Source organism: Streptomyces sp. NPDC001093, assembly GCF_040298985.1.
Classification (GTDB): domain Bacteria; phylum Actinomycetota; class Actinomycetes; order Streptomycetales; family Streptomycetaceae; genus Streptomyces.
The window spans coordinates 1-57,671 of sequence record NZ_JBEPBF010000044.1; the positions used below are offsets into that span (position 1 = coordinate 1).

Sequence of the window (57,671 nt, forward strand, 5' to 3'; positions counted from 1 at the left end):
CGAGGAGACGACCAGCTGCTTGATGTTGAGGATCAGGTCGGTGACGTCCTCCTTGACGCCCGGCACGGTGGTGAACTCGTGCAGGACACCGTCGACCCGGATCGACGTGACGGCGGCACCCGGGATCGAGGAAAGGAGCGTACGGCGCAGGGAGTTGCCGAGGGTGTAGCCGAAGCCCGGCTCCAGCGGCTCGATCACGAACCTGGAACGGAACTCGTCGACGACCTCTTCGGTCAACGAAGGACGCTGAGCAATCAGCACGAGGTATTGCCTCCAGTGTTTGGCGCCCGCTATCTGACGCCGTGGTCCCCGAAGAGTACGGGCGGTGCCGCCTCCTATGAAGCTGAACCGCCCAACGCCGCCCCTCGGTCCTCGGACGTGTCTGGGGCGCAGCCCGAGGCTGCGGCCCGCGGCCATCGCACGATCTTCAGGAGTCCACACAACCCCTGATGATCACGCGTTGGCCGTTCTCATACTCACCCGGGCCCAGCGCAAGATCGCGAGGGCCGACCGGATGGGGATGGCGCGCTCTCGCCCGAGGCGGCTGATCCACCTGTCAATCCCTTTGCGCGACCGAGCAGGTCGCCCCTGGCGTGCAAGCGCATAGGAACCGTGCGCCAGGGCAGCGCGCCACACGAATGAGGAGCAACCGCCGTGGGAACCATGGTCTCGGTCAGGGGCTGGCTGCAGTGTGACGACGGACAGCTGGCCCAGATCAAGGAGATCGTGGAAGCAGACGATCCGGAGCGCACCTACAGCGGGGGCTGGGCCTTCCCCGCTCGGCAGTACAACGACGTCAGGTGGGCCTTCTACGGGGGCGATATCCGCGCGGTGTCCCTCGACTGGTTCGAGGAGAGGTTGCGTCAGATCGCCCTCATCCCGGCTTCCTACCAGGATGACGAGTACGACGAGAGGCCCCGGGGGCTGTTTCTGGTCAGCCACGACGTCGACGGCATGAGCGAGTGGAGGGTCCACAACGGCGGCCTAGTGATAGGCCTCCCGGATGGGGATTACCACTACCTCGACGCCTAGCTAGATCACGAAGTCGCACTGGAGTACTAAGCCGGCAACGTGCCGCGGTAATGTCACGCAAGCAGAGGTCAACGCCGGAGCCACTCAAGTAGTTCGTCGTGGCGTACCTGGTAGACGGTGCCGGCCGACCTCAGCAGTCCTCGTTCATGGCACCAGCGGAGGAATGCGGCCAGGCGCAACGGCAGCTTCCCGCGGGTGGCCGAGATCAGGCCGAGGTACTGGCGACTGGTGACCGCGACAAAGCCAGGCCCGGCAGCCACACCGCAGGCCAGAGCCGTGATGACGGCGAGCGGCCAGGAAACTCGCAACCACTCGACGCTCAGCGTCCCGTAGAGCGTGAGGGCCACGACGACGGCACCGGACACCACCCCTGCCATCGCGTCATTGCGCAGTGGGGACAGCGGCGTGGGTACTCCGGGCGGATCCGGGTCCGGGTCTCCGCCGTTGTTGCGCCGAGCGGCTCGCAGCCCTGCGGGTACCCCCACCGCCAGCCCGATTGCTCCGGCTCCGCATCCCGCGGTGAGACCGATAAAATCGCCGAGTCGGCCGGCGAGGAACCCGGCCGCCACTGTCACCGCCAGGGCAGATGGGGTGCTGACCGCCACCAGATGGCGGCGGTCGATGTCCGCCCGCACCGACAGCGCAAGGCCGAAGCCGAAGACGGCTGCGAACCCGGCGCCGACTGCCAGCGCGAAGCCCGGACCGAACAGGTGCGTCAGCGGCAGCATGAGGACGCCGCCCAGTGTGGCACCCAGGGCGATCCGGCTCCAGCCGAGTCTGCTGCGTAGCCGCTGGAACAGGATTCGGCGGGGCTGGACGTATCGTGCACGTGCGTTCCAGACCGACAGCAGCGGCGCAGGGGACAGCAGTGCGAGCAGTACTGCGCCAGGCAGTGGCAGGGCGTGGTTGTGGTGGAGGCAGGCCGCTAAAGAGAGCAGGGCGGGCAGCCAGCAGGCGACGGTGATCGCTGCGGCGGCATAGCGGGCGCTGCGCGGCCCGGCGACCGGCCACAGCGTATGGATGGCCAGGTCTCGGGATGGTACGACGGCACCGCTGCCGTCGGTCGGTGCCGCGTGGCCGCCGCGCAGGCTTGCGGTGAGCAGCCGCAGCCACTGAGTCACGGCTTGCGCCTGGTACGGCCGACGCCGGTCGGCCGGATCCGGCTCGCACAAGGACGGGATGAGTTCCTCCAGCAAGGCCGCATGCAGTTCTTCCTGCTCTCGGCCGCCCGAGGCTGGTACCCCGATGAAGGAGCGGAGTTTCGCGGCTCCGGCTTCCGTCTGCGATGCCAGTGACGCCAGCGTGAGCATCCACGGTGAGGACAGCACCGCGCTCGTGGCCGTCCCCGTTGCGAAGAGATCGTCCTTCAACTCGGCGAGCCGGGCCCTGTTCCTGGACCGCTCGTCCAGGAACCGCCGACCGTCGACGGGCTGGACCTCCTCGATCCGCACCGTCGCACAGTCCAGCAGACGCTGATCGGTGCGGCAGATCTCGGTGTACTCATCCGAACGGCAGGTCAGCGCCAATGACCCAGCGAACCGGTTGAGCTGGGCCAGCGCGGCGACGGCCCTGGGCCGTCCGCCGTCCGTAGGGTCCATCTCGTCGAGGCCGTCCAGGACCGGCATGATGCGCCCGGACGCCAACAAGTCCCGCGCCCTGGTCTCGGAACCGCCCAGGTACTCCTGACCCAAGCGAGCGCTGAACCAGTCGGCGAACGTCGCGCTGGTGTCCCACTCCGACAGGCCGACCGGCACCGGCACCGGACCGTCGTAGTGCTTGCGGGCGAGCACCCGATGGACGAGTTCATAGGCCAGGAGCGTCTTGCCCGAGCCGGGACCGCCCGTGATGACCAGGCGCTTCGGCCGGAGCCCGTCCAGGTAACGGGCGATGCCGTTGAAGTCCCCGCGAGGCCAGGCCCTGTCCGCGTCCCTGCCGCCCTGCGGCACGGTGACGAACGTGACGTTGATGGCCTTGCTGTCGTTGCCCAGCAGTTGCCAACGGCGTCGCTCCACCTCCCCCCGGACGGCCTCGCGCAGCCTTCGGACTGCAGCTTCCCGGTCGGCCCCTGCCGACCGTGGGCCACGGAGCCAATCGATGCCCCACCCGGCCAGAACGCCGGAGAGTGTCGATCCGATCGGCCAAGTGACGCCCGACGCGGGCGGGGACAGCGCCAAGAGCGCCAGGATCGTCATCGTCCCTCCTGCGGCGGGCACCAGCAGCTTCTTCAGGCAGCGTCGTGAGGAGGGCGGCGGTATGGCAATCGGCGCGTAGTCCGGCTCGTCGTCGGGATCCGGAGACGCCTCGCCGATGTCCTCGGTGACGAAGTGGACACCGTGGTCACGCAAGGTCTGCTCGAATCCCGACAGTTCGGCGAGGCCGCTGACGGGTACGGCCTCCAGCACACCTGGCGCGAAGCTCTTCTCCGTCGTCACGACCGCGATCAGGTGCGGTCCGCACAGCAGCCCGGTCCCCGAGCTGCCGTGCCATCCCGAGCGGCTCGGCACGATGCCCACGTCGACATGCACCGTGGTCATCCGCGACTTCATGCCGTGCAACGGGTCCACATGGCCACGTATCGGCATGGTGTCCCGTGCGTGGTCGGGACGTGTGACCGCGTCGGGAAAGCCCAGTCCGAGGCAGGGCACGCGGTTCTTGCCCACGATCCGCCCGAATCGCACCGGCGGAGTCACCGGCGGTTGCCAGTCCGGCCCGGTGATCCGCAGCAGCGCACCGTCCGCGTCCGGCAACACCTCCGAAGCTGCTGCTTCCGGAAGCCACACCAGTTCGGCATCCGTCCAGTCCGTGCGGCCTTCCGGATCCAGCTGCCGGACCTCCACGCTGCCGCGCATCCGGACCCCGTCCACGACGTGGTGCGCAGTGAGCACCACGTCGTCACCGATCAGGTACCCGCTGCCCGACTTCCCGAGGACCGGATTCCAGATCTCCATGACCCGTGCCTGGTCCATCCCCCGTCCTGTTCCTCACCCGACCTGCTGTTCTCCACGCGGATCGTTCGCGGCTATTTCGGACGCTGCGGAGAGTCGGCGGAGATCCTCAGATCGTTGTCGTCGCCGTCGACCGGCTGCAGGGTGAGCTTGACGCGGTGGGTCCGGCCCACGCTTGCCGCACCATGGGCCTCAACCGTCCAGGGAAGAACGAAGACCTTGGCCTTGGCCCCGCCATCCTTCTTGACCTCCACGGTGAACTCGAGCTCCACCGGCCCGGTCCTGAATTTCAGGGGCTCCTCCCTGCCCGCTTCCATGGCGCTCTGCAACTCGGCACGAATCGCGCTGATGGTCTCCCCCAGCTCCGCCCATGGTTCCTGCGGCACGTCGGTACCCCCTGATGACTGACCCTGACGCCCGGACGACGCAAAGCGAGCGTGGCCGAACGTGCGCCGGCCCGATTCGGTTCGAACCTATCCGGTCCCGATCTCCCCGGGGGCCGGGACCAGCAAACACCTGCCGGATCGGTACGCGGTCGCCGTCGTAACGGCCGCGAAAACAGCGGATATCGCTGACCTGGGACGATGCCGCCCGGAGAGCCTGTTGTCTGGGGAGCACGCCGTGAGTGCTACGGCTCAGCCCCGTCGGCGGGCGGCCGGGTCGCTCTCGGCGACGTGCGCGGCGACCGCGTCGACGCCGGGGGGAGCACGGTCACCGGCGTCGGATACATGAGCAAATGCACGCCCAGGCCTCCCGACAAACGCCCGCGTGAAACACCTCGGTTAAGACAAGGGACACCGCGTGTTGTTGCTGGAGAAGATGAAGGGCGGCGGGCGGAAGAAGAAGCCGATCCCGCCGGTGGCGAGGGACGCGCTGCAGGATCGGCTTTCTGCGGCGGGCTTTTCGATTGCGGCCGGGCCGGATCCTATTGGCCGGGCCGGGGCCAGGCCAGTAGGACCCTTTGCGGCAATCATTTCCCTGTGTGGCAGGAATGCCTCTCGACGGCAAAAGATCCCTCTTGCAGGGGTAATCGAGGTCGAATAGGTTTCTGAGTGCTGTTCGGACTCCATGAATTTGGGTGCCCGAGGGAGCGGAAACGACTGGGAGGGATTATGGCGACACTGTGCAAGCCGGCGGTGGCGGTTCCGGAGAATGTGGTCACCATGGAGCAGACGCTCGACATGGCGAAGCGGGTGCACGCGAAAAGCCCGAGCCTGAATCTGGCGTTGCGGCTCATCAAGAATACGGGTGTGGCGAAGCGTCATATCATTCAGCCGCTCGAGGAGACGCTCGCACATCCCGGATTTGAGATACGCAACAAAATATACGAGCGTGAGGCGAAGCGGCGGGTTCCGCCCGTGGTGGAGGAGGCCCTGGCCAACGCCGGTCTGGCGGCGCAGGACGTCGATGCCATCATCTATGTGTCCTGCACGGGCTTCATGATGCCGTCGTTGACTGCATGGCTGATCAACACCCTGGGCTTCCGGCCCTCGACGCGGCAGATTCCCATCGCGCAGCTCGGGTGCGCGGCCGGCGGGGCGGCCATCAACCGGGCTCATGACTTCTGTGCGGCGCATCCCGAGAGCAATGTGCTCATCGTGTCCTGCGAATTCTGCTCGCTGTGCTACCAGCCGACCGACGCGGATGTCGGCTCGCTGCTTTCGGACGGGCTGTTCGGGGATGCGGTGGCGGCCGCGGTGGTGCGGGGCAGCGGCGGCAGCGGGGTGCGGCTGGAGCGCAATGCGTCGTATCTCATTCCTCACACGGAGGACTGGATTTCCTATGACGTCAAGGACAGCGGATTCCATTTCCGGCTGGACAAGCGTGTGCCCGGCACGATGAAGCCGCTGGCTCCGGTGGTGCGGGAGATCGCCGAAAGCCACTCGTGGGACGTGGGGGCGCTGGACTTCTACATCATTCACGCCGGTGGTCCGCGGATTCTCGACGATCTGTCGAAGTATCTGGGAGTTGCGCCGGGCGAGTTCCGGTACAGCCGGGCGACGCTGACGGAGTACGGGAACATCGCCAGCGCGGTGGTGCTGGACGGTCTGCGGCGGCTGTTCGAAGACGGGCCGCTGCGGCAGGGCGCGCAGGGGGTGATCGCCGGGTTCGGGCCGGGAATCACGGCGGAGCTGGCGGTGGGGTCGTGGGTGCACGACCGTGCCGGCGCCGGGTTCCCGGTGAGGATTCCGGCCGGTATCGAGAACCCGCTGGCCGGCTGAGCCGGCTGGTTTCGCCGGGGGTGGCGCCCTTGTCGTGCGGGGTGGGGATGGCCGTCGTCCCTCGGTTTTGTTCCGTGTTCTTCACGTGCGTTTCCGCACACGTGCGTATGTATCGACAGGAGGACCGCTCGTGTCCCTGAGCGGATTGATCGTGCCGCCCGGCCAGGGCAAGAGGCTGGTGGCGAAGGCGCAGGACGTCACCTTCAAAGTGACGGGGGAACACTCCGCCTACGCGTCCACGTTCGAGGTCGTCGTGCCGCCGGGCTTCAACACCGGTGCCCACTACCACACGGACGGCGAGGAGCTGTTCTACGTGTTGGAGGGAGAGCTGGACATGCTGGCCTTCGAACCGCGGGAGCGGACGGAGAACTGGCTGGACTGGGAGTCGCCCACGGGTGAGCGGGCGGTGTCCGCCGGGCCGGGGAGTCTGATGTTCGTGCCGCCCGGGTGTCCGCATGCCTTCGCCAACCGCACCGACCGGCCGGCCCGGATGCTCTTCCAGTCGTCACCGCCCGATGATCACGAGGAGTACTTCGACGGACTGCTGGAGATCTTCGCCTCTGAGGACCGGGTTGACCCGCAGGCCGTGGCGCGTCTGCGGGCACGGCATGACGTGCATCAGCTCACGCCGTTGTCGTACGGCTGAGGGGCCGAGGGGAAAGCCATGCACCGGATCCTCGCGCTCTCCGGATCGCTGCGCCGGCATTCGTTCAACACCCGTCTGCTGCGGGCGGCCGCGGCGCTGGCGCCTTCGGACATGACCTTCGAGTTCTTCGAAGGTCTCGCGGATGTGCCCTTGTACAGCGAGGACATCGACACCGATCCGGCGTTGCCGGCCGTGGCTCGGCTGCGTGCTGCGGTGGCGGGTGCGGACGGGCTTGTCATCGCCACACCGGAGTACAACCACACGGTTCCCGGCGTGCTGAAGAACGCCGTCGACTGGCTCTCGCGGCCCCACGGCCGCGGAGCCCTCGCCGGCAAGGGCATCGTCGTATGGGTCGTCACGCTGGGGCGGATGAACGGCCTGCGCTGTCTCGGTGATGCCCGTGCTCTGCTGAACGGGCTGGGCAACCTCGTGGTGCCCGAGCCGGAAGTGGTCGTCGCCTCCGCACCCAGTGCCCTGACAACGGGCCCGGACGGCACGGTGTCGCTGGCCGACGAGGTGACCGCCGATCTGGTCCGGGCGCAACTGCGGGTGCTCGCGGAGGTGCTGGACGCCGGCGCGCCGCAGGCCCTGTGGTCGGCGGTGCAGCGTCAGCGGGGGCACATCGAGCGGGCGCGGTTCCTGCCGTATGTGCGGCAGGGGCTGCGGGACGGGGCGGCACCGGAGGTGCTGGCCGAACGGCTGCACAGCGCGGGGCATGCGCCGGAGACGGTGCGGGTGTGGATGGCCGAGGCCCAGGCGGAGGCGGCCGCCGGGCGGGCTGGGTGAGGGCAGGTCGCCGGGCCGGGCGGCGACGGGTGGCCGGGCGCCCCGGGTGAGGGCAGGTCGGCCCCGACGCCAGGTGGGTGGCGGGTGACAGCCGAGGCCACGTGATCGCAGGCCGCCGCCCGCGCTGGGCGGTGCGCGGTGTGCCGAGTGCGGTGAGAAGGGCCTCGGGCCGGCGCTCACCGCACTCGGTACGTGCTCGTTCCCACGCCAGGCCGGCTCACACCATGCAGGTCTGCGGGTGGTCGATGCCGAGGTGGTCCTCGGCGGTGGCGCGCTGGTGCGCAGTGGGCCGGCCGGGGTGGGCGTCGGTGTCCTGGTGCCACCAGTCGGCGAACTGGGCGACGACGTCGAGCAGTTCGCGGCCGGCGGTGGTCAGGCCGTACCAGACGCGGATGGGTGGGCGCCGGGTCTCCACCCGGCGGGAGACGAGGCGCGCGTCCTCCAGGCGGCGCAGCACCCGGGTGAGCTGCTTGCGGTCCATTCCGGTCAGCCGTGCTGTTTCCGAATATCCCCGGGGACCGCTCTGCAGGGATGCCAGCACATAGAGGTCCCATTTCTTGGAGACCAGTCCGATGGCTGAATGCGCCGCTTGCAGATCAGTGACGTTCATGAGTTGCTGCCTCCTGTTGACTGTGAAGCAACGGGATCCCCGTGGGCGGCTTTTCGGTCATTGACGTCGCGCGTGTCTCGGCCCCCGCTGACGATCTTTCACTACTCGCACGTAACATGCAACGCTTTTAGTGGTGCAATAAAATTCTCCAATCCCTTGACCGGCGTACGTGTTGTCCCGGGAATTTCCACAAAGGAACTGTGTCACTGCGGTGCGCCGAGCATGAGCCAGGCGACGACGAAGGCGGGCAGGAGGGAGTCGAGGCGGTCCAGCAGTCCGCCGTGTCCCGGTAGCAGGGCGCTCATGTCCTTGATGCCCAGGTCGCGTTTGACGGCGGACTCCACGAGGTCTCCGCCGATCGCCGCCAGGGCGATGAGCAGGCCGGACAGCGCGCCCACCGGCCATGGTGCGTGGGCCGGCAGGCCGAAGGTGAGGGCTCCGGCGGTGGTCGCGGCCAGCAGTGAGCCGGCGCAGCCCTCCCAGCTCTTGCCGGGGCTGATGGCGGGGGCCATGCGGTGCCGTCCGAGCAGCGCTCCGGTCGCGTAGCCCGCGGTGTCGGAGGCTGTGACACAGGCCAGCACACCCACCACCAGGAGGACGCCGTGCCGCTGCTGTTCGAGCAGTACGGCGCAGCAGGCGGGCAGGCAGATGTAGCCGAGGAGCAGGAGGACGGCGGCGGTGTCGCGCACATAGCCGGCGGGGCCGCGGGTCACGCGCCAGGCCATGCAGAGCAGGACCGCGGCCGCCAGTCCGCGCAGCAGCCCTGCCTCACCGTCGTGCCAGGTCAGCCAGAGGGTGGTCTGGCTGCCGAGGTGGACGGGGGTGAGGGCGGGGTGCAGGCCGGAGCGGCGCAGGGCGCGGCCGAGTTCGACGATCGCCAGCATCAGGGCGATGCCGGTCAGGAGGGCGAAGGCCAGCGGGGTGGTGGCCAGGGCGGTGCCGACCGCTGCCGCCATGAGCAGGCCGACCGTCACGGCCTGGACCAGGTTGCGCCCGCCGCGTCCGGGTGCGGAGCGGCGCTCGCCCGGGTGCGGGGTCACCGCTGGTGCGGGCTGCCGGGTGGTGATCACGATGCGGCCTGCCGGGTGCCGGTCGCGGTGCGCTGTGCGCGGCCCTGCCAGAGCAGGACCGCCAGGGCGGTGACGGCGACGAGGGCGGCGATGACGCGGTAGCCCTGGGCCATCGCGTCGGTGAACGCGTGTACGGCGGCCGTGTGCTGGGCGGTGCCCAGGTGGTCGGCGGCGGTCATCGCGTCCGAGGCCGAGTGCGCGCTGCCGGCGACGGCCGGCGGCAGGTGGGCGAGGAAGTGGCTGGTGACGACGGTGGCGACGACGGCGATGCCGACGGCGCTGCCGATCTCGCGGGCGGTGCTGTTGAGCGCGGATCCGAGGCCGCTCTGGCTCTTGGGCAGGGCGGCGACGATGCCGCTGGACAGGGGCGGGGTGGCCAGGCCCATACCGGTGGCCATCACGAGCAGGTCGATCGCGTAGCTCCAGTACGGTGTCGCGGAGGTCGCCAGGGACAGCAGGACGAGCCCGGCGACGATCAGTGTCATGCCGGCGGCCACGACCCGGCGTGTGCCCCAGCGGGCGGCAAGCCGGGCGGCCCTGGGCGAGACGAGTTTCATGCACAGGCCCTGCGGCAGGATGGCCAGGCCCGTCTCGACGGCGCTGAATCCCTTGGCGTAGTGCAGGTACTGGGCGTTGAGGAAGAACAGGCTGAACATGCCGAGGAAGGCGCCCGCCACTCCGAGGGTGCCCGAGCCGACCGCGGGTGTCCTCAGCAGCCTCAGGTCGACCAGGGGGTGGTCGCTGCGCAGGGAGTGCGCGGCGAAGAGCGTGCCGATGACGGCGGCGGCGGCGAACGCCGCCAGGACCGGGCCGGAGGTCCATCCCAGCTCGCGGCCCTCGATCAGCCCGAACAGCAGGGCGGTCAGGGTCGCCACCAGCAGGAGGGTGCCGGGGACGTCGGCGCGGACGCGGTGGGGTTCGCTGTCGGGGGCCCATCGGGCGGCCAGCACGGCGAGCAGCGCGGCGGCCGGGACGAAGAGGGCGAAGAAGGCGGGCCAGGAGAAGAACTGCAGGGCGGTGCCGGCGAGGAGGTTGCCGAGCATGCCGCCCAGCCCGGTCGCGCCGGACCAGGCGCCGACCGCCTTGCCGCGCTCGGGGGGCGGTGTCACCGCGAGGGAGAGGGCGAGGGTGGCCGGCATCACCAGCGCCGCGCCCAGGCCCGCTACGGCCCGGCTGATGAGCAGGGCCGTGACGTTCGGGGAGAGGGCGCAGCCCAGGCAGCCCAGGCCGAAGACGGCGAGTCCGCCGAGCAGCACCGGCTTGCGGCCCAGCCGGTCGCCGAGCGCCCCGGCCGGGATGAGGAGCCCGGCGAAGACGAGCAGGTAGACGTCCACGATCCATACCAGCTGGGTTGCCGAGGGGTGCAGTCCGCTCCCGGACAGCTGGGGGATGGCCAGGTTGACGCCGGAGACCATGGCTTGGACGGCGATGACGGTGGCGTTCATCAGGCGCGGGACCGTGCGCCGTGCCACCCGGCCGGGAGCGGTGCCCGTTCCCCGGCCCGCTTGCCGCCTCGCCTCACGGCCCTGGTCGGCCTGTGGCCTCGCTGCGCTCTCTGCAGTCATGTCCTTCCCTTCTCCTACGGTGCGTCAACGACCGTAGGAACGCGGGAAGATAACTTCAAATGCATGATCGTGATGCATAAGATGCGTGCCGTGCATACGAAGTTGGACCTGAATCTGCTCGTCGCGCTCGACGCTCTGCTGGAGGAGTGCTCGGTCACCGCGGCCGCCGACCGCCTGGCCGTCTCCGAGCCGGCGATGAGCCGCACGCTGGGACGGATACGCAAGGTCGTGGAAGACCCCGTCCTGGTCCGCGCCGGACACACCATGCAGCCGACTCCCAGAGCCGTGGCGATGCGCGCCGAGGTGCGGGCGCTGGTGCGGCGCGCCCACGCCGTGCTCGCCCCGGCCGGTGAGACGGACCTGGCCGCCCTCACCCGCACCTTCACGATCTGCGCCAACGACGCGATGGTCACCTCCGTCGGCGACCACCTGCTCACCTGCGTCGAACAGCAGGCCCCGGGCGTGACGCTGCGCTTCCTCGCGGAGCCGCCCGGCGACCACACCGGGCTGCGGGACGGCAGCATCGACCTGCAGATGGGGGTTCTGGGCCCGCTCGCGCCCGAGGTCCGTACCGAGCTGCTCACCACGGACCACACCGTGATGGTCATGCGCCCCGACCATCCGCTGGCCGAGGGGGAACTCACCGCCGAGCGGGTGGCCGGCGCCCGGCACATCGTCACCTCACGCCGCGGCCGGCTGAACGGGCCGCTGGACGACGCCCTGGCCGCGCTGGGCCTTGGCCGCCGGGCCGCCGTGGTCGCCCCGACGTTCGCCGCCACGCTGCTGATGCTGGCCAACCGGCACGACATGATCGGCCTCTTCCCCTGGCGCCAGTACCGCATCAACGTGCGCACCCTCGGCCTGGTCACCCGGGAACTGCCCGTCCCCCTGCCTCCGCTGCACCTGTCCCTCGCCTGGCATCCGCGCGACGACTGCGACCCGGCCCACCAGTGGCTGCGCTCCCGCATCCGCAGCTCCGTCAGGGCGGTGCTGGAACCGGACGCCCTGCCCGCCGCACCACCGCCCCAGGCGGCCGTGCAGTGACCGGAGCCGGGGCGAGGTGCCCGGTGCACGGCCTGCCCGCATGCCACGGGGGGAGGCGGGTCCGCCTCCCCCCTGTGGACCGCACGACGGGCCGTCAGGCCGTGCCGCCGAACCAGCGGCGCAGGGCCTGCGACAGGGACGGCCGCCCCTGTGCGGCATCGCCGGCGACACCGACCCAGGCGATGCACCCGTCCGGCCGGAGCAGCACCATCTCCAGCGCCTCGAGATCGGCGTACGACGCGGCCTCCGATCCCCCCGCGTCCACACCTCTGGTGTCCGGGACCACGCTGACCGGGTCGACCTGCGCGGACCAGCCGAGGGGCGGGCGCCCGTTCAGGCTGAGCAGCAGACCGCGGCCGCCGCGCATCAGCTCGGCCACGTCCGTCTCCAGCCCCTCCCCGTCCGGCCCGGCCTCCCGCATCCTCAGCTTCCAGTTCGGGCTCAGCGTGCCCACCAGCGGGTGCGGGTCGCCCAGGTCGTAGCGCTCGTCCAGGCCCGTGAGCATGTTCCAGAGGTGCTCGTTGACGTCGTCGTGGCGCATGAGGGCGGCGAACAACGCCCGCAGCTCGCTGGTGTGCTCGTCGGGTCGCATCAGCGCGGTCTGCGCCCGGGTGCTGTGCATCAGCCGCTGCCCGGCCGGCCGTCGCTCCGCGGCGTAGGAGTCCAGCAGGCCTTGCGGGGCCCGGCCCGCCACGGCCGCGGCCAGCTTCCAGCCCAGGTTGACCGCGTCCAGCAGACCGACGTTGAGCCCCTGCGCGCCGAACGGCGGATGCACGTGCGCGGCGTCGCCGGCCAGGAAGATGCGGCCCCGGCGGTACTCCCTGGCCTGGCGGGCGTTGTCGGTGAAGCGGGCCGGGGCCTTCACGGACAGCACCTCGACGTCCACGCCGCTGGTGCGGCGCATGCTGTCCTGTATCTCCGCCAGCGTCACCGGTGCGTCCTTGTCGGCGGGGGGGCCGTCGAACTCGACCGTGAAAACCCGCTTCACACCGAGCCCGTAGGCCAGCATTCCTCCGGGACTGCGGTGCCATCCCAGCCGCAGGGCGCCCGGCTCGGCCAGTTCCACCACCGCCTGGCGGCCCGTCAGAGTGGGTCCGGTGCCGTCGAACTCGATTCCCAGCAGTTTGCGTACGGTGCTGTGTCCGCCGTCGCAGCCCGCCAGGTAGGAGGCGCGCACCACCTTCTCCCCGGTGGGGGTCGACAGCCGCGCGGTCACGCCCTCCGCGTCCTGGTCCAGGCCGATCAGCTCGTGCTCGCGGCGGACTTCCACGCCCAGCCGGTGGGCGTGGTCGGCCAGCATCAGCTCCAGCGCGTACTGGTTGACCGCCATCCGCCGACGCTGGGATCCCTTGACCCGGTCCGGCTCCAGGTATTCCAGGCCGGCGAAGTGGTTGGTGGGCCCCAGCCGGACGGCCGAGGGGGGAAGCTGCGCGGGGTCGTCGACACCGGCCGCGGCTGCCGCCATCGCGGCCGCCTGCCGGAATCGCTCCTGCTCCACCGCGGTCAGCCGCTCGCCCAGGCCCCGCCGCTGAAGTGCCTCGACCGCGAGGGGCCCCAGCACCCCGGCCTTGATCGTGGTGTCCGCCTCGGCCCTGCGCTCTATCAGGAGCACGGACGCGCCTGCCGTACACAGTTCGGAGGCCAGCAGCAGCCCTACCGGACCGCCGCCCACCACCACAACGTCGTAATTGGAACTGATCACCGCGCCACCCTCCCGACGCTCGCCCGGATCGCTCACCCGGGGTGCGTTAATGCGGACCCGTACCGGTCGTCATGCCGTCACCGAAAAAATGCGGGCTCCCCACGGGGGTAAGGGGAGCCCGGGTGCTGTCAGTCACCGAGAAATACGGTAGGACGAAATGAGCGGGACAACCAATAACGGGAGAGCATGCGGTGGATGCGCCGAACGCATTCAACGGGAATTCCCCGGCCGGTAATTCGGACCGGTGAGCACACGCCGGTACCGCACCGGGGAAAGCACATCATTGCGTTCCCGGAAGAGGCGTGCCACCGGCGGACCGTGCGAACCCGGTGAGTTCCTCGCGGCAGGGCTTGCACAGTCCGTCGGCGAGCGCCGGCCCGAGCCGCAGGATCCGGCAGCCGCACGCCCCGCAGTTCCCGCGGGGCGCGTCTGTCGCGGCCGGCTCGTGCCGCGTGCGGGCGCCGGTCGCCGGCCGCGGGGAGGTGCGCCGGTCCACGGCGATCTCCGTGCACACCTCGCACCGTCGCCCGGTCGTCCACAACAGCCCGGACTCGCAGTCGGCCAGACCGCAGCCCCAGCGGGGCAGCGCCACGCCCAGCAGCCAGCGGCCGGGATCCCTGATCTCGGTCGGCGAGGTGCGGGCGAAGCGCAGCCGCAGGCGGGCACGCAGGCGGTCGGGGTCCGTGCCGGCGCGCAACTGACGGCCCACCTCACGGGCGATCCGCCGTACCACGAACACACTGCCGATCTGTGCCAGCAGCCGGTGCACCGGCTCCAGCGCCGCGTAGATCTGCGGACTCAGGGTGAGCTGCGGCCCTTTGTACGGCGGTGCGCTGCAGGGCGGCCGGTCGTACGGCGGCGAGCCCTTCGCCCTTTGGTCGCTGCGCGTGACATCTGCCCTCGGTGCGGTGGCCGGGCCGCGTCGAGCGGTGGCCGGCTCGCCTACGGATGTCTCGCCTACGGATGTCTCGCCTACGGGTGTCTCGCCTACGGGTGTCTCGCCTATGGGTGTCTCGCCTATGGGTGTCTCGCCTACGGCGGGTGAGGGCCTGCGGCCCGTGTTCTCCGGTCGGTCAGTCCTAGGTGATTCCTCATCCGCGAGCGATCCGTCACCGCCTGCCGTACCCGATCCCTCACCGGACCGGGCGGACGTCGTCGCCGACGCGTCGGCCGCGAGAGCCGCCGCGGGGCCTCGATCCGTACGGTCCTGATCCGCATGGCCTTGCTCGGTACGTATGTGAGCGTCGGCAGGCTGCTCCGTGGGCACGGCGGCGGGTGCGAGGTGCTCGACGAGGAAGCGGTGTCGGCCCTGCGCCCCGGCGCGCCGCTGCACGCAGACCCACTGGGCCGCCTCCAGGGCGTCGACCACGGTCGCGGCGGCCGCGGCCGTGAGGGGCTGCCCGGCACGCCGGCCCCGGTGGTGGCGCAGGAACCCGGCGAGGTCGCTCAGGCCGAGCGGGATGCGCTGTGCCTGGGCGAAGGCGAGGATGGCGTAGGCGCGCAGTTGACGGGGGGTGAGGTTCTCGCACGCCACCACCGGCAGCCACACGAAGCGCTCCTCGGCCCGCAGCGGACGCACCCGCCGTCGTGCCGTCGTACCGCGGCCGCCCGGAAGGGAGCGCCGGGTGTTCTCCGGAAGCTCCACCACGCCGTCGGGCGCGGGCCTGCGCAGATGGGCGATGCCCCGTTCCACCGAGGCCTTGGACAGACCGAGATAGCGGGCGAGGGTCGCCGCTGCCGCGGTGCAGCCCTCCGGCCGCAGCGCCAGCGCCTTGATCTTCACGTAGACGCTGAGCGAGACATCGGGGTAGTGAGCCGAGGCCACCAGGCGCCACGGCACTTTGACGCGCTGACGGACACGTGAGGTGCGGGTGGCGGGGCCCGTCGTCACGGCCACCGCGACGACGCGCGCACGACGGGGGCGTGACCGGATGTCACCGAGCCCTTGCCGCGCCGGGCCCGTAACCGTCGGGCATGCGGGGGCGGCACGCGGAGTTCACCCGGTGGATTCGAATCGCGTTCGGGGTGACACGAGGCAGCGTGGTGCTGCATGATGACCAACGTCCTTCGTGTGGCTGCACTGGGACAGGCGAAGCCTTCAGGCTTCGGGGTTCTGGCAGGAACCCGACTACACCGCTGGCCGGCTCCGGTGGCACCCGGAGGGGACAGCGCTGCCGCGGGGCCCTGGCAGGCCTCGCGGTGAAGGGACCCCGGCCGTGGATGACTGGCATCATCAAGCGTCCGGGCGTCCTGTGCTTCGGCCCTCTCGCGGGCCCTCCCAGGGTCAACGCATCGTGGCCTCCGGGGAGTTGGGCGCGTCCGGGCGCCGCGTGGTGAGGAGCGCCGGAACGCGGGGTTCGCGGTGGCACCCGTACCCCGCGGAGCGTTCCGCGTCTTCCGTGTCTTCCGCGGCCTCCGTGTCTTCCGCGGTTTCCGCGGTTTCCGCGGCTCCATCGGTGACGGGCTCGGTGCCGGACTCCGTGCCGGACTCCGTGCCGGACTCCGTGCCGGACGAGGCGCCGCTCGCCTCGCGCGAGTGACACAGCGGAAGGTGGCGGCGGCCGGCGGCCGGAGTCCTCCGGCCCGCGTCACACCGAGGTGAGAGAACGTGAAGGCTGGTCAGGGGCCTGCTACACACACTGTTCTGGTGCCTCGTCAGCATGTGTTCATCACCCTCTCGTGAGCCCCCGCTCCACACACGAGGACCATAGGCCCCCTCCAGGCCTGGTTGCAACATGTTGCGCCTTTAGAGCAGCATGGTGCACCAAGGAGGTGGCGATGGAGCAGCAGCAGGCAACCGGAACGTCCGCGCCGTGGACTCTGGACGACCACGTCCACGCGGCGAAGACCGACATCGCCGCGCGGCTTCGCCACATCCGCCGGCATCACCCCGAAGGACCGTTCAGCCTGGCCAGACTCGCCGAACTCGCCGGGGTGTCCAAACGCACCCTGGCGTCGGTGGAGTCCGCCGAGGGCGCCAACCTCACCATCGAGACCCTGGTGAAGGTCGCGCACAGCCTCGGCATCCAGCGCTGCGCGTACTTCCTCGACGAACAGGTCTTCCAGCAGGTCAACAAAGAGCTGGAACTGCTCGGGCAGTTGCGGGAAAGCAGGGCACACGGCCTTGCCCTGAGATCGTCGCATGCGGCGCCGGTCGCCACGACCACCGACCAGGTCTCGCAGCTCCTCGCCGGCATCATCGAGGCCGCGGCTCAGGCTCGCGACTCGCTGCGCGGCGTGCCGCCGACCAGCGACTAGGCCCAGGCCTTCGGTCTCCAACCCCCCACCAGCACAAGACACCGACAACGCACCCCGTGCCGGGCTCCGTCCGGGCGCGTGACGGCCGGCTCACGTCCGGCGGCCACGGCCGGGAACCACGGCACAGGGCCCCGGAGGTGTGGCGACCCGCCACCTACAGGACCTCAGCTGCCTCGGTGTCCGACCGAAAAGCAAGGCGACACCATGACCACACGGAAGGTTCGCAAACGGTGCCAGGCGCTCGTCGGCGCGCTCGACCTGCCCAGCCCCTTCTCCATCGACGCTCTCGTCGAGGAACTGTCGGCGCGGCGGGCCCGGCCGATCCGGATCCTCACCATGCCCATCAGCTCGGCCGTCAACGCCTGCGGGCTGTGGATCGCCACCGACACCAGCGACATCATTTTCGTCGAGGAGAAGACCACCAAGTTCCATCAGGAACACATCGTCCTGCACGAGATCGGGCACATCCTGTGCGATCACCGCATCAGTGACCAGGAGACCCTGGGCGCACTCAGTACGCTGCTGCCGAGCATCAGCCCGGTCATGATCGGCCGGCTCCTGGCCCGCACCAACTACACCACTGAACAGGAACAGGAAGCCGAGCTGGTCGCCAGCCTGATCCGTTCCACCTCTTGCATACGGGCCCCCTCGCCGTCGGCGGGTGTGCGCGGCGCACTCGAGGCCGCCCTCGGGATCCGCAGGTAGTGGCCATGGACATACGATGCGTGCACCAACTCGGCTGCACCGCAGAGCTGTTGGGGGCGATGGCGCTGTGGCTGGTGATCCTGCTGCGGCTGCCCTCGGCCCGCCACTCCCACCAGCAGAAGATGCTGCTGATCGCCGTGACCGGCCTCGCGGGGTCGATCACCGTCTATCTCGACCCCGTCTCCGCCGCACTGAACCACACCTTCGCCTTCGCCCAGAGCTGCGGCCTGTTCATGAACGCGTGGGGCGTGCTCAGTTCGGCCCTCATCCTCGACTTCGTCCTCGCGGCCATGTCGCGGCGCCGCCCCTGGCTGGTCTACGGCCCGATGATCGCGACGAACGCGGCCCTGGTCGCGCTCAACTACACGGCCGCCCCGCATGCCGGTTGTGTCACCGCCGAGGCCGTCCCCTGGTACAGCCCCTTCTGGTGGCTGCTCATCACCGCCCACCTCGTCGGCACGATCCCCTGCGCCGTGCTGTGCGTACGCTACGGCCGCAGCGCCCGCGACGACCGGCCGTTGCGCACCGGACTGCTCCTGCTCGCCGCCGGCTTCGCCTCGTCGTGCGTGTTCTGGTGCGTCGTCCTGGCCTTCCTCCTCGCCCGCCCCACCTGGCTGGGCGCGCTGTTCCCCGACAACATCGGCCTCACGGCCTGGCTGATGACCGCCGGGGTCGGTCTGCCGCTGGCGCTCACCTCGCATCGCACGGCCTGTGACGCAAAGGCCCTGTGGCGTTTGCACCCCTTGTGGCGCGACCTGGTCGAAGCCGTCCCGCACGTCGTTCTGGACCGACCGCGTACCCGGATCCGTTCACTGTTCGGCAGCCCGCAGACGATCCGTCTCCGGCTCTACCGCCAGGTGATCGAGATCCGCGACGCCCTGCTCCTCCTGCAGGACTATGTGACGCCGGAGACGGTGGAACGCGCCCGCCGCCATATCAAGGCCCAGAACCTGCCCGAGGAACAGGTCGAGCCGGCGTTCACCGCGTGCTGGCTGCGGGCCGCCCTCCGGGCCAGGGCCGGCGCGGGCACTCCCCGCCCGAACCCACTGGCCACCGCGAGTCCGCGGGACGACAACCTGCGCAGCGAAACCGACTTCCTGCTCGCCGTCCTGCGCTGCCGCGCACTGCCCGCCGTACGTTCCTTCCCGCTGCCGCCCACCGCGACCGGCCCCGGCGTTTCCGATCCCACCGCATCCGGTCCCGCCGGGCCGGCTCCCGGCGCATCCAGCCCCGTCACGCCGGACCGCACGGGCCGGCACGTGCCGACCGCCGCCCCGGCCACCCCTCCCACGAACAGGCGAAACCCGTGACACAACGCCAGGCCACCACCCCCTACAGCACCGGCATGCTCGGCAACGACGACCCGCGCGAACGCGACCGCCTGGAGTCCATACAGCGCAGCGTGGACACGTTCACCACACACATCATCGACGGCCTCCCCGTCCAGGCATCCTGGAACTGCCTGGAACTGGGCGCGGGCGCCGGCTCCATCGCCTACTGGCTCGCCGCCCGCTGCCCGGAGGGCCGCGTTGTCGCGGTCGACCTCGACACCCGCCACCTCGAGGCCGGCCGGGCCGCCAACCTGGAGATCCAGGAAGCCGACATCACACGGCACGACTACGCGCCCGGCACGTTCGACCTCATCCACGCCCGCTACCTGTTCTGCCACCTTCCCGACAGGGACCGGATGATCGCCCGGGCCGCCGGCTGGCTCTCCCCCGGCGGCTGGCTCGTCGTCGAAGAACCCTACGACCTGCCACCCACCGACTCCCCCTTCCCACTGGCCCAGCGCCTCCTCACCGCCTACCAGCAGACCTGCCGGCAGCACGGCGCCGACATGACCTGGGCCCGCGGCCTGCCCGCACTCCTCGCCCGCAACGCACTGACCGAGGTGAACTACACCGGAAACCTCGGCCGTATGGGGGGACTCGACAAGGACCGCTGGCGCCCGCTCATCGAGCGGGCCGCCCCCGCCCTCCTGGCCGGCGGCCTCGTCACCGAGGCGGACCTCGGCGAGTTCACCGAACTTCTGCAGGACCCGGCGTTCATCGACATCCCCCAGATGACCGTCTCCGCCTGGGGCCGCCGCCCACCGCACACCCCAGCAGGAGTCCACACGGGTTCGGATCCTGCCCTCTCCGCCCCTGCAGCCGACACTCACCCGGGCGACCGCCCGGTGAGCGCGGGCTGACGCCGAGGGCCGGGGTCAGCTGGTGCAGGTGTCGAGCTCGAGGACAGCGCCGTCTTCTCCTTGTCGGTGGTGGTCGGCTTCCAGACCGACTTGTGGGTGTGGTCCTTGGCGTACGTGCGTGCACCGGGGCTGGCCCACGGTCCGACTCGAGGAGTTCGCGGACTCCGACGCGATGAGCAGTTGGAGGGTCGTTCAGGTCGTTGCCGAAGGCCTTGCGCTGATCCGGACTCCAGGTGCCGGCACCGAAGCGCCAGGCCTCGGCGAGGGGGACCGTGTGGTCGATGGTGGCCTTGGCGACGTCGGTGACTGCGCCCCACATGGACGAACTTCTCGATTCCGCATTCGGTAGGCGCGCCAACTGCTGGATGTGCTGCGGCACTTCGGCAGGACCGATCGCGACTGGGGCGCCCAGGCCCGTCGTTCGCCGCCGAAATCACAGCTTGTAGCGGTGTGTCACAGAGCCTCAACAAGTGGATCCGAGCCGCCCTTTACGGCCGTCGTCACAGTGCAGGATGGGCCCATGGCCGGTCCGCTGACGCTGCCCGAGGAATTCGCACTGCTCTCCCTCGCCGAGACCGGAAAAGTGATCGACTCCGGACAGGCCGAGGTCGGCTGCGCGGTGGCTGAACTAGGCGAGCTCGCGCTGCGCGGCAAGCTGGCGGTCCGGACGCGCAAGTCCACCGTGTTCGGCCTTGACGCGTATCGCCCGTACCGGGCCGAGATCGAGCTGGTCAACGCCGACTCCACCGGCCTGGCCTGGGCCGATGAACTGCTGGCCGAACTGGCGCACGCGGGCGAGGTGGTGGTGCCCTACAAGTGGGTGCGGCGGCGGCGCATCGCGTTCCTGCAGCATCGCGGCGCGCTGGTCGGGCGCGGTCTGATCCGGCGCGTGCCGGGCAGGGGGCTGTTACGGCGGGAGCGGTACTACCCGGACCCGAACGTGCGGCATGGGCTGATCGAGGCGGTGCGCCTGGCCAAAGCCGGAGAACATCGGTTGGACGAGCACATGATGTTTCTTTCCGACATGGTGACCGCAAGCCAGCTGAACAGGGACCTCGGAGGTTCGTGGCCCAAACGGCACATACTGGACCGAGCTCGCGGGACCGGGGCAGTGGAGTCCGTGCCCGAGTCGCTGCGGGACACCAGCGCCGTGCTCGCCGCGCTTGTGCCCAAGCGGTCGCGGAACCAGGGCGGCTAGGGCGTTGACCGCGAAGACGCGCCGGGTGGGGGCATGCTGGGTGGCGGCGATGCTGGTTGCGCCGGCGCAGGCAGGCGTGCAGGTCGCGGGCGAGGGCGGCGCCTGCACGCCATTGCCGGGCATCCCCTGGCATCCGAGATCGGCCGCTTGGCGCTGATGGCTTCCGTCGCGCCTACCAGCCAAGACACCTCAGTGACTGCGATACCGCCACACCGTGCGCATCGGTCAGTCGGAGGCGGCGATCGCGGCTTGGGCGGTGAGGGTGTCGAGTCGGGCGGCGAGGTCGGGGTGGACGGTTGCCAGGTGGGGACGGGCTGCGTTCAGGGGGCGCACGAGGGCGGCAGGATCGTCCTGGGCGAGAGCCGCGTCGAGCTGGCCGACGGGGCCGCGGGCGGCAGCGGGTAGGTCGGTGAGGGTGGTGATCTGGGCGGCGATGCGGCGCAGGTCGGCGGCGTTACGCCGGGCCCAGGCGACCTGGGCGCGGTCTGCGGCGCGGCGTTCGCGGGTGGCCTGGACGCGTTGTTCGCCGGTGGTTCCGGCGGGGCCGGGTCGACCCCGCAGGTAGCGGCGTTCGGCGGCCTGACGGCTGGCGACGCCGAGCGGGTGGGCGAGGTCTGCCCAGCTGGCGCCTGCGCGGCGGGCTGTTTCGATCAGGCCGGTTTCCCAGCCGGCGAGCTGCTCGCGCACCTCGCGCAGCAGCAGGAGGGAGGCCAGGGCCTGCTCGGGACCGGCGCCCGTGTCGTCGGGGGCGCCGGATACCTCGTGGGCGGCGCGCAGGGCTTCGTTGATGGTTTCCAGGGCCGCCGCGGCAGCGAGAAACGAGGCCGGGCTGTGGGCGCCGGAACCGGACGGGACCGGCTGGTCGGCTGCTGTCATCCGCGCCTCCTTCCGAAGCGTCGTCCTTTCGGTGACATCGTGTTTGTCATCCATTGGATGACATGTTACAACGTATACGAGGCGCATTGGCAGACCCTGCCCGACCCCTCTGGAGGTGTTTCACGATGTTGATGCGCACCGACCCCTTCCGTGAGCTCGACCGGCTGGCTCAGCAGCTGATGGGCACCGGCACCTGGTCCCGGCCGTCCGCGATGGCCATGGACGCCTACCGCGAGGGCGACGAGTACGTGGTGGCCTTCGACCTGCCGGGGGTGAGCCCGGAGGCGATCGACATCGACGTCGAGCGCAACATGCTGACCGTCAAGGCCGAACGCCGGCCCGTGGCGAAGGCCGACGACGTGCAGATGGAACTGTCCGAGCGGCCACTGGGTGTCTTCTCCCGCCAGATCGTGCTGGCCGACACGCTGGACACCGAGCACATCAAGGCCGACTACGACGCCGGGGTGCTCACCCTGCGCATCCCGATCGCCGAGCGCGCCAAGCCCCGCAAGATCGCCATCGGCGGGGGAACCTCCCAGAAGGAGATCTCCGGCTGACCGGCGGCGGCAGGAGCCGCCCAGCGGCGGAGGACGGGCATCCGATCTCCCCCTCACCCGCCCTCCGCCCACCGGAGCAAGAACCGGAGCAAGAAACCGAAGAAGGGTGGCGGCCGACGTGACCCTGCGACGCGAAGCGTTCCTCGACCATGTGAAGGAACGCGGCGAGTACAAAAGTGAGCAGGAAGCAGAACGCGCGGCCCGCGTGGTTCTCGCCCTCCTGGGCGCGCATCTGGTCGGCGAGGTACGCGCCCAGCTGGCGGCGCGCCTGCCGGAGGACTTCGCCCTGATCCTGCTCAACCCGCTGACCAGCGCCGAGCCGCTGTCACCGGAGAGGTTCGTGCGGGCGACGGCGGCCTGGATCGACGGGGCCACCGAGCAGACCGCGGCCTGGGACGTCAGCGCCGTCCTCAGCACCGTCGCCGACGCTGCCGGCGACGACCTTCTGGGCCGGACCCTGCTCCAGCTCCCCGCAGGCTACGACCTCCTCTTCGGCCACCCCCAGCCCACCTGACCATCCCCGCACCCGGTGCCCCGCACCCTGCCGGGCACCGGCACCACGACCTCGGCGACAGAAAGGCAACCACCCAAGTGATGTCCGACCAGCTGCGTGCACCGCTTCAGCACGTGCCGGTGATGACGTACGAGCAGATGCTGGAGAAGGTCCGCTACGAAGGCGCCTACCCCACCCGGGAACGCGCCGAAGAAGCCGTCCGACTCGTCGTTGCGGGACTCGGACGCCAGCTGACGGGCGACGAACGCGTCGACCTGGCCGCCCGCCTGCCCTGGGAGGCCGCACGCATCCTCACCGAACAGATCCCCGACACCCAGCCCCTGACCGGCTGGGCCCTCGTCAAGGACCTCGCCGCCCGCAGCGGCGCCACTATGGCCACCACCCGCTGGGACACCGGCTCCGTCCTCGCCGCCGTCGCCGCCGCGGCCGGCCCCGAACTCCTCACCCGCATCCTGCGTCAGCTCCCCTCCGGCTACGCGTTGCTGTTCGGGCGCGCCGAACTCACCCCAGCCGCCTGAGCAGGCTGGACACCAACAGATTCAGGAGAGCCCCGGCGCCCGCCTCACGCCGGGGCCCCTGCCCCACCACCGCCGGCCCGTCCTGGCACGATGCGCAGCCGCTGCCGACGCCCTGCCCCGCCGCCCCGCCGGGCTGATCCCCGAGGCCACAGGCCGGCGACGTGTACGTCGCGGAGGAGACGGCGATGCGCAGCTTCGTCAAGCGGGCCGGTTTGCCTGGTGTGCCCGTGTCGCTTGGTCACACGCTCGGAGCAGCGCCCTGGATGGGGGCCTGAACAGGTCTCGCTCCGGGCGCCGGTGGACGGTGCGGCTGGTCCCCCACGGTCGCCCGTCTGCCGGGGTGTGTGTCATCAACTGTGCGGATCCCACCTGTTCGTGCGCGGATCCCACCTGTTCGCCGGATCCTTCGCGTTTTCGTGACCCGGTCCAGGGACCCGGTCCAGGCCCGTACTCAGGCACTGCGACATGTCCGTGAGCATGTCGCCCGTGTCGAGGTCACGGCCGGCGCGGGGTGTCGGTGCCGCAGCGAGTCGTGTGCCTGGCGTTCGGAGCCGGTCACCCGGTGTCCCGGGCTGCCGGTCCTGGTGCTGGTCCCAGACGTTCTCGGACGCGTGTGGGTGATGGCAGAGGTCTGTTCGGTGTGTGCCCGCAGGGTGCCCCGCTGCAAGATCGTCGAAGAGAGTCCGCGGCCAGAACCACAGACGGCACCGCAACCGGAACCCAGCCCGGAGCCGCCCGACTGCACCGTCTGCGACCGCGAGGCCACTGTCGGGCCCGGGCTGAAGTCCCGCAAGGGCGAGTCGGTTCCGGAGTCCGATGGACGGGGCTTTGGCCCTCCCGGCGCGGGCTGGGCGCCGCGGCGCAGGCGCCGCGACGGGAGCGTGCGGCTCATCACGGAGGATGTCTCCCGAGGCTCGCACCGGGCTGGGTGACGCCGCGCTGGAGGAGCTGATCGAGGACGGCCGGCTCCGCACCAGTGCCGGCTGTCCGGGCCGCCGCGCCCGGAGCCCCGCCCGCCATGGCGAGCGCGAGGTCGCGAAGATCACCGACAGTTCGTGGTCTTCGTACCGGCTTCCGCCGGCAGCCTCGCCCGGCACCGAAAGGCGACTCCACCCTATCGGGGGCCAAGTCCGATGGTCGGCCCGTCACACCAGCTGCTGCAGCTCCCAGTGGGGGGCCGTACCAGCAATACGCTCACCGTGAGCGGCTCAGGAATTGAGCAGAGTCGCAGGCCTCCGGCGTGTATGGGCGGGCGATGGCGCCTTCGTGGCGCGAAGCTGAGGGCGTGAGTATCAGAAGCGAGCATCCGGCGAGTGCTGAACAGATCTATGCAGCACTGGTCGCTCTCGGGGCTGAGCCGGTGGCGCATCCGGAGGCACGGCCCGAGGAACTGCGGGAAGCGGACCGTCTGCGGCTGCTGGGGGGTCTGCTGGCCAAGACAGAGTTGGAGATCACCACCGCCACGCGTCTGACCGAGGAGGGAGAGATCGAGGACGTCCTCGACACGATGCTCGGCTGGACGGATCAGCTTGGTCCCGACCCCGGCCTCGCGGTCAACGTCCTGACGAACAGACTGCAGCGCACCGCCATGCAGGTCTCGGAATCCGAGGCGGACGAAACACCTCCGGGCCAGGAGGCGTCCTTCGCCGCCGCGATGACGGCGTTGTACACCCTCAGCGCCCAACTCCACGCCGACCGAGGTGACGTGGAGGCGACCCGCCGAGCTCTCAGCGGGGCGGAGGAAGCCCTCATCGACATCATCCAAGGCATGCATGACCTGCGCGTCGCCATCGGCGACGCGCCCGCGGAGGACGAAGAGCCGGAGGACGAAGAGCCGGAGGACTGACTGCCGGCCGGCGCAACAGGTTGGGCCGAGCGGGCTGAGGTCCCATCGACATGGCCTCCTTCATGGCCGGCCTCCCCTTCCCCGCCGACCGCACGGCCGCCGCAGTGGTTGAGGGGAACGGCGGCCTGTGCCGCAGGAAGGGCGGAGCGGCGGTCTCGCGGCCGTCGGAGAGGACAGCGAAGGCGGACAGGCCCAGGTCGATCCCGGGTGTCGGATGACCGGTGGGAGCGTATCGAGCCGCTGCTGCTCAGTGCCAACTGTCCATCGGTACGGGGTAGTTGTCGGCCTCTGTTCCATTCGTTCCGCTGACTGAGCGATGCGCGATTTCGTGGCCCGGGACGGCGGGCCGTGATCGGAGGTTCAGGCCGCGTTCGCGAGCTTCTGGCGTACGACGATCGCGTTGAGCCGGACCGCGAACGGTGCGGTGTCAGTGAGGCCCAGGGTGCTCACGCGGGACTTGTCGAGGCCGATGGTGACGTCGGCGCAGAAGGCCACGGCGTACAGATACGGGCCGGCTTCCTCGTCCTGGAGGGCGAAGAACAGGTCGCGGTAGTAGCTGGTGTGGTCCGGGCCCTCGTCGTAGTAGGCCAGTCCCGGTTCGCCCTCCTGTGCCGCGAGACGGGTGAAGGCGTCCGTGAGGTCGCGCTCGACGGTGTCCCAGAACGACGCCTGAGCCGCCTCGGGCGGGAGCGCCTGACGGACCGCCTCCTTGAGGGAGAGGGCCATCACCAGGATCGGCGCCTCCTCCTGGAGCCCCCAACCGCGGACCATCTTGACGATGTCGCTGTCGGGGAGTGCGGCGGCGGCATCGCGGATGTGGCCGAAGTCGTAGTTGACGGTGGCGGGCGCGATCGCCTCCTGGAAGGCACGCCCCAGGGCTTCCGCTTGGGCACGGTGAGCCTCTCCCACCTGGGTGACTGTCCTGAAACTGGCTGCCAACTGCCCCTCCTTCAACATTTTGTTGCACTAGTGGGGCGTCAGTATGCCGTAGCGGTACGCCACCGCCAGCCGTGGGGCGCCGGCCGGGCAGCCACCGCGGGGTGGTGCCCGGCCGTTCGTCTCGCCGGGGCCGCCGGGTTTCAGTGACCGGCGGAGCCTTCGGGGCGTGCGTGGCGCGGCAGGAGGAAGGAGAGCAGGAACGTCAGGACGAGCATGCCGTCGACGATCCACAGCACCGTCTTCATCACGGAGCCGAAACCGCTGCGGAAGGCCGACTTCGCGGTGGTCTCCAGCGCGCCGGGTATCCGGGCGCCGGCTTGCGGCGACGTCACGGCGGACCGGGTGTCCTTCTCCAGGCGGGCGCAGGACGCCGGGGTGGCGGCCGGATCCTTGGCGACGGCACGGTCCGAGGCGCACCGCCGCAGGTCCGCCACGACGCGGTCCTGGGCGGCCGGTGCCACGTGCGCGGCGCTCAGCTGACCGCGCAGGCCGGTCGCGTGGTGGTCGACGGCGGTGGCGATGCCGCCGCCCAGCAGGCCGAAGAACACGGTGCCGAGGAGCGCCACGCCGAAGGCGCCGCCGAGTTGCTGCATCGCGGTCATCGTGCCGGACGCCGAGCCCGTCTCGTGCTGCTCGACGCTGGCGAGCACGATGTCGAAGAAGGGTGCCATCAGCAGGCCCATCCCGATGCCGGTGACGAGCAGGGCCGGTACGAGCTGCCAGGGGCCGACGCCGCTGCCCACCGTGTCGAGGGTCAGCCACACGCCGAACACGCCGAGCGCCATGACCAGCGTGCCGGCCTGGAGCACGGCCCGGCCGAACCGGGCGACAGCCTGAGCGACGCCGAAACCGACGATCATGCCGCCCGACCAGGGCACCATCACCAGGCCCGCTTTCAGCGGCGAGTAGCCGAGGCCGATCTGGGTGTAGAGGTTGAAGACCAGCATGAAGCCCTGCATGGTCGAGAAGAAGACCAGTCCGAGGGTCATGCCTCCGCTGAACCCGCGCTTGCGGAAGAGGCTGGGGACGACCAGCGGGTCACGGCCGGCCTTGCTGCGGCGCGACTCGTAGGTGGCGAAGGCGACGAAGACGGCCACCGACGCGGCCATCATCGCGAACGTCCACCCGGGCCAGTCGTACTCACGGCCCTGGACCAGCGGGAAGATGATGAGCAGCGCGGCGAGCGAGACCAGGAGCATGCCGGGGATGTCGAGGCGCGGCCTGTCTCCGGACCGGCCCCTGGGCAGGTAGCGCAGGGCCCCGAGGAAGGCGGCGGCGCCCAGCGGCAGGTTGATCAGGAAGATCATCCGCCAGCCGGTGCCGAAGTAGTCGGCGTCCACGAGCCAGCCCGCCAGGATCGGCCCGCACACCGCGGACAGCCCCATGACCGGGCCGAACATGCCGAACGCCTTCTGCGATTCCTTCGGCGGGAACATCTCCTTGATCATGCCGAGGCCCTGCGGCAGCATCACCGCGCCGAACAGTCCCTGGACGACGCGTGCGGCGATCAGCATCTCGGGCGACACGGCGACCGCGCACAGCAGCGAGCCCAGGGTGAAGCCGGCGGCTCCCACCAGGAACATCCGGCGGCGCCCGTGGATGTCCCCGAGCCGGCCGCCGGTGACGAGTCCGACGGCCATCGAGAGGGTGTACGCGGCGGCGAGCCACTGGAGGGTGGAGGCGCCGCCGCCGAGGTCGGCCCGCATGGAGGGGCCCGCGATGTTCGTGACGACGGCGTCGAGGAGATCCATCACCTCGGCCGCGAGGATCACGAACAGTGCAGCCCAGCGCCACCGGTAGGGCGCCGGCGAGTCGGTGGGCGTCTCGGCGGACGCGACACCGGTGGTGGACATCGGAAACTCCTCGCGGAAGGCCGCGTCGCACTGAGGAGACGCGGGTGCGGTGGGGCGGGTGGAGAAACTGCCCGGCTCACTGGTACGGCCCAGGGGGACGGGCGACCGGACACTCGGGAGAACGGTGTTCACCGTAGCAGAACAACGTTCATCGAGAGAACGGCGTTCATTAAGATATAGCGCAAACGCCCGGCCGGGACAAGATATATCGCGTTCTGCGACGGTGGACGCCTCCAGCCTGGGCAGAACACTGTTCTCCAGGTCCCTAGACTGGTCCCCATGAGCGACGCGGCCGCCGGCACCCCCGCACCCCCTCCGCCGTCCCCGTGGGAGCGCGAGCGCCCCGCACGCTCCGGCGCGCCCGCACGCGCGCCGCTGTCACGCGACCGCGTCGTCGAGGCCGCCCTCACCGTGCTGGACCGGCACGGGCTCGACGGACTTTCGATGCGTCAGGTGGCGGCCGAACTGGGCGTCGCGGTCTCCGCCCTCTACGCCCACGTCAGCTCCAAGGATGACCTGCTGGAGCTCATGTACACGCGGCTCTTCGACGGCTACGCGCTCCCCGCACCCGATCCGGAGCGCTGGCAGGAGCAGCTGCGGGACTTCGCCCGCGCCTGGCGCCGGCGTCTGCTGTCCCACCGGGACATGGCCAGGATCTCCATGGGGCACGTCCCCTTCACCGCCGAACTGCTGCCGCACGTCGAGGCGTTGCTCGCCCTCTTCCGCACCGCCGGGCTGCCCGACCGCATCGCGGCGGAGGCCGGTGACCTCATCTCCACCTATATCGACGGTTTCGTCCTGGAGGAGGGCATGTGGCGGGACCGGGCCGCTCGGCACGGCGGTGGCACCGTCTCGCCGGCCCGCCCCGACTGGGGCGAGATGGCCGACGAGATGCAGAAGTACTTCGCCTCCCTGCCCGCCCAGGACTTCCCCCACCTGCGAGCCCTGTCCGGGCTGATGGTGACGGACTCCTCCGACGAGAGGTTCGACATCGGCCTGGAGATCATCCTGCGCGGCCTGGCGAGCTACCTGCCGGCCACGCCAACCGGTGCGGTTCCGAGAGCCGGTGCGGTTCCGGGAGCCGGTGCGGTTCCGGCAACCGGTGCGGTTCCGGAGGACGGCCCGGCACCGGACGCCGGCCCCGGCCCCCGCACCGCCTGAGCAGGGGCGGTCCCGGTCAGCGCGGGCCCGGTGGCCGGGCCGGGAGTCAAGATCGATTGTCAGTGGTGCGTGAGACGGTAGGAGCATCGAGTCGGAAAGAGGGGGAGCTGGTCATGTCCGGAAACCAGAACTACATCAATCACGTTGCTCTGGTGCTTGATGCCAGTTCGTCCATGTCGCATCTGAGCCGCAAGGTCGTCGAGGTCGCCGACCAGCAGATCGCGTACCTTGCCCGCCGATCGAGGGAGCTGGACCAGGAAACCCGCGTCACGGTGTACGTCTTCGCGGACAAGGTGGAGTGCGTCATCTACGACAAGGACGTGCTGCGGATGCCGTCGCTGAAGCAGCTGTACCGGGTCGGTGGAATGACGGCTCTGCTGGCGGCCGCACTGAAGTCACAGCGGGAACTGGCGCAGACGGCCCAACTCTACGGCGACCACAGCTTCCTGACGTTCATCCTCACCGACGGCCAGGAGAACGCGAGTCATCGCTGCCCGGATGCCCCTGCCAGGGATCCGCGTGAACTGGTCGAGGCCGTGGGCGAGTTGATCGCGACCCAGGAGGACAACTGGACGCTGGCCGTCCTCGTGCCCGACCAGATGGGCAAGCGCGAGGCCACGCAGTGCGGTTTCCCGAAGGACAACATCGCCGTCTGGGACGCCACGAGCACCCAGGGTCTGGAGGAGGCCGGGCAGGTCATCCAGCAGGCCACCGAGAAATTCATGGTGGGCCGCAGCCAGGGCATCCGGGGATCGCGGGCGGTGTTCTCCACGGGCGCCGAGACGGTCAACAAGGACACCATCAAGGCGGCCGGCCTCACCCCGGCGGATCCGTCGCAGTACGAGCTGATACCCGTGACGCGTGACGCAGGGATCCGGGACTGGGTCGTCGAATCCGGGCACACCTACCGTACCGGTGGCGCGTTCTACCAGCTGAGCAAGTCGGAGAAGATCCAGGCACGGAAGCAGATCGCGGTGCTGGAGAAGAAGACGGACCGGGTGTACTCGGGGCCCGAGGCCCGAGCCCTGCTCGGCCTGCCGGACGTGGAGGTTCGCGTCAAGCCGGACCACAACGACGACTTCACGATCTTCGTGCAGAGCACCAGCGTGAACCGGAAGCTCGTCGCGAACACGCGGCTGCTGCTCATGATCTGACACCGGGGAGACCCGTAGTGGTCGCTCGGTCAGCGGCGCATCCGCGAGGCCGCACGCGAGGGGAGGTGCCCGAAGCGGCTGGTCAGGGACCAGGGCAGTAGCCCGGAGCCGGATCCTTCCCGGATCCACGCAGGTTCACCTCCTGCCCTCTGCGCTGGTCGTGCCTTCAGCGACCCTCGCGGGCGAGGGCAGCCACCTCGCGTACGGCCCCGGCGATGGCGGGGAAGTCCTTGCGCAGCAGCGCACCGTGGTTGCTGGGGACCTTCGCGCTCACCTTGATGTTCGGGTTGCGGGTGACCACCGCGTCGAGGCCGGCGCGGATCCGTTCCTGCTCATCACCCCGGCTGCCCAACGACGTTCCCGAAGCGACCACGTACCGCGCCGGGACGGCGATGCCGTCCAGCACGGGGCCCAGCGCACACGCGCGGGAGAGCCTGCCGAGCTCGATGTTGCTGTCCGCCTGCTGTTCGGCCGTCATCCGCGGGGTCAGGCCCGTCGGGCGCAGCAGCGGGCTGAACCAGCTCATCCGCCTGAACAGCTTCCGGATCCGCTGCTCCATGGCCTCGTCCAGCCAGTCGTACGGGAACGCGCCGTCGACCAGCACCGCGCCCAGGGCACGCTCCGGGTTCCGGCCTGCCCAGTGTGCCGCGACGACCGCTCCGTAGGACCAGCCCACCAGCAGCGCCCGGTCCACGCCCCTGGCCGCGAGGACGGCGTCGACGTCCCGGACGGCGGCCTCGAAGGAATAGTCCGCCGAGGGCTTCGACTTCCTGCCGCGAGCCCGCTCGTCGTAGGTGATGTGCCGCCACTGCGGCCCCAGTTCGGCGACGACCCGCCGCCAGTACCCCTGCGTGGCGAACTGGCCGTTGAGGTAGACCACGGGGACACCGGGGCCGCCGGTGTCGGTGACGGCCAGGGCCGTGTCGTCGACCGGCACCATGCCGGTCCACCGCGCAGTGGTCTTCGAAGTGGTCGAGGACGTGCTGTTCTTCGTCATGGGTTCCCCCTGGTCGGGTGAGAGCGGCTTGTGCGACGTCTCTTCAGGCCTGGCACGCGGAGCGCAGGCGCTGGGGAGGACGGCCGGGTCGTCGGCGACGACCCGGCAGGACCTCGATCCGGGCAGTGCGGTCCTGCTCTTCCGGAGGCCTTCAGAGGCTGCGGGCGGTGATGTCGCCGTGGGAGGTGGTGGCGCGGATGTCGAGCTCGGCGGTGCCGTCGTTCTTCAGGGCATTGCTGATACGGCCGTAGGCGGTGCCCGCGTCCAGGACGGCCGAGACACCCGCGGCGGCACCGACCGTGATGTCACCGGACTCGGTGCGCAGCCCCACCTTGCCGCCCAGGGCCTCGGCGATCCGGATGTCGCCCCGCGCGGTGCTGATCTCCGCCGGACCACCCAGCCGGCCGACCTCGACGTCGCCGTCGATCGCGGTCAGGCGCAGGCTCGCGGCCTCGTCGAGCTTGATCTGGCGGTACGCGCCTTCGAAAACCACGTCGCCAAGGCGGCCGACGGTCCGCAGTTCGGCGCTCGCGGCCTTGGCCTCGACGCGGGAGCCGGTGGGCAGCTTGACCGTCACCTCGACCGATCCGGACGGGCCGAAGAGCTGGTTCTTCGGTTCGGCGGTGCGGATCCGCAGGACTCCGTCGGCGTAGTCGGCCTCGACCTGTTCCGCCGCCTTCACGTCCCGGCTCTTCGAGGGGTTCGCCGGCAGGACCTCGACGGTGGTGTCGGCCCGGTCCGCGGCGATGAACTGGACCCGTCCCGCGGGGATGTCCAGGACGGCGGAGATGGCGGCGGGGGTCTCGAACTTCTGCATCATGCTCTCCCGTGTTCGTTGCTCGTTTCCAACAACAGAAACGCTACGTTGCTTTCCAGGTTGAGGCAACATCCGTTTTGCACGAGAACGGCATCCATGCAGCTCAGAGGGCAAATTTCATTGCAACACCCTCCCACTTAACGCAACGACAGCGCAGTCATCGTTGCAATAGCTTGAAGGCGAACGCTATGAACGGCCTCCCCTGCGCCGAGTTCGCACCTGGCGGGCCAGGTACCAACTAGGTACCCTCGGAGCATGCCATCACTGAACGTGTCCTTCTCCGACGAGGAAATGGAAGGCGTCCGCGCCTCCGCCGCGGCGGAGGGCAAGAGTCTGAAGCAGTACCTGCATGATCTCGGTGTGCGCGAGATGCACCGCAAGCGGTTCGTCGCCGGTGCCGCCGCCTGGGCCGACAGGCTGCGCGGCGAGTTCGACGACGCGTTCCCCGACGAGGTCCCGCCGTCCCGGCGCGGCGACGGGGCCGCGGCCGCCTGATGGTGCTGCACATCGACGTTTCCTGGCTGCTCGACGTCCAGGAGGCGGCCCTCGGGCACGAGGACGTGACGGTGACCGACTACTCGGCGCTGGTGGCGGCCGTAGCGCGGCACAAGACCAGGATGCCGACGCTCGAGACGGCCGATCCGGATGCTGCCTGGCGCGCGGCCGCGCTGTTGCACACGGTCGTGCGGCTTGAACCGCTTCCGCACCGCAACAGCCTTTTCGCCGCCTTCGTGGCCGCTCAGTACATGGACCAGTCCGGAGAGGGCATCGATCCGCCGTACGGCGCTCTGTCCGACCTCGTCCGGAAGGTCCGGGACACTCGCCTGAGTGTCTATGCCGTCGCCGAGGCGCTGCGTTCCTGGAAGATCTGACGGCCGGCGCGAGGTGGCTGTGGTTCTCGGCTGCGAGAGCCGTGTTTCGGTCGTCGTACTCGCGACAGCCGTTGGCGCGACGCTCCGAGCACCAGCGCTAGCGGGTGGTCGCGGCGCACTCCGCGACGGCCTCGATCAGCAGATCGGCACCGGTGGCGGCCTGGTCCTCGCGCAGCACCAGGGGCGGTGAGACACGGACGGTGCGGTCACCGGCCTGCAGGACCAGCAGCCCGCGGCGGAAGCAGGCGGCCTCGACCCGGGAGGCGAACCGCGCCGAGGTGAAGGTGATGCCGATCATCAGCCCGAGCCCCGTCACGCTCTCCACGTCCGGCTCGTCCGCGAGGCGCCCGAGCCGGTCGAGCAGGAAGGCGCCCTGTTTCAGGGCGTTCTCGGCCAGCGACCCGGTGACGAGGTCCGTCGTCGCGAGGGCCGCCGCACAGCTGACGGGGTTGCCCCCGAACGTGGAGCCGTGCGCACCGGCCGGCCAGTCCATCACGGAGCCGCGCGCGATCATCGCGCTCAGCGGCAGACCGCTGGCGAGGCCCTTGCCGGCCAGCAGGATGTCGGGCGTCACGCCGTACCGGTCACAGGCCCAGAAGGCGCCCGTGCGCCCGCAGCCGGTCTGCACCTCGTCGGCGATCAGCAGGATGCCGTGCCGGTCGCACAGCTCCCGCAGCCCACGCAGCCAGTCCGGGTCGGCCGGTACGTATCCGCCCTCGCCGAGCACGGGTTCCACGAGGATCGCGGCCACCTGGTCGGGCGCGGTCAGCCGTGCGAAGAGCACGTCCTCCAGATAGCCGGGCACCGTGCTGGGGGTGCCGTCGCCGAGGGTGAAGGTGTCGTTGTACGGGGCGTGGAACACGCCGGGCAGCAGCGGGCCGAACCCGTCGCGGTAGGCGTGCTTCGAACCCGTCACCGACACGCTCCCGTAGGTGCGGCCGTGGAACGAGCCGAGGAAGGAGACGACGTTCGGGCGTCCGGTGTGGCGTCGCGCGAGCTTCAGGGCCGCCTCCACCGCCTCCGTGCCGGAGTTGCCCAGGAACACCCTGGCGTCCTCGCCGAACGGGCTGAGCCGCGCGAGCCGCGCGCACAACTCGGCGTAGACGGGGACGTAGAAGTCGGAGCTGCAGTAGTGCAGCAGCCGGGCAGCCTGCTCCTGGACGGCAGCGACCACGCGGGGATGGGCGTGTCCGGTGGAGTTGGTGGCGATGCCGGCGTTGAAGTCGAGCAGGACGTTGCCGTCGGCGTCCTCGATGAGGCAGCCCTCGCCGCGCACCGGCACACAGGGGTAGGCGCGGGGCAGCGACGGGCTGGTGACCCGCTCGTCCTCGGACACGGCCCGGCGGGCCCGCGGTCCGGGCAGCGGGGTGCGCAGCACCGGCCCGGAGTGGTCACCGAGTCGACGGACCTGGTCGTTCATGAGGGCAGACCTCGCAGACTGTGGAGGGTGCGGCTCTGTTCCCGCACGTAGAGGTGGGTGTAGTGCTCGCCGCCGCCGCCGCGGCCCGTGCTCCCGGAGCCCTTCCAGCCGCCGAACGGCTGCATCCCGGGCCAGGCTCCGGTGGTGGCGCCGCCGGGCCGGTTGACGTAGACCACGCCGCACTGCACGCCGTCGAGGAAGGCCGTGATCTCGTGTTCGTCGCGGGAGAACAGCCCGGCCGACAGGCCGAACCGGGTGGCGTTGGTCTCGGCCAGGGCCTCGTGGAAGGTGTCGAAACGGGAGACGGCGACCAGCGGCAGGAACAGCTCCTCCTGCCACAGGGGTTCGTCGCGCGGCACCGCGACCACGGTCGGCTCCAGATAGACCCCGTGCGCGCGGATCCCGCCCGTCAGCCGCGACCCGCCGGTGAGCACGGTCCCCGCGGCCGCGGCGCTCTCGACCGCCCGGGTGAAGCGCTTGCCCGCGCGTTCGTCGATGACCGGCCCGTAGTCCGTCGCGCGCTCGCGCGGGTCACCCACGCGCAGCCGGGCGGCCCGCTCGACGACCGCGGCGAGGAGGTCGTCGTGGACGCCGTGCTGGACCAGCACCCGGGAACACGACGAGCACTTCTGCCCACCGAACCCGAAGGCCGACCGCACGATGCCCTCGGCGGCGTCCGCGATGTCCGCGTGCCGCGTCACGATCGCGGTGTTCTTGCCGCCCATCTCGCAGATGACCGGGCGGGGCCACGGCCCGGCCGCGGTGCGCTGCAGGATCTCCGTGCCGACGTCGTGGGAGCCGGTGAAGGTGATGCCGTCGACGCCCGCACCGACGAGTTCCGCGCCGACCGTCGGTCCGTCCCCGAGCAGGACCTGCAGGGCGTTGGCCGGCACCCCGGCCGCCAGCACGGTCTGTCGCAGCCGCAGCGCCGCCAGGTAGCCGTGTTCGGACGCCTTGACGACCACGGTGTTGCCCGCGGCGAGGGCCGCGGCGGCGGGGCCCGCGACCAGCGCCAGCGGGAAGTTGAACGGCGCGATCACGGCCCACACCCCGTGCGGCCGCAGCACACTGCGGTTCTGTTCGCGGGGGGACGCGCCGGCCATGGGCCGCTCGAAGCCGCCGTCGGCCCGCCACCGGCCGCTGTAGTAGCGGAAGAACTCCGCCGCCTCCTCGGCCTCGCCGATGGCCTCCAGGCGGGTCTTGCCGATCTCCAGGGTGAGCAGTGCGGCCAGGTCGTAGACCTGCTCGGAGAGCCGTTCGGCCGCCGACTCCAGTATGTCCAGGCGCTCCTGCCAGGGCCGCCCGGCCCAGTCGGGTACGGCGGCACGGGCCACCGCCACCGCGTGGTGCACCTCGTCCGTGCGGGCCTCGGTGAAGTGCCCGACGACGATCCGCTGGTCGAGCGGGGAGCGTTCGGTGCGGTGCGGGGCTCGGGTGGCACCGGGCGGGTGCTCCGCGCTGCCGTGCCGCGCGGCCAGCGCCTGTTCGTATGCCCGGTGCAGTTCCTCCCCGGGCAGGGCCAGGTCCGCGTACGTGAGTCTGCTGGATGCCATGGATGCGTCCTTGTGGAGTCGGGGCCGGGGCGGCTTCAGGCGGCGTGCCGTTCCCACCACCGGCGGCCCTCGGGCGGCAGCGTGTGCAGCGGGTCGTAGTAGTGGAAGGTGCGTGCGGTGCCGTGCGCCCCGAAACGGGCACCGGTGGCACTGGCCTCCCAGCGGGACACCCCGGTGACCCGGTCGTACTCGGCGGCCTGGTGGACCCAGCGCTTGCCGAGGTAGGGCACGTCGCACACCAGACGGGGTGTCGCGAAGCCCGGGAGGTGGCCCATGAGCGCGTTCTGCAGTTCCTGGGCGCGGCCCAGCGGAATCCGCCAGTGCTCGCTCTCGGGGATCATGTCGCAGAGGTAGAAGTAGTACGGCATCGCACCGGCCCCGTCGAGCAGCGCGAAGCACAGGTCGAGCAGCGCCTCCGCGGAGTCGTTGACCCCGGCCAGCAGCACGCCCTGATTGCGTACGTCCCGGATGCCGGTGGCCAGGACGGCCCGGCTCGCCTCCGCCACGATCGGCGTCACGGACTGGGCGGCGTTGGCGTGGGTGTGCAGGGCGATGGCGACGCCGCGGCGGGCCGCGCGGTCGGCGAGCCGGGCGAGGCCGTCGAGCACCTCCGGCGCGAGCCAGTGCTGCGGCAGCCCGACCAGTGCCTTGGAGGCCAGGCGGATGTCACGGATGTGGTCGATGTCCAGGAGCCGGCCCACGAAGGCCTCCAGGCGCGGCCAGGGCACGTTGGCGACGTCGCCGCCGGAGACCACCACGTCCCGGACGCCCGGGGAGCGGCGCAGGTATCCGAGCATGGCCTCGGTGCGGTCCGGGGGACGCATCTGGAACCTGGTCTTGGCCACCGTGGGCGTGGAGTTGCCGACCAGGTCCATGCGGGTGCAGTGCCCGCAGTACTGGGGGCAGGTGGACACCAGCTCCACCAGCACCTTGTTGGGGTAGCGGTGGGTGAGGCCCTCCACCGCCCACATCTCGGACTCGTGCAGCGAGTCGCGGGTGGCCATCGGGTGGGACCGCCAGTCCGGCCGCCGGTCGGAGGCGAGGGGCAGCATGTAGCGGCGGACCGGATCGGCCCGGAACGCCTCGGTCAGCGATCCCGGGCCGGCCGGACTCGCGCCCGGCATCAGCGTGTTGAGCATCTGCGGTGGGACCAGCAGGGACATCGTCGCCTGCTTGTCCTGGTCGGCCTGGAGGTCGTCGTAGACGCTGTCGTGCAGCAGGTCACCGAGGACCCCGCGCAGTCCCCGGACGTTCTTGACGCAGTGGCCGCGCTGCCACTGGGCGGAGCGCCACTGCTGTGCGGTGACGCCCCGCCATCCGGGAAAGCGGGTCCAGTCGGGCTCCTCCAGGGCGCGATGGCGGTAGACGTACGGCGTCTGGCGTTCGACGGGGGCGAGGGTGGGTGCCGTCATGCGCTTACCTCCGTGTGGTGCGGCGGCGGTCGGGGCGGGATGTGCCGTCAGCTCTCTGTTCCGGCCTCCCGCAGACGACCGGCGAAGGAGGCGACCGCGGGCTGCCGCAGCGCGGAGTAGTGGTCGGCGTCGACCGGCAGCACGTCCGGCCCCTCGCCACCGGTGAACCGTTCCCAGCCGAGCGCCGCCGAGGTGCCCTCGGGGCGTTCCTGGCCGGTGGCCCGCACCAGCAGGAACCGGTCGACCTGGAGCCGCCGGGCGCTGGGCCGGTAGCGGGCGGCCGCCGTGGAGTGGGCCAGGTACGTCTTGAAGCGTCGGCGCAGTTCCTCGTCGGGGCCGCCCGCCGAACCGTCCGGAAGGGCGAGGGACTCGGCGTCGGGGATGTCGCCGGGGAACCCCGTACCGGCGAGTTCGGCGGTGAAGGAGCGTGCGCGGGCGCGGGCATCGCCGTCGAACCCGTCGTAGGCACGCGTGCCGGGCGCGTACGTGTCGATCAGGAGCAGCAGTTCGGTGCGCTCGCCGTCGAAGGAGAGCTGGCGGGCGATCTCGTACGCCACCAGACCGCCCAGCGACCAGCCCGCGATCCGGTAGGGCCCGCTGGGCTGCACCTTGCGCATCTCGAAGAGGTAGGCCGCGGCCATCTGGCGGATGTCGCCCCGCGGCTTCTCGCCGAGGTCGGTGCCCTGGGCGCGGAACGCCAGGACCGGTCCGTCGTCGCCGAGTTCCTCGGCCAGCGGCCTGAACGGCAGGACGTCCCCGCCGATGCCGTGGACGCAGAACAGCGGGCGGGTGCCCGAGCCGCCGGAGAGCCGGACCAGCTGGCCGTCCTCGGCCGGGTTCTCCTCGCCGCGGGCGGAGTCGACGGCCCGGGCGAGTTCGGCGATCCGGGGCATCTCCAGGACCTGACGCAGCGACAGCTGGGCGCCCAGCTGCTTGCGCACCCGGGTGATCATGACGGTGGCGAGCAGGGAGTGTCCGCCGATCTCGAAGAAGTCGTCGTGGACGCCGAGTTCGTCCTGGCGCAGCAGCTCGCCCCAGATCCGTGCCAGCGCCTGCTCGGTCGGTGTGCTCGGCGGGGCGGGCCGGCGTCCGGCGGCGGGCCGGGACCGGTCGAGCAGCGCCCGCCGGTCCACCTTGCCGTTGGGCAGCAGCGGCAGCGCGGGCACGGTGAACAGCAGCCCCGGCACCACCGGAGCGGCCAGGCGTTCCGCCAGGTGCCGGCGCAGCGCCTCGGTGCCGACGGCGGTGCCCTCGCGCGGAGCGACGAAGGCGACCAGCTGGGTGCCGCCGTCCTGGGTGACGGCCTCGACGTGGCAGGCGGCGACGTCCGGATGCGTCAGGGCCGCCGCCGCTATCTCCGCGGGATGCACCCGCACCCCGCGGATCTTGAGCAGTCCGTCGCGCCGCCCCTGCGCGACGAGCGTCCCGTCGGGCCGCTCGACTCCGATGTCGCCGGTCCGGTAGGGCACACCATGGATGCCCGGCAGGACGTCGAGCAGTCCCGGTCCCTGCGGAGGGGTGAGGTAGCCGAGGGTGCCGAAGGGCGTGTCGATGACGATCTCGCCGCGCTCACCGGGCGCACACGGCCGTCCGTCGCGGCCGAGCAGGAGGATCCGGGTGCCGGGCAACGGGCGGCCCACCGGCTGCACCCCGGGGACGGGGTGCGCGGGCACCTCGAACCAGCTCTTGATCATGGTGGTCTCGGTCGGCCCGTAGAAGTTCACCACCTTGGCCGCGCAGTCGGCGAACAGCCGGCGGAAGCCGCTCACCGTGGCGTCGAGCAGCGGCTCACCGGCCAGGCAGACCAGGCGCAGCGCGCGCAGCCCCACCCCGTCGGCGTCCGCGCCGACGGCGAGCAGCGAGCCCAGCACGCTGGGCGTGGTGTGCAGCACCGTGATCCGTTCGCTCTCCAGCCACTGCAGCAGGCGAAGGGCGTCGTCGCGCACACCCGGTGCGGGCAGCACGACCGTGCCGCCGCAGGACAGCGGCAGGAAGACATCGCGCAGCACCGCGTCGAACGAGTACGAGGTCAGCTGGGCCACCCGGTCGTGGGCGCCGACGGCGAACTCCCGGCGCTCCCAGTCCACGAAGTGGTCGAGGGAGCGCCGCATCCCGAGGACCGGCTTGGGCTCGCCCGTGGTGCCGGAGGTGAAGAAGACGTAGGCCGCGTCGTCGGGCACCCGGCACACGGGGAGCGCCGACAGGTCCGGCGCGGTGGTCGTGAACCGGGCGTCGGCCGTGACGTGCAGGGTGGGCACCGGCAGTGCCGCGTCCGGCTCGTCGATCACGACGGCCAGCTGGGCGCCGGCCCGGGCCAGCATCTGCCGGCGCCGCACCGGGGGCAGCGAGGCGTCCACCGGCACGGCCACGCGGCCGCGGTCCGTGGCGGCGACGAGCGCCGCGACCGAGGCGAGGCTGCCTCCGCCGACCACGGCGACGACGGCACGCTCGGGGAGGGCCGCGTCCAGCGCCCGTACCGTGTCGGCGAGTTCGGCGTACGTCCAGGCCCGCTCGCCCGCGCGTACCGCCACCGCTCCCGGTGCGCGCCGCGCGGCCTCGGCGAACAGACCGTGCGCCGAGGGCGGGGTCCCCGTCTCGCGGGTCTCCCGGGCGTCCTCGCGCCCGGCCGGGACGAGCAGGGCCGACTCCGGGATGCGGGGGGCGCGCACGGCCTCGGCGAGCAGGTCGCGGTACCGGGTGCCCAGCGCCTCGGCGACCTCGTCGTCGAACAGGTCGGTGTTGTACTCCAGTTCGCAGACCAGGCCGTCGTCGGCGGCCCGCACCATCAGGGTCAGATCGAACTTGGAGGTCACGAAGGTGCCCTCGAGGTCCACCGGGCGCAGCGCGGTCGCCGGCTCGGTGCGCAGCCCGCTCGGCGGCATGCGGAACAGCACCTGGAACAGCGGGGTGCGGCTCGGGTCGCGCTCCGGGTTCAGCGCCTCCACGATCCGGGAGAAGGGGACGTCCTGGTGCGGGTACGACTCCAGGAAGGTGTCGTGCACGCGCTGCACCGCCTGCAGGAACCCGGGTGAGTCCGCGAAGCCCATGCGCACCGCGTGGGTGCGCACGAAGAAGCCGACCGTCTGCTCCAGCTCGGCGTGGTCACGCCCGGCGCTGTCCACGCCGACCACCACCTCGTCCTGGTAGGCGGACCGGGACAGCAGCAGGCCGAAGGCGGTCAGCAGCGCCATGTAGCGGGTGAAGCCGTGCTCGTGGCAGAACCGGTCGAGCTCCGCGGCGAGCGACACGTCCAGCGTGAAGCGCTGCACCTTGCCGTGGTGCGTGAGCCGGGCCGGCCGGGGCCTGCTCAGCGGCAGATCGAGCTGGGGGGCGTCGGCCAGTTTCCCGGTCCAGAAGGCCAGATGACGCTCCAGCTCGGTCTCGTCGGTCTGCTCGTGCTGCCACACCGCGTAGTCGCCGTAGCTCAACGGCAGTGCCTGGGCGACCGGACCGCGGCCGTCCAGGGCCGCGTTCAGCTCGCTCGCCATCACCTCCCACGACCAGCCGTCGCACACGATGTGGTGCACGGTCAGCCCGAGGAGCAGTCCCCGCGGCTCGGCCACCAGCCGGGCCCGCAGCAGCGGCCCCTGGGCCAGGTCGAAGGGCTGTGCGGCAGCGGCGGCGAGCGCGCCGAGCGCCGCGGCGCGGTCCTCGGCCGCGGGCAGCACGGCCAGGTCGGGCACCGTCGTGTCGAGCACGATCTGCACGGGCCGGCCATCGCCCCTCTCGCCCGGACGGAAAACCGTGCGCAGCGCTTCGTGGCGCCGCAGCAACTGGCTCAGTGCGCGCTCGACGTCCTCCACCGCCGTGCCCGGTGCCACCTCGAAGGCCCCGGCCATGTGGTAGGCGAAGCTGTCCGGGGCCACCTGGTGGACGAACCACAGGCCCTCCTGCTCCTGGGACAGCGGCAGCGGCCCGCTGCGGGTGCGCCGGGTGATCGTGTCGCCGCTCTCGGCGCCGGCCCCGCTGTCGCGGGCCACCGCGGCGAGCCCGGCGACCGTGGGGTGCCGGAAGAAGTCCTGCATGCCCACGTCGGCACCGGTTTCCCGGCGCAGCCGGGAGAGCACGCGCACCATCGTCAGGGAGTCGCCGCCCAGCTCGAAGAAGTGCCGTCCGCGCGGCACGGCCGAGGGAGCGAGGCCCAGGATCCGCGCCCAGACGGCGGCGACCTTCTGCTCCAGCGGATCCGTCACCGGCTCCTCGTCCCCGGCGGGCCGTTCGGCGGCGGAGGCAGGAGCGGGCAGCCGGGTGCGGTCCAGCTTGCCGTTCCCGGCCAGCGGCAGGGCGTCGAGGGCGAGCAGGTGGGCGGGTACGGCGGCGGTGGACACCCGGGCCGCCACCAGGTCCCGCAGCTCCTGCTGCCAGGTGGCGGGTGCGTCCTGGCCGAGCACCACGTACCCGACGAGCTCCGGGCCGCCGCTCTCGGCCGTGCGCACGACCGTCGCGGCCTGCCGCACCGCCGGGTGCGCGGCCAGCACGGCGGCCACCTCGGACGGCTGCACCCGCACGCCGCGCAGTTTGACCTGGTCGTCGAGGCGCCCGGCGATGAACAGGGTGCCGTCGGCGTCCCAGCGGCCCACGTCGCCCGTGCGGTAGACCCGGTCGGCCGGGTCCTGGCGGAAGGGGTTGGTGCCGAACCCGGACTCGGCGGACGGCTCCAGATAGCCACGGGTCAGAAACGGCGAGCGGACGACGACTTCACCGGGCTCGCCCACGCCGCACAGGGCGCCGCGGCGGTTGAGCACCAGCAGCTGGGTGTCGCCGATCGGCGCGCCCACGGGAAGGGCCGCGTCGTCGGTGTCCTCGGGCACCTCGTAGCAGGACTGCAGAATGGTTCCCTCGGTGGTCCCGTAGAGATTGAGCACCAGGCCGGTGAACTCGGGGAACCGGGCACGCCAGCGGCGCACCAGGGCGCCGGAGAGAGGTTCCCCGGCCAGCCCCAGCAGCCGGACGCGGCGCAGCGAGGGGCCCGCGTCCTGGGCGGCGTGCAGCCAGGACGCGAGCACGCTGGGGACGGTGTGGACGACGGTGACGCCCTCTTCGTCGAACCATTCGAGCAGCCCCTCCGGGTCCTCGAAGGGACGGTCCGTCGGCGGCAGGCTCAGGGTGGCCCCGCAGCCCAGTGCGAGGAACACGTCGCGCAGTACGGCGTCGAAGGAGAACGAGGCGATCTGCGCGACCCGGTCGTGCGGCCCGAAGCCGTACCGGGACTGTTCCCAGTCCACGTAGTGCGCGAGCGCGCCGTGCCAGCCGAGCACTCCTTTGGGGCGTCCCGTGGTGCCGGACGTGAAGATCACATACGCCGGGTCCTGGGCGTCCACCTCGGCGAGCGCCGCGGGCTCGGTCGCCGCCAGCTCCGCGTACCGCAGCACCTTCCGGTCCGCGCCGTCGCCTGCGTCGTCGGTGGCCACCACGAAACGGGCGCCCGCCTCCTCCAGCAGGATCCGGCTGCGGTCCGCCGCCTGGGCCGGGTCCAGGAGCAGCAGCACGGCCCGGGCGCGCATGACGCCGAGGAGCGCGGCCACCGTCCCGAAGCCGCGCCCGCCCCGCACCGCTACGGTCTCGCCCGGTGCGACCCCCGCCGCCACCAGGCCGGAGGCGACGCGGCGGGCCGTCTCGGCGAGGTCGCGGTAGGTCCACTCCCGCGTGCCGCGGCGCACCGCGGGGCGGTCGGGCGCCTCGGCGGCGAGGCGCTCCACCTGTGCGGTCAGCGGTGCGGGAACGGTGAACGGAAGGGGGGCCGATGCCTGCGCCGCGGTCGGCAGAGCCGGCGCGGTGGCGGTCAGCGGGCCCGCCTGGCTGCTGTGCGAGGTCATGACGGCGAGTTCCTCCGGGTCGGTTGCGGCAGGGGGTGCGGACTCATCGGCGCTGGGGGTCGAGGAGCGAGAAGTCGTAGACGTACCCGTCCGGCTCTGTCAGGGCCTGGTCGAGCAGGGTGACCAGTTGTGCGGCGATCGTCGCGGCCCGGTCGGCGTCCAGCGCGTCGGCCGCGTACACCAGGCGGGTCGGCAACGGCGGTGCCAGGGCGAGGACTTCGAGCTTCAGCAGATAGTGGGTGCGCGGGCTCGGCAGCTCGACCACCTCGACCCGGCGGCCGAGGTGCTCCGCGTGCCACGGCGGTGTGTTCTGCACGACGAGGAGCGCCTGCAGCAGGGGGGACCGGCCGGGACCGCGGTCGGCGTCGGCCAGCGGCATCCGCTCGATAGGCAGCCGTCCGTGGGCCTGCGCGGCGGTCGCGACGGCCCGGGCCCGGTCCAGCAGCTCCGTGAAGGTCTGGTCCTCGTCCAGTTGCAGACGCAGCGGCAGGGTGTTGATGAAGCAGCCGACGAGGGGTGCGACGTCGACACCGGTGCGGTTCGCCACAGGTGCGGCGACGATGACGTCCTCCTGCTGGGCGAGCCGGCCCAGCAGCAGCGCGTACCCGGCGAGGAGCACGGTGAAGGCCGTGACCTCGTGCCGGGCGCAGAACGCGCCGAGCCGGTCGGCGAAGCCGTCGGGCCACACCACCTCGGTGACGTCCGCGGCGATGCTCAGCTCCTGGGGGCGCCCGGGAGATCCGGCCGGCCGCGGGGGCGGCGGCGGGTCGCGCAGCACCTCGCGCCAGTACGCCACGTCCTCCTCGCTCTCCGGCACCGCCGCCTCCCAGGCCGCGTAGTCCTGGTACTGCACGGGCAGCTCGCGCAGCCCGTCGCCGTCCTCGGCCCACAGGCGGGCGAAGTCGTGAGCGAGCACCGACCAGGACCAGCCGTCGGTGACGATGTGGTGCAGGCCGAGGGCCAGGAAGTGGTCGTCGTCCGCGAACGACAGCAGCCGGGCCCGTACGAGGGGGCCGCCCGCGAGGTCGAACGGCGCCGCGCCGATCTCGGCGCAGGCCGCCCGCGCCGCGCGGTCCCGTTCGGGCGCGCTCAGGCCCCGGCACTCCAGCAGCGGCACCTCGATCGCGGTGACCTCACCGACCACCGGGACCGGCCGGCCGTCGAAGTCGGGGAAGGTGGTGCGCAGCACCTCGTGACGGTGTGTCAGTTCCGTGAGGACGCGGGTGGCGACGGCCCGGTCGATCGGTCCGGTCAGCCGCAGCCCGCCGTGGATGTTCATCGCCACGTCCCGGGGATCGGACCGGTGCAGCAGCCACATCCGGCGCTGCGCCGACGACAGGGGCAGCCGGCCGGTCCGGGGCACCGGCAGCACCCGGGCGGACTCCCGCCCGCCGGAGGCGAGCGCCTTGTCGACCATCAGGACCAGACCCTCGATGTGCGGGGTCCGAAGGAAGTCCGCCGTGGAGAGGTCGATGTCGAACTCCCGGCACACGGCGGCCACCAGCTGGCCGGCAAGCAGCGAGTCCCCGCCGGCCACATGGAAGTTGGGCTCCTGCAGCGGGGCGCGGCCCACCATCTCCCGCCAGATCCGGTGCACCCGGGCGACCACGCCGGCCGGCTCCGCGTCGCCGGGGACGGAGGCGGCTTCCGGCTCCTGCGGCGCACCGGTCCCCTCCCCCGGCGGCGGCCACGGCAGCTTCGCACGGTCCACCTTGCCGTGCCGGCTCAGCGGCAGCTGTTCGAGCGGAATCAGCACACCGGGCACGAAGGCCGCGGGCAGCGTCCGCAGCAGTCGCTCCCGGACGCCCGCGGGCCCTTCGGGGCCGAACCGCCCGGTTGTCCAGCCGACCAGCACCGGCCTGCCCGTGGGCCAGGTACGCAGGCCCACCACGGCCTGCTCGACGTCCTCGAGCGCCTCCAGGGCGGCCTCCACCTCGCCCGCCTCGATGCGCACGCCGCCCAGTTTGACCTGGTTGTCGATCCGCCCGTGGTAGTCGACGACACCGTCGGCGCGCTGCGAGGCCAGGTCTCCGGTGCGGTAGAGCCGGGCGCCCGGCTCGTCCGCGTACGGATCCGGTACGAAGCGGGTCCGCTGTTCCTCCGGCCGGTTGAGGTAGCCGCGGGCGATGACCGGTCCGCCGATGCACAGCTCGCCGGGTTCCCCCTGCGGAACGGGGCGCAGCTCCGCGTCGAGGACGTAGAGCCGGGCTTTGTCGATGGCCCGTCCGATGGGCACCCGGTCCGGGTCCTCGCCCGGGGCGCACTGCCAGTGCGTCACGTCGATGGCGGCCTCGGTGGGGCCGTACAGGTTGTGCAGTTCGGCGGTGGGCAGAACCTCGAAGAAACGGTCCCGCACCCGTGGCTTGAGCTCCTCGCCGCTGACCAGCACCCGCCGCAGCGACGCGGCTCTGCGGTCCGGCAGCTCCTTGAGGAACTCCTCCAGCATGCTCGGCACGAAGTGGGTGACCGTCACCTGGTGCCGGTGGACCGTGTCCAGCAGATAGCGCGGGTCACGGTGGCCGCCCGGCCGGGCGAACACCAGCCGGGCGCCGGTGATCAGCGGCCAGAACAGTTCCCACACCGACACGTCGAAGGTGTACGGCGTCTTCTGCAGGACGGTGTCGCCCGGACCGATCGGCAGCGCCCGCTGCATCCACTCCAGCCGGTTGACGATGGCCGCGTGCTCGGTCAGCACGCCCTTGGGCAGGCCGGTGGAGCCCGAGGTGTAGATGAGGTACGCCAGGTCGCCGCCCGTGGGCGCCACCGGCGCGGGCCCACCGGGGCGGGGCGCCGCGTCCGACGGCTCGGCCGGGTCGAGGACGGGCACCGCCCACGGCCCGGTCGCCATCGCGTCGGGTGTCGTGAGGACCGCGACGGCGTTCGAGTCCTCGACGAGCAGCCGCAGCCGGTCCGGCGGGTCCTCCGGCGCGAGGGGCAGATAGGCGGCGCCCGCCCTGATCACGCCGACGACCGCCACGGCCAGGGGGGCCGACCGCTGCAGGGCCAGGGCGACCACCCGGTCGGGCCCCGCGCCGAGCGCGCGCAGCCGCGCGGCGAGGGCCTCCGAGCGCCGCGCGAGCTGCCCGTACGTCAGCGTCTCGCCGTCGCTGACGACGGCCACCGCGTCCGGGGTGCGGGCGCACTGCCGGTCCACCAGGTCCATCAGGGTCGATGTGCTCACGTGCATGGTCACTCCGCTGTCGTCTCGTGCGGGCCGGCAGGAGGGCGGGGCAGGTGCGACTCAGGACGTCCGGTATCCCAGGCGGGACGCCTGGTCGAGCTCGCCGATCAGGTCGCGGTGACCGGCGTCGTCGGCGGCGACGTCCGGTGCCACGGGGTCGACCACGAGCTGGATCCGGGACGCGAGGTCCTGGGCGAGTACGCGGGCCTCCTGGGCCGTGCCGGCCCGGACGACGACGTACCCGGCCCGGTCCAGGGACCAGCGCAGCCGGGGAACCGTGTTGCCCACGGGGAAGTTGACGTGCAGTTCGAGAACCTGCGGGTGGGCCCGCACCTCCTCGGCGCCCAGCACCTCGCGCACCACACCCCGCTCTGCGGTGTAGAAGGACACGGCGGCGCCGCACCGGGCCTCGGGCGAGGCGGGCAGCGCCTCGGCCACGCCGGCCGCCCAGGCCAGACCCAGCTCCTCCAGGTCGACGCCGTACACCGCGTCGGTCATGGTGTTCAGCCGGTCACCGCCGCGCCGGTTGTGTCCCTCGACGATCTTCGGACCGGCGCTGGTGAGCTTGACCTCGACGTGCGAGAGCCCTTCGGTGAGACCGACGCAGTCCAGGAACCCGGAGACCAACTCCTCGACGGACCGGAGCTGTTCGGCGTCGAGCGCGGCCGGCAGCGAGTGGCCGAACTCGATGAAACCGGGGCCGGTGATCTTGTCGCAGACGGCCAGCATGACGTAGCGCCCGTGGAAGCTGATGCCGTCGACGCTGATCTCGTGGCCGTCGAGGAACTCCTCCATGAGGAACAGGTCGAGCCCGACCTCCCGCAACCGCTCCGCCACGGAGGGGACCTCGTGCGCGGAGTCCACCCGGAAGATGCCGAGGCTCGCCGAACCCGCCACCGGCTTGGCGATGAACGGGTAGCCGTGCTCGGCCCCGAAGGCCGCCAGATCCGCCTCGCCCCGGCCGAGTGCCGCCGCGACGGTGCCGACCCCGGCCTGCCGCAGATGCTCGCGCATCGCCCATTTGTCCGTCAGCAGCTTCACGGTCTCGTACGACGCACCGGGCAGTCCGAGCGCGTCGACCAGGTGCGCGGCCGGCAGCAGGGCCTCCTCGTAGACGGTGAAGACACCGTCCAGCGGCCGCGCGGCGTGCAGCGCCCGCACGGTTTCGACCAGCAGGTCCCGGTCGTGGTAGTCCAGCGCCAGCGTGGTCACCGCGTCGGTGAGGTCCGCCGGTAGCTTGCGGAACTCCTCCGGCGTCTGCACCGACAGGACCTCCAGGCCCAGCGCGGCGGCGCGCCGCAGCAGCGGCTCCCTGGCCGCGATCAGACACACTCGCTTCTTCGTCGACACGATGTCATCTCCCACTCGTCTGATGGCCCCCGTCCCGGGGCCGCCGTGGCCAGGACGTCCCTGGGCCGGTCCGGCAACTCGTCCTCGAAGGCGCCCGGCCTGCGCGGTTCCCGCGGCGTGCCCGCTGCGCCGGGTGGCCGCGGCGCCCCGGAGCGCGTGGCGGCGGACCGCACCGGCCGCGCCCGTCCAGGGCGGCGGCCTCGTCGCGGAGCACCTCGCGGGACGGCGCGCGTCCGTGCGCCGCCGCCCACGGGCCGCTCCGCACGGCGAGGACGTCCGGGCTCCGCCCGGCCCCGCAGGTCAGCCACCCGGGCTGTGCGGGACCGCGCGGCGCGACGGTGGGGTGCGGCATCCACCCCAGTACGTCCGCGCGGCCTGCCGTGCCCGGGCCGGCCGCCGGGTCCGGCTCCCACCACGGGCAGGGCGGATCGATACGGCGGGCCGGCGCGGCGTCACCGGTGCCCAAGGCCGACCGCTCCCGCGCACGGTGCGCCGCATCCGGCGGTACGGGGCAGGCGGTGAGGGGGCCGAGAACGCGCGAGTCGGCCGGGGCCCGGGGGCGTCAGCCACGGCCGACGATCGACGCCGGGGACCCGGCACACCACCTCGGCGTCCCTGCCGACCACGACTTCGGGCCCGCCCGAGGACCCCGGGGCGTGCAGGACGCGCACAAAGCCGGACGGGATCAGGGCGGCCAGGGAAACCAACCGGTGCGGCCGGCGGCCGGGCGGAAGGAAAGGCCGCGGCCGACGATCGACGCCGGGGACGCGACACACCACCTCGGCGTCCCTGCCGACCACGACTTCGGGCCCGCCCGAGGACCCCGGGGCGTGCAGGATGCGCACAAAGCCGGACGGGATCAGGGCGGCCAGGGAAACCAACCGGTGCGGCCGGCGGCCGGGCGGAAGGAAAGGCCGCGGCCGACGATCGCCGCCGGGGACGCGGCACACCACCTCGGCGTGCCTGCCGACCACGACTTCGGGCCCGCCCGGGGACCCCGGGGCGTGCAGGAGGCGCACGGCCGGGCCGTGCCCGGGTCGGCCGGCGGGGCCGGCTCCCACCACGGGCAGGGCCGGGCCCGGCCGCCGTACCGGAAGGTTCGGGGCGAGCGACGAGGAGGCGTCGGCGATCACGCAGGTGGGTGCGTCATCGGCGAGGAGGCGTGCGGCGGCGTGGCCGGGCGGCTCGGGTTCCGCCAGGACGTCCACGACTGCGGTGGCGGTCGTCGCGGGCAGCGGCGCGAGGACGCTCGCCGGATCCTCGAGGGCGACGGCCATCCGGTCGCCAGGTGGGAGCCCGGTCCGCCGCAGTTCGGCGAAGGTGACGGTGCGGTGCGCGCGGACCACGGCGGCGCGGCGTGGCCGGCGGGTCATGGCGCGGGGGGCCGGATCGCTCAGCAGGCGCAGCGAGTTCTCTTCGCCCGCACTCAATTCCATGCGTTCCGCCGGTGATTCCAACAAGCGGTCAGCCATGGAGAATGACCGCCCTGCGTCGCTCGTGTCGGAATTCCCGGGAGCGTGTTGAAGGAGCTTGCGGAATCTGGCTCATGAGTTCTCATCCAACGGATGGTGCGGTAGCCGGTCAATCGCGAACCCGGGGCTCTCCAGTGCCTCTTCAGCGCGTCACGAGCGAGGCCACGGCGGAATTCAACCTCTCGAGAGGTGATCGAGAAGAGCTCGACCGCCCCGGCCGGGCCTCCGATTCAGTGCTACGTTTCCTGGCGTCCCCGAGTGCGTTCTCATGGGCCAACCCATGCCCCTGCGCGGGTGCTGCGGCCGTGTGGCACTCGCGTCATCGACCATGGGGGAACGGTTTATCCAATGTGCGGTCTATGCGGTTTCATCAGCACGAAGGCGATTCCCGCCGAGGCCCCTGAACTCAGGTCCATGCAGAGCGCGATCCGCCATCGCGGCCCTGATTTCTTCGGCTCCCACGTGGAGGAGAACGTCGCTTTCGGCTTTGCCCGCCTGGCCATCAACGACCCGGCCGGCGGCCGGCAGCCGATGTACAGCGAGGACGGCCAGGTGGTCGCCATGACCACCGGGGAGATCTACAACCACCGTGACCTCAGGCGGCAGTTGACGGCGCGGGGCCATGTCTTCAAGACCACCTGCGACACGGAGGTCGTCCCCCACCTGTACGAGGAGTACGGCAGCGATTTCGTCCGCAGGCTGGACGGACAGTTCGCCCTCGTGCTCTACGACCGCCGCGAGCGTCTCTTCCTCGGTGCCCGGGACCACTTCGGGGTCACTCCGCTGTTCTACACCAGCACCGGCGACACCCTGGTGTTCGCCTCCGAGATCAAGGCGATCCTCCAGCACCCGGCGGTGGAACGGGAGGTGGACCCCGTAGGCCTGGACCAGGTCCTGACGCTGCCCGGCCTGGTCAGCCCGCGCACCATGTTCCGGGGGGTGCGCAGCGTCCCGCCGGGCACCACCGTGCTGTGCCGCCTCGGCGAGCAGCCACGGGAACAGCGCTACTGGGACCTCGTCTATCCCCGCGCCGACGAGCCCGTGGAACGGCACAGCGAGCGCCACTACGCCGAACGCCTGGAGGAACTCCTCGTCAAGTCCGTCGAGAAACGCCTCCTCTCCGACGTGGGCGTGGGCCTGTACCTGAGCGGCGGCCTCGACTCGTCGCTGGTCGGCGCCATCATGCGGCGGCTGATGCCGGACGCGGACATCCCGTCGTTCTCCGCGGCCTTCCCCGAGCGGGAGCTGTCGGAGGCCGACCACCAGCGCACGATGAGCCGCGCGCTGCGTACCGAGCACCACGAACGGTTCATCCACGGCGACGAGATCAGCGAACGGCTTCCCCAGGTGATCCGGCACACCGAGTGCCCCCTGAAGGAGTCCTTCGACGCCGCTGCCATGGCGCTGTCGGAGACCGTCCACGACAACGGCGTCAAGGTGGTGCTGACCGGCCAGGGGGCCGACGAGTTCTTCGGCGGCTACATCGGCTACCGCTTCGACCAGGTACGCGGCGGCCGGGTGACCGGCTTCGGGCCGGAGGAGCTGCGCGAGGCCGAACTGCGGGCCCGGGTGTGGGGGGACGAGAACTTCTTCTACGAGGGGGACGACGTCGCCTTCCGCGCCACCAAGCGCGGCCTGTACGCGGACGGCCTCCTGGAGGACTTCCCGGACATCGACTGCCTGGAGCACCCGCTGCTCGACCGGGAACGCCTGGTGGGACTGCACCCCCTGCACCGTCGCTCGTACATCGACCTCAAGGTGCGGCTCGCCGACCACCTCCTGGGCGACCACGGCGACCGGATGGCCTTCGCCAACTCCGTGGAGAGCCGGCACCCCTTCCTCGACCGTGAGCTGGTGGAGTTCCTGGCCACCGTGCCACCCGACCTCAAACTGCGGGGTCTCGAGGAGAAGTACCTGCTCAAACAGGTCGCCCGCGACTGGATCCCGGCATCGATCGTGGACCGCGAGAAGTTCGGCTTCACCGCACCGGGAAGCCCCTACCTCCTGCGTCAGCAGGACGAACTCGTCGAGTCCCTCCTCGACCCCGTGCGGATCAAGGCGGACGGCTACTTCGACCCGGCGGCCGTCGCGCGACTCGTCGAGGAGTACTCCCGGCCCGGATTCCGGATCAACGTCCCCTTCGAAAGAGACCTGCTGATGACTGTCATCACGTTCAACCTCCTGCTCGACGAGTACGACCTGCCGCGGCGGGGCCGGTGATGGGGGCCCTGAAGGACGGTCCGGTCGTCGTCGGGATCTCCGCACACTTCCACGACTCCGCCGTCGCCGTGCTCGTCGGCGGCGAACTGGTCAACGCGGCGCACGAGGAGCGCTTCACCCGCATCAAGCAGGACCCCGGCATTCCGTACCGGGCGCTGCGGCACTGTCTGGACGAGGCCGGGCTCTCCATCGCCGACGTCGACTGCGTGGCGTACTACGAGGACCCGGTCAAGAAGCTCGACCGGCAGCTGTGGATGGGGCTGCCGAAGGTGCCCGACACCCGGCCGGAAGCGCTCTTCCGGCTCGACGCCGACCGGCCCCGCCGTGACATCCGGGAGGTCCTCGGTTTCGACGGCCGCCTCGAGATAGTCGAGCACCACCTCTCGCACGCGGCCAGCGCCTACTACTACTCCGGCTTCCCCGACGCCGCCGTCCTCACCGTCGACGCGGTCGGCGAGTGGGCCACCACCACGTGGGGCCGGGGCGACGGCGACCGGCTCGACCTGGTCGACGAGGTCCGCTTCCCGCACTCCCTCGGCCTGCTGTACTCGACGATCACCGGACACCTCGGGTTCGAGGTCAACGAGGGCGAGTACAAGGTGATGGGCCTCGCCCCGTACGGAGAGCCCCGGTTCGCCGACCGGGTACGGCGGCTGATCACGGTCACCGACGACGGCACCTTCTCCCTGGACCTGTCCTACTTCGACTTCCGCAACCCCGACGGCATGGGCACCGAGCGGCTCACCGAGCTGCTCCAGGTGCCGCCCAGGGAACCGGAGTCGGAGATCGAGCAGATCCACTGCGACCTCGCCCGCAGCCTCCAGCTGGTCACCGAGGAGACCCTGCTCGCCCTCGCCGCCCGTGCCCGGCGCCTGGTGCCCAGCGACCGGCTGTGCATGGCCGGCGGCGTGGCGCTCAACGTGGTGGCCACGCGCCGTGTCGTCGAAGAGGGGCCGTTCAAGGAGGTTTTCGTGCAGCCGGCCGCGGGTGACGCCGGCGGCAGTCTCGGCGCGGCGGCGGTGGCCCATCAGCGGATCACCGGCAGCCGGATCTCCCCGGCCCGGATGCGCTCGGCCCTGCTCAGCCCGCCGGTTCCCGCAGCCGAGGTGGCCGGCACGCTTCGGGCGGCGGGCCCCCGGGGCTTCCTGGACTTCAGCGGCCGCGAGCCGGAGCTGCTCGACGCCGTCGCCGAACGGCTCGCCGCGGGGAAGGTCATCGGGTGGTACCACGGCCGGATGGAGTTCGGGCCGCGGGCGCTCGGCGGACGGTCCATCCTCGCCGACCCACGCGGGTCCGACATGCGCGACCGCATCAACGCCTCCGTCAAGATGCGGGAGGCCTTCCGGCCCTTCGCGCCCGCCGTACTCGCCGAGAAGGCGGCCGAGCACTTCCGGCTCGACCACGCCTCGCCGTTCATGCTGGAGACGTGTGAGGTGATCTCGCCCCTGGATCTGCCGGCCATCACCCATGTGGACCGCTCCGCCCGGGTGCAGACCGTCACCGCGGCCGACAACGGCCGCTTCTACCGCCTGATCAAGGCGTTCGAGGCACGGACCGACTGCCCCATCGTCCTGAACACCTCGTTCAACCTGCGCGGCGAGCCGATCGTCTGCACGCCGCAGGACGCGCTGCTGTGCTTCCTGCGCTCGGCCATCGACTGCCTGGTGCTCGAGGACTTCGTGATCGACCGGGAGAACCTGCCCACCGCCTGGCGCACCTGGTTCGAAGGAACCCGCCCGCCGCGCGCGTCGGTGGTCAGCGACTCCGTCTACACCCTCCTCTAGGCGAAGGCAGTCCCATGAGCACTCATGACCTGAACCGCGTCTACACCCGGCGCCTCAGCGAGCTGCTGTCGGGTGAGAACGGCACCCTGGCCCTGGCGCTGCTGCAGAAACTCGGCACGGCCGGCCCCACCGACCGGCCCGCACCCGTGCCGGTGCCCTCCGCGGACCCGGACACGGTCGGGGTGTGGCGCCGTGCGGGGCAGGAGTACGTCCGCGATCCCGGCCGGCGTGACCACTGGCGGTACTGGGCGGATCTGGACCGGCTGCCGCTCACGCCCGGCCACCGCCGGACCGTGGTCCTCGGCGAGTCCGCCGCGCGCGGCTACTTCTACGACCCGGCCTTCAGCTTCGCCGGCGTCCTGGGCGAGATGCTCACCTCGGTCCCGGGGCTCGCCGACGTCGACGTCCTGGACCTGGCCCGCACCAACGCCGACTTCGGCGACCTGGAGCAGGTGCTCCTGGACTCGGCCGGCCTGCGGCCCGACGCCCTGGTCGTGTTCGCGGGCAACAACTGGAACAACATCGACCTGACGCCGCATCAGACGCAGCAGCTGGCCGAGGCCCTGCGCGAGGGCGGCTACCCGGCCGCCGGGCGGCTCTTCCAGGACTACGTCGTGGAGCGTTCGGGCCGCTTCCTCGACCTCCTGGCGGCGACCGCCGCCGACTGCGGCGCACCGGTGACCCTGGTCGTCCCCGAGTTCAACCTCGCCGACTGGGAGGACGAGCGTTCCCTGGTGTGTCCCGCCCTGCCCGGCGACGCCGGGGCACGCTGGCTGCGGCTGCGGGACCGTACGCTCGACGCGCTGGAGGCACGCCGCTACGAGGAGGCGCTGCGCCTGGCCCGCGAGCTGACACGGCTCGACGGCGGCACCAGCCCGGTCAGCGGGCGTCTGCTCGCCCGCGCCGCCGCCACGTGCGGTGACGAGGCGACCCGCGAACAGGCCCTCGTGACCGCCAAGGACGCTGCCGTCGGCCTGTTCACCCTCCACTCGCCCCGCGTCCTCGCCGTCGTCCAGGCCGAGATGCGCCGCAAGGCGCGGGAACACGGCTTCCACCTCGTCGACCTGTCCCGGCTCTTCCGCGGGGCGGCCGACGGCGCCCTGCCCGGCCGGCGCTTCCTCCTCGACTACTGCCACCTCTCCTTCGAGGGGCTCGCCCTGGCCGCCGCCGCCACGGCCGCGGCCACCGCCCCCGCGCTGGGCGGCACGGCACCCGCGCAGGCCGACCTGGTCCGCGCGACGAGCGAACCGACCCCCGCCCAGGCCGCGGCCGCCCATCTACTGGCCGCCGTGCACAACGCCCACTACGGCCAGCCCGCCGAGCTGCTGCGCCACCACCTGGAGCGGGCGCTGGAGCTCGACGCCGGAATCGCGCCGCGCATCGAGGACTACCTCGACTACCAGACCCGCACCGCGCCGCACTGGATGTGCGCCAGCTACGAACGGTCCGCCGTCCTGCCGCAGTTCGCCCGCTATCTCGTGGCCGGCGACACCCGCCTGACCGGCAAGCTCGCCGACCACACGCTGCGCGAGACCATGGTGGAGGTCCTGGCCGCGGCGGGCGTGGACGTGCGGGACCGGTACGAGGAGCTGCTCATCGCCGAGCACGCCGGCGGCACCGTGGACCTCCTGGCCGACCACGCACAGGCGGCCACCTTCGGCGAACGCATGGGAGCGGCCATCGGCAGCGGGGCGGCGTACCTGCTGGCCCGTGACCTGACCAGCGAGTTCCACCTCGTCGTCGACGATCCCGCGGACACCGTGCTCACGCTCACCTGGCGGCTGCCGCGGCCCCGTACGGGCGAGGCCGCCGTCACCCTCGCCGTGAACGGCAAGCCGTGCGCCGAGGAGCGGCTCGGCGACACCTGGACGAAGAGCTCGCTCACCGTGCCCGCCGCACTGCTGCGCCGGGGCCGGAACGTGCTGAGCATCGCCTGGCCCCTGCCCGAGGCGTCCGGGGACGAGCAGATCGCCGCGGGGGCGACGGCCCTGGAGCGCGGGGCGCTGCCGCGAAGCCTGCCGGCCCACGGACACGTCTTCGCGTTCACCGCCCACACGTCCCCCGTGCGGGAGGCCTCCTGACATGGCAACGGCCCAGCGGTCTCCGCGCTCGGGAACGGGAGTCACCATGCGTTTCGGCATCATGTTCTTCGCCTCCGCCACCGGCGACGCCCACGAGACGTACCGCACGATGGTGGACGCCGCCCGGCTCGCCGACGACGGCGGACTCGACGCCGTGTGGACCCCGGAACGGCACTTCGACACGTTCGGCGGTGTCTTCCCCAATCCGGCGCTCACCAGCGCGGCGCTCGCCATGGTGACGAACAGGGTGCAGCTGCGGGCCGGGAGCCTCATCTCGCCCCTGCACCACACCGTCCGGGTGGCCGAGGACTGGTCCGTGGTCGACAACCTGTCCGGCGGGCGCGCCGCCATCTCCTTCGGCGCGGGCTGGAACACCAACGACTTCGTGCTGAGCCCGGCGTCCTACGCCAACCGGCGCGACGTCATGCTCGAACAGCTGCGGACCGTACGGACGTTGTGGCGCGGAGCCACGGTCGAACTGCCCAACGGCGCACAGCGGCCCACCACGGTACGGCTGCACCCGGTACCCGTGCAGCGGGACCTGCCGGTGTGGCTGACCTCGTCGGGCAACGTCCAGACCTTCGAGGACGCGGGCGCGCTCGGCGTCAACGTCCTCACCCACCTCATCGGCCAGGACCTGGACCAGCTCCGGGAAAAGATCGACGTGTACCGCAAGGCCCGCGCCGAGCACGGTCACCGTGCCGAGGACGGCATCGTCTCGCTGATGCTCCACACCCACCTCGACACCGACGCCGAGACGGCCGTCGCCCGCTCCCGCGCCCCCTTCCGCGAGTACCTGCGCTCCGCCGTCGGCCTGGAACGGCAGGCCGCGGGCGGCGGCGGCACCATCAGCGGCGGCCTCTCGCTGCCGGACGAGGACATCCCGGAGGACCTGATCGAGGAACTCCTCGACGTCACCTACGAGCGCTATCTGCACCAGGGCTCCCTGATCGGCTCCCCCGACAGCTGCGCCGCCATGGTCGAACGGCTCGCCGCCACCGGCGTCGACGAGGTGGCCTGTCTCGTCGACTTCGGCCTGCCGGCCGAGAGCATCCTGGCCGGCATCACCCCGCTGTGCGCCCTCGCGGACCGGCACCGCTGACCACCGCCGCCCCGTCCACCGCCGCGAAGGAGAGCACACCGTGCCGAACCGAGCGCCCACCGGCCGCGCGGCCTCCCGGCTGCGCACGATGGCCGACACCCTCATGCTGGGCAGGCGGGAGACCCGGCTGCTGCTGCTGACCGCCGGTGTCGACTCCTTCGGGACGGGCCTGTACAGCGCGACGTCCATCCTGTTCTTCACCCTGGTACGGCACTTCTCCGTCGCCTCCGTCGGCCTTGGCATCTCGGCGGGCAGCGTCTGTGCCCTGCTCATCAGTCCGCAGATCGGGCGCCTGGCCGACCGGCTGGGCGCCCATCGGGCCCTGATGGTGCTCTTCCTCGTGCGCGCCGCCGGCTACAGCCTGTATCTGCTGGCCAGACCGTACTGGGCGTTCGTCCTGCTCACCTGCCTGGTCTCCACGGCCGACCGGGCCAGCCCCGCCATCAACCAGAGCCTGATGGGCGCCCTGTTCGGTGAACGCGACCGGGCGACCATCCTCGGCACGGTGTTCTCCGTGCGCAACGCCGCCATCGTGGTGGGCTCGATCACCGCGACCGTACCGGTCATGCTCGACTCGCCGTCGTTGTACGAGGCGTGCGTCCTGGCCAACGCCGCCTCCTTCATCGCCGCCGCGGCCCTGCTCGTGCGGATGCGGGCGAGCGCCGAACAGGCCACCGGAACCGCCCGGAACGGCACCGGGCGGCCCGGCACGGCCGGTGTCCGCTCCCCCCTGCGCAGCCCCGCCTATCTGCTGATCACGGCCGTCAACGCGGCTCTGCTGACCCACAACACCATCCTCACGCTGGTGCTGCCGCTGTGGATCACCTCGCACACCCACGCGCCCCGCTGGACGCTGACCGCCCTCCTCGCGCTCAACGGAGCCCTCGCCATGCTGGCCCAGGTGCCGGTGAACCGCCGCTTCGCCAGCTACCGGGCGGCCGTCGGCGCGTCCGCGCTCAGCGGTGTGGCGATCGGCGTGGCCTGTCTGGTGTACGCGGCCTCCGGGGCCGTCACGAGCGCCCTCGGGGCCACCACGCTGCTCCTCCTGGCGATTCTGGCCCACTCGGCGGGCGAGTGCCTGCACATCGCCAGCACCCCGCTGTCCTTCTCCCTGTCCCCGCCGCAGGCCCGCGGCCGCTACCTGACCTTCTACAACCTCGGCCGGGTGGGTCAGGACCTGGTGGGCCCGGTACTGCTCGGCA

At 71.5% G+C, this 57,671-nt stretch carries 42 protein-coding genes and 1 pseudogene (1 of these 43 running past the window's edge); 23 read left to right on the forward strand and 20 right to left on the reverse strand.

The annotated features are described in order from the left end of the window. Window positions 1-261: pseudogene (locus tag ABT288_RS22375) on the reverse strand (DNA-directed RNA polymerase subunit alpha); the annotation flags it as partial. A gap of 402 nt (window positions 262-663) precedes the next feature. Here ABT288_RS22375 and ABT288_RS22380 point away from each other — a divergent pair. Next, a complete protein-coding gene (locus ABT288_RS22380; RefSeq protein WP_351610607.1) occupies window positions 664-1,032 on the forward strand; it encodes a hypothetical protein in 369 nt (122 codons plus the stop codon). Between the two features lie 68 nt (window positions 1,033-1,100). On the opposite strand, the gene ABT288_RS22385 is transcribed toward ABT288_RS22380, so the two are convergent. Next, a complete protein-coding gene (locus tag ABT288_RS22385) occupies window positions 1,101-3,998 on the reverse strand; it encodes a trypsin-like serine protease (RefSeq protein ID WP_351610480.1) in 2,898 nt (965 codons plus the stop codon). Window positions 3,999-4,051: 53 nt separating this feature from the next. Then, window positions 4,052-4,363 carry a trypco2 family protein gene (locus tag ABT288_RS22390; protein ID WP_351610483.1) on the reverse strand — a complete coding sequence of 104 codons (312 nt, stop codon included), beginning with the start codon at window positions 4,361-4,363 and terminating at the stop codon, window positions 4,052-4,054. A 726-nt stretch (window positions 4,364-5,089) separates the two neighbouring features. On the opposite strand from ABT288_RS22390, the gene ABT288_RS22395 reads away from it, so the two are divergent. The 3 genes from ABT288_RS22395 (at window position 5,090) to ABT288_RS22405 (ending at window position 7,631) form a co-directional block, all read left to right on the forward strand. Then, entirely contained in the window at window positions 5,090-6,199 is a 1,110-nt protein-coding gene (locus ABT288_RS22395; protein ID WP_351610485.1) for a type III polyketide synthase, read from the forward strand. 136 nt (window positions 6,200-6,335) lie between these two features. Then, window positions 6,336-6,845 (forward strand): cupin domain-containing protein, encoded by a 510-nt coding sequence (locus ABT288_RS22400; protein ID WP_351610610.1) that lies wholly within the window; start codon window positions 6,336-6,338, stop codon window positions 6,843-6,845. An 18-nt stretch (window positions 6,846-6,863) separates the two neighbouring features. Beyond that, entirely contained in the window at window positions 6,864-7,631 is a 768-nt protein-coding gene (locus ABT288_RS22405; RefSeq protein ID WP_351610488.1) for an NAD(P)H-dependent oxidoreductase, read from the forward strand. Window positions 7,632-7,848: 217 nt separating this feature from the next. On the opposite strand, the gene ABT288_RS22410 is transcribed toward ABT288_RS22405, so the two are convergent. From ABT288_RS22410 to ABT288_RS22420, 3 genes are all read right to left on the reverse strand, one after another. Continuing rightward, window positions 7,849-8,241 (reverse strand): winged helix-turn-helix transcriptional regulator, encoded by a 393-nt coding sequence (locus ABT288_RS22410; RefSeq protein ID WP_351610491.1) that lies wholly within the window; start codon window positions 8,239-8,241, stop codon window positions 7,849-7,851. Window positions 8,242-8,444: 203 nt separating this feature from the next. Further along, a complete protein-coding gene (locus ABT288_RS22415; protein WP_351610494.1) occupies window positions 8,445-9,311 on the reverse strand; it encodes a phosphatidate cytidylyltransferase in 867 nt (288 codons plus the stop codon). After that, window positions 9,308-10,876 (reverse strand): MFS transporter, encoded by a 1,569-nt coding sequence (locus tag ABT288_RS22420; protein WP_351610497.1) that lies wholly within the window; start codon window positions 10,874-10,876, stop codon window positions 9,308-9,310. The genes ABT288_RS22415 and ABT288_RS22420 overlap by 4 nt, the downstream gene beginning before the upstream one ends. Window positions 10,877-10,957: 81 nt before the next feature. Between ABT288_RS22420 and ABT288_RS22425 the strand changes: the two genes are divergently transcribed. After that, the gene (locus ABT288_RS22425; protein WP_351610612.1) at window positions 10,958-11,920 is read left to right on the forward strand and encodes a LysR family transcriptional regulator; all 963 of its coding nucleotides are present in this window, start codon (window positions 10,958-10,960) and stop codon (window positions 11,918-11,920) included. Window positions 11,921-12,014: 94 nt separating this feature from the next. Here the strand turns inward: ABT288_RS22425 and ABT288_RS22430 are convergent, their stop codons facing one another. Both ABT288_RS22430 and ABT288_RS22435 read right to left on the reverse strand, forming a co-directional pair. Then, window positions 12,015-13,622: an FAD-dependent oxidoreductase gene (locus ABT288_RS22430; protein ID WP_351610499.1), complete on the reverse strand. Its 1,608-nt coding sequence runs from the start codon at window positions 13,620-13,622 to the stop codon at window positions 12,015-12,017. A gap of 280 nt (window positions 13,623-13,902) precedes the next feature. After that, complete coding sequence (locus tag ABT288_RS22435; protein ID WP_351610502.1) at window positions 13,903-15,447, reverse strand: hypothetical protein; 1,545 nt, start codon at window positions 15,445-15,447, stop codon at window positions 13,903-13,905. 953 nt (window positions 15,448-16,400) lie between these two features. On the opposite strand from ABT288_RS22435, the gene ABT288_RS22440 reads away from it, so the two are divergent. The 5 genes from ABT288_RS22440 to ABT288_RS22465 all read left to right on the forward strand — a co-directional run bounded on the left by ABT288_RS22440 (window position 16,401) and on the right by ABT288_RS22465 (window position 20,974). Next, window positions 16,401-16,880, forward strand: a complete 480-nt coding sequence (locus ABT288_RS22440; protein WP_351610505.1) for a helix-turn-helix domain-containing protein — start codon at window positions 16,401-16,403, stop codon at window positions 16,878-16,880. Between the two features lie 204 nt (window positions 16,881-17,084). Beyond that, a complete protein-coding gene (locus ABT288_RS22445; RefSeq protein WP_351610508.1) occupies window positions 17,085-17,585 on the forward strand; it encodes a hypothetical protein in 501 nt (166 codons plus the stop codon). Between the two features lie 5 nt (window positions 17,586-17,590). After that, window positions 17,591-18,895: an MAB_1171c family putative transporter gene (locus tag ABT288_RS22450; RefSeq protein WP_351610511.1), complete on the forward strand. Its 1,305-nt coding sequence runs from the start codon at window positions 17,591-17,593 to the stop codon at window positions 18,893-18,895. Further along, window positions 18,892-19,776: a class I SAM-dependent methyltransferase gene (locus ABT288_RS22455; RefSeq protein ID WP_351610513.1), complete on the forward strand. Its 885-nt coding sequence runs from the start codon at window positions 18,892-18,894 to the stop codon at window positions 19,774-19,776. Before ABT288_RS22450 ends, ABT288_RS22455 begins: the two co-directional genes overlap by 4 nt. A 520-nt stretch (window positions 19,777-20,296) precedes the next feature. Next, window positions 20,297-20,974, forward strand: a complete 678-nt coding sequence (locus tag ABT288_RS22465) for a GOLPH3/VPS74 family protein (protein WP_351610516.1) — start codon at window positions 20,297-20,299, stop codon at window positions 20,972-20,974. Between the two features lie 225 nt (window positions 20,975-21,199). On the opposite strand, the gene ABT288_RS22470 is transcribed toward ABT288_RS22465, so the two are convergent. After that, window positions 21,200-21,850 (reverse strand): type III effector protein, encoded by a 651-nt coding sequence (locus ABT288_RS22470; protein ID WP_351610519.1) that lies wholly within the window; start codon window positions 21,848-21,850, stop codon window positions 21,200-21,202. A 125-nt stretch (window positions 21,851-21,975) separates the two neighbouring features. Here ABT288_RS22470 and ABT288_RS22475 point away from each other — a divergent pair, with 125 nt between their 5' ends. The 4 genes from ABT288_RS22475 (at window position 21,976) to ABT288_RS22490 (ending at window position 25,285) form a co-directional block, all read left to right on the forward strand. Further along, entirely contained in the window at window positions 21,976-22,407 is a 432-nt protein-coding gene (locus ABT288_RS22475; protein ID WP_351610521.1) for an Hsp20/alpha crystallin family protein, read from the forward strand. A 118-nt stretch (window positions 22,408-22,525) separates the two neighbouring features. Beyond that, window positions 22,526-22,921, forward strand: coding sequence for a DUF2267 domain-containing protein (locus ABT288_RS22480; RefSeq protein ID WP_351610524.1), 396 nt, complete (start codon window positions 22,526-22,528; stop codon window positions 22,919-22,921). An 80-nt stretch (window positions 22,922-23,001) separates the two neighbouring features. Continuing rightward, the gene (locus tag ABT288_RS22485) at window positions 23,002-23,439 is read left to right on the forward strand and encodes a DUF2267 domain-containing protein (RefSeq protein ID WP_351610527.1); all 438 of its coding nucleotides are present in this window, start codon (window positions 23,002-23,004) and stop codon (window positions 23,437-23,439) included. 1,285 nt (window positions 23,440-24,724) lie between these two features. Next, window positions 24,725-25,285, forward strand: a complete 561-nt coding sequence (locus ABT288_RS22490) for a hypothetical protein (RefSeq protein WP_351610529.1) — start codon at window positions 24,725-24,727, stop codon at window positions 25,283-25,285. A gap of 360 nt (window positions 25,286-25,645) precedes the next feature. Here ABT288_RS22490 and ABT288_RS22495 read toward each other — a convergent pair whose 3' ends face one another. Beyond that, window positions 25,646-26,242 (reverse strand): Type-2Aa cytolytic delta-endotoxin, encoded by a 597-nt coding sequence (locus ABT288_RS22495; RefSeq protein ID WP_351610532.1) that lies wholly within the window; start codon window positions 26,240-26,242, stop codon window positions 25,646-25,648. A gap of 122 nt (window positions 26,243-26,364) precedes the next feature. Next, the gene (locus ABT288_RS22500; RefSeq protein WP_351610534.1) at window positions 26,365-28,077 is read right to left on the reverse strand and encodes an MFS transporter; all 1,713 of its coding nucleotides are present in this window, start codon (window positions 28,075-28,077) and stop codon (window positions 26,365-26,367) included. A gap of 279 nt (window positions 28,078-28,356) precedes the next feature. Between ABT288_RS22500 and ABT288_RS22505 the strand changes: the two genes are divergently transcribed. Together ABT288_RS22505 and ABT288_RS22510 are read left to right on the forward strand one after the other, a co-directional pair. After that, window positions 28,357-29,238: a TetR/AcrR family transcriptional regulator gene (locus tag ABT288_RS22505; protein ID WP_351610537.1), complete on the forward strand. Its 882-nt coding sequence runs from the start codon at window positions 28,357-28,359 to the stop codon at window positions 29,236-29,238. 113 nt (window positions 29,239-29,351) lie between these two features. Continuing rightward, on the forward strand, window positions 29,352-30,392 hold the full coding sequence (locus ABT288_RS22510; protein WP_351610540.1) for a vWA domain-containing protein: 1,041 nt from the start codon (window positions 29,352-29,354) through the stop codon (window positions 30,390-30,392). 166 nt (window positions 30,393-30,558) lie between these two features. Here the strand turns inward: ABT288_RS22510 and ABT288_RS22515 are convergent, their stop codons facing one another. Both ABT288_RS22515 and ABT288_RS22520 read right to left on the reverse strand, forming a co-directional pair. Beyond that, entirely contained in the window at window positions 30,559-31,389 is an 831-nt protein-coding gene (locus tag ABT288_RS22515; RefSeq protein WP_351610543.1) for an alpha/beta fold hydrolase, read from the reverse strand. 151 nt (window positions 31,390-31,540) lie between these two features. After that, window positions 31,541-32,206: a DUF4097 family beta strand repeat-containing protein gene (locus ABT288_RS22520; RefSeq protein WP_351610615.1), complete on the reverse strand. Its 666-nt coding sequence runs from the start codon at window positions 32,204-32,206 to the stop codon at window positions 31,541-31,543. Between the two features lie 255 nt (window positions 32,207-32,461). Here ABT288_RS22520 and ABT288_RS22525 point away from each other — a divergent pair, with 255 nt between their 5' ends. Both ABT288_RS22525 and ABT288_RS22530 read left to right on the forward strand, forming a co-directional pair. Beyond that, entirely contained in the window at window positions 32,462-32,701 is a 240-nt protein-coding gene (locus tag ABT288_RS22525) for a hypothetical protein (RefSeq protein WP_351610546.1), read from the forward strand. After that, complete coding sequence (locus tag ABT288_RS22530) at window positions 32,701-33,078, forward strand: toxin Doc (RefSeq protein ID WP_351610548.1); 378 nt, start codon at window positions 32,701-32,703, stop codon at window positions 33,076-33,078. The genes ABT288_RS22525 and ABT288_RS22530 overlap by 1 nt, the downstream gene beginning before the upstream one ends. 97 nt (window positions 33,079-33,175) lie before the next feature. Here ABT288_RS22530 and ABT288_RS22535 read toward each other — a convergent pair whose 3' ends face one another. The 7 genes from ABT288_RS22535 to ABT288_RS22565 form a co-directional block, all read right to left on the reverse strand. Continuing rightward, on the reverse strand, window positions 33,176-34,498 hold the full coding sequence (locus tag ABT288_RS22535; protein WP_351610551.1) for an aminotransferase class III-fold pyridoxal phosphate-dependent enzyme: 1,323 nt from the start codon (window positions 34,496-34,498) through the stop codon (window positions 33,176-33,178). Then, window positions 34,495-36,051 (reverse strand): aldehyde dehydrogenase family protein, encoded by a 1,557-nt coding sequence (locus tag ABT288_RS22540; RefSeq protein WP_351610554.1) that lies wholly within the window; start codon window positions 36,049-36,051, stop codon window positions 34,495-34,497. The genes ABT288_RS22535 and ABT288_RS22540 overlap by 4 nt, the downstream gene beginning before the upstream one ends. Window positions 36,052-36,086: 35 nt before the next feature. After that, window positions 36,087-37,463: a KamA family radical SAM protein gene (locus ABT288_RS22545; RefSeq protein ID WP_351610557.1), complete on the reverse strand. Its 1,377-nt coding sequence runs from the start codon at window positions 37,461-37,463 to the stop codon at window positions 36,087-36,089. Window positions 37,464-37,510: 47 nt separating this feature from the next. Continuing rightward, window positions 37,511-43,279 (reverse strand): non-ribosomal peptide synthetase, encoded by a 5,769-nt coding sequence (locus ABT288_RS22550; protein WP_351610559.1) that lies wholly within the window; start codon window positions 43,277-43,279, stop codon window positions 37,511-37,513. Window positions 43,280-43,322: 43 nt separating this feature from the next. Continuing rightward, on the reverse strand, window positions 43,323-46,460 hold the full coding sequence (locus tag ABT288_RS22555) for a non-ribosomal peptide synthetase (protein WP_351610562.1): 3,138 nt from the start codon (window positions 46,458-46,460) through the stop codon (window positions 43,323-43,325). Between the two features lie 60 nt (window positions 46,461-46,520). Further along, window positions 46,521-47,810 carry an ATP-grasp domain-containing protein gene (locus ABT288_RS22560; protein ID WP_351610565.1) on the reverse strand — a complete coding sequence of 430 codons (1,290 nt, stop codon included), beginning with the start codon at window positions 47,808-47,810 and terminating at the stop codon, window positions 46,521-46,523. Window positions 47,811-48,262: 452 nt separating this feature from the next. Then, window positions 48,263-49,246, reverse strand: coding sequence for a hypothetical protein (locus ABT288_RS22565; RefSeq protein ID WP_351610568.1), 984 nt, complete (start codon window positions 49,244-49,246; stop codon window positions 48,263-48,265). Window positions 49,247-49,630: 384 nt separating this feature from the next. Between ABT288_RS22565 and asnB the strand changes: the two genes are divergently transcribed. The 5 genes in view from asnB to ABT288_RS22590 are tightly spaced (at most 46 nt apart) and all read left to right on the forward strand, a layout consistent with a single transcriptional unit that may run on beyond the window. Next, on the forward strand, window positions 49,631-51,502 hold the full coding sequence (gene asnB, locus ABT288_RS22570; protein WP_351610571.1) for an asparagine synthase (glutamine-hydrolyzing): 1,872 nt from the start codon (window positions 49,631-49,633) through the stop codon (window positions 51,500-51,502). Then, the gene (locus ABT288_RS22575; RefSeq protein WP_351610573.1) at window positions 51,502-53,286 is read left to right on the forward strand and encodes a carbamoyltransferase family protein; all 1,785 of its coding nucleotides are present in this window, start codon (window positions 51,502-51,504) and stop codon (window positions 53,284-53,286) included. The genes asnB and ABT288_RS22575 overlap by 1 nt, the downstream gene beginning before the upstream one ends. A gap of 14 nt (window positions 53,287-53,300) precedes the next feature. Further along, complete coding sequence (locus ABT288_RS22580) at window positions 53,301-55,367, forward strand: hypothetical protein (protein ID WP_351610575.1); 2,067 nt, start codon at window positions 53,301-53,303, stop codon at window positions 55,365-55,367. Between the two features lie 46 nt (window positions 55,368-55,413). Next, complete coding sequence (locus tag ABT288_RS22585) at window positions 55,414-56,469, forward strand: MupA/Atu3671 family FMN-dependent luciferase-like monooxygenase (protein ID WP_351610578.1); 1,056 nt, start codon at window positions 55,414-55,416, stop codon at window positions 56,467-56,469. 40 nt (window positions 56,470-56,509) lie between these two features. Beyond that, window positions 56,510-57,671, forward strand: partial view of an MFS transporter gene (locus tag ABT288_RS22590; protein ID WP_351610580.1) — the 5' portion only. It continues 188 nt past the right edge of the window; the window shows 1,162 of its 1,350 coding nt (coding positions 1-1,162); it begins with the start codon at window positions 56,510-56,512; the stop codon falls past the right edge of the window.

Excerpts from the sequence above, each read along its gene's own strand:
- ABT288_RS22440 (WP_351610505.1), top strand. The coding sequence starts at position 16,401 with ATGGAGCAGCAGCAGGCAACCGGAACGTCCGCGCCGTGGACTCTGGAC.
- ABT288_RS22450 (WP_351610511.1), top strand. The coding sequence starts at position 17,591 with ATGGACATACGATGCGTGCACCAACTCGGCTGCACCGCAGAGCTGTTG.
- ABT288_RS22540 (WP_351610554.1), bottom strand. The coding sequence starts at position 36,051 with ATGGCATCCAGCAGACTCACGTACGCGGACCTGGCCCTGCCCGGGGAG.
- ABT288_RS22510 (WP_351610540.1), top strand. The coding sequence starts at position 29,352 with ATGTCCGGAAACCAGAACTACATCAATCACGTTGCTCTGGTGCTTGAT.
- ABT288_RS22410 (WP_351610491.1), bottom strand. The coding sequence starts at position 8,241 with ATGAACGTCACTGATCTGCAAGCGGCGCATTCAGCCATCGGACTGGTC.
- ABT288_RS22585 (WP_351610578.1), top strand. The coding sequence starts at position 55,414 with ATGCGTTTCGGCATCATGTTCTTCGCCTCCGCCACCGGCGACGCCCAC.
- ABT288_RS22465 (WP_351610516.1), top strand. The coding sequence starts at position 20,297 with ATGGCCGGTCCGCTGACGCTGCCCGAGGAATTCGCACTGCTCTCCCTC.
- ABT288_RS22385 (WP_351610480.1), bottom strand. The coding sequence starts at position 3,998 with ATGGACCAGGCACGGGTCATGGAGATCTGGAATCCGGTCCTCGGGAAG.
- ABT288_RS22425 (WP_351610612.1), top strand. The coding sequence starts at position 10,958 with ATGCGTGCCGTGCATACGAAGTTGGACCTGAATCTGCTCGTCGCGCTC.
- ABT288_RS22470 (WP_351610519.1), bottom strand. The coding sequence starts at position 21,850 with ATGACAGCAGCCGACCAGCCGGTCCCGTCCGGTTCCGGCGCCCACAGC.
- ABT288_RS22420 (WP_351610497.1), bottom strand. The coding sequence starts at position 10,876 with ATGACTGCAGAGAGCGCAGCGAGGCCACAGGCCGACCAGGGCCGTGAG.
- ABT288_RS22575 (WP_351610573.1), top strand. The coding sequence starts at position 51,502 with ATGGGGGCCCTGAAGGACGGTCCGGTCGTCGTCGGGATCTCCGCACAC.
- ABT288_RS22475 (WP_351610521.1), top strand. The coding sequence starts at position 21,976 with ATGTTGATGCGCACCGACCCCTTCCGTGAGCTCGACCGGCTGGCTCAG.
- ABT288_RS22505 (WP_351610537.1), top strand. The coding sequence starts at position 28,357 with ATGAGCGACGCGGCCGCCGGCACCCCCGCACCCCCTCCGCCGTCCCCG.
- ABT288_RS22530 (WP_351610548.1), top strand. The coding sequence starts at position 32,701 with ATGGTGCTGCACATCGACGTTTCCTGGCTGCTCGACGTCCAGGAGGCG.
- ABT288_RS22580 (WP_351610575.1), top strand. The coding sequence starts at position 53,301 with ATGAGCACTCATGACCTGAACCGCGTCTACACCCGGCGCCTCAGCGAG.
- ABT288_RS22520 (WP_351610615.1), bottom strand. The coding sequence starts at position 32,206 with ATGCAGAAGTTCGAGACCCCCGCCGCCATCTCCGCCGTCCTGGACATC.
- ABT288_RS22550 (WP_351610559.1), bottom strand. The coding sequence starts at position 43,279 with ATGACCTCGCACAGCAGCCAGGCGGGCCCGCTGACCGCCACCGCGCCG.
- ABT288_RS22445 (WP_351610508.1), top strand. The coding sequence starts at position 17,085 with ATGACCACACGGAAGGTTCGCAAACGGTGCCAGGCGCTCGTCGGCGCG.
- ABT288_RS22545 (WP_351610557.1), bottom strand. The coding sequence starts at position 37,463 with ATGACGGCACCCACCCTCGCCCCCGTCGAACGCCAGACGCCGTACGTC.
- ABT288_RS22500 (WP_351610534.1), bottom strand. The coding sequence starts at position 28,077 with ATGTCCACCACCGGTGTCGCGTCCGCCGAGACGCCCACCGACTCGCCG.
- ABT288_RS22380 (WP_351610607.1), top strand. The coding sequence starts at position 664 with ATGGTCTCGGTCAGGGGCTGGCTGCAGTGTGACGACGGACAGCTGGCC.
- ABT288_RS22525 (WP_351610546.1), top strand. The coding sequence starts at position 32,462 with ATGCCATCACTGAACGTGTCCTTCTCCGACGAGGAAATGGAAGGCGTC.
- ABT288_RS22495 (WP_351610532.1), bottom strand. The coding sequence starts at position 26,242 with ATGTTGAAGGAGGGGCAGTTGGCAGCCAGTTTCAGGACAGTCACCCAG.
- ABT288_RS22535 (WP_351610551.1), bottom strand. The coding sequence starts at position 34,498 with ATGAACGACCAGGTCCGTCGACTCGGTGACCACTCCGGGCCGGTGCTG.
- asnB (WP_351610571.1), top strand. The coding sequence starts at position 49,631 with ATGTGCGGTCTATGCGGTTTCATCAGCACGAAGGCGATTCCCGCCGAG.
- ABT288_RS22395 (WP_351610485.1), top strand. The coding sequence starts at position 5,090 with ATGGCGACACTGTGCAAGCCGGCGGTGGCGGTTCCGGAGAATGTGGTC.
- ABT288_RS22565 (WP_351610568.1), bottom strand. The coding sequence starts at position 49,246 with ATGGAATTGAGTGCGGGCGAAGAGAACTCGCTGCGCCTGCTGAGCGAT.
- ABT288_RS22515 (WP_351610543.1), bottom strand. The coding sequence starts at position 31,389 with ATGACGAAGAACAGCACGTCCTCGACCACTTCGAAGACCACTGCGCGG.
- ABT288_RS22485 (WP_351610527.1), top strand. The coding sequence starts at position 23,002 with ATGTCCGACCAGCTGCGTGCACCGCTTCAGCACGTGCCGGTGATGACG.
- ABT288_RS22405 (WP_351610488.1), top strand. The coding sequence starts at position 6,864 with ATGCACCGGATCCTCGCGCTCTCCGGATCGCTGCGCCGGCATTCGTTC.